Source organism: Rhizobium sp. N731, from assembly GCF_001664145.1.
Classification (GTDB): Bacteria; Pseudomonadota; Alphaproteobacteria; order Rhizobiales; family Rhizobiaceae; genus Rhizobium; species Rhizobium esperanzae.
Map to the genome: position 1 here is coordinate 226,179 of NZ_CP013605.1, position 57,671 is coordinate 283,849.

General features: G+C 62.1%; 44 protein-coding genes (2 of these 44 cut by a window edge). 17 read left to right on the forward strand and 27 right to left on the reverse strand.

What is annotated here, in order from left to right:
- Positions 1-1,085 carry the 3' portion of an amino acid aminotransferase gene (locus AMK02_RS26365; protein WP_064807564.1) on the forward strand. Its footprint begins 94 nt before the window's first position, so only the last 1,085 of its 1,179 coding nucleotides appear in the window; its start codon lies off the left edge, out of view; it ends in the stop codon at positions 1,083-1,085.
- Between the two features lie 25 nt (positions 1,086-1,110).
- Entirely contained in the window at positions 1,111-2,736 is a 1,626-nt protein-coding gene (locus tag AMK02_RS26370) for a thiamine pyrophosphate-dependent enzyme (protein ID WP_064807565.1), read from the forward strand.
- 21 nt (positions 2,737-2,757) lie between these two features.
- Here the strand turns inward: AMK02_RS26370 and glgB are convergent, their stop codons facing one another.
- Genes glgB through AMK02_RS26385 form a run of 3 tightly spaced genes read right to left on the reverse strand, consistent with a single transcriptional unit; the run spans position 2,758 to position 11,459 of the window.
- Positions 2,758-4,956, reverse strand: a complete 2,199-nt coding sequence (glgB, locus tag AMK02_RS26375) for a 1,4-alpha-glucan branching protein GlgB (protein ID WP_064807567.1) — start codon at positions 4,954-4,956, stop codon at positions 2,758-2,760.
- Positions 4,953-8,234, reverse strand: coding sequence for a maltose alpha-D-glucosyltransferase (gene treS / locus AMK02_RS26380; protein WP_064807569.1), 3,282 nt, complete (start codon positions 8,232-8,234; stop codon positions 4,953-4,955). The genes glgB and treS overlap by 4 nt, the downstream gene beginning before the upstream one ends.
- Positions 8,235-11,459 carry an alpha-1,4-glucan--maltose-1-phosphate maltosyltransferase gene (locus AMK02_RS26385; protein WP_064807571.1) on the reverse strand — a complete coding sequence of 1,075 codons (3,225 nt, stop codon included), beginning with the start codon at positions 11,457-11,459 and terminating at the stop codon, positions 8,235-8,237.
- 262 nt (positions 11,460-11,721) lie between these two features.
- On the opposite strand from AMK02_RS26385, the gene AMK02_RS26390 reads away from it, so the two are divergent.
- The 3 genes from AMK02_RS26390 (at position 11,722) to AMK02_RS26400 (ending at position 13,820) form a co-directional block, all read left to right on the forward strand.
- On the forward strand, positions 11,722-12,084 hold the full coding sequence (locus AMK02_RS26390; protein WP_064807572.1) for a hypothetical protein: 363 nt from the start codon (positions 11,722-11,724) through the stop codon (positions 12,082-12,084).
- 70 nt (positions 12,085-12,154) lie between these two features.
- Positions 12,155-13,036 (forward strand): MBL fold metallo-hydrolase, encoded by an 882-nt coding sequence (locus tag AMK02_RS26395; RefSeq protein ID WP_064807574.1) that lies wholly within the window; start codon positions 12,155-12,157, stop codon positions 13,034-13,036.
- A 10-nt stretch (positions 13,037-13,046) separates the two neighbouring features.
- A complete protein-coding gene (locus tag AMK02_RS26400) occupies positions 13,047-13,820 on the forward strand; it encodes a phosphotransferase (RefSeq protein WP_064807576.1) in 774 nt (257 codons plus the stop codon).
- On the opposite strand, the gene AMK02_RS26405 is transcribed toward AMK02_RS26400, so the two are convergent.
- The 6 genes from AMK02_RS26405 to AMK02_RS26430 all read right to left on the reverse strand — a co-directional run bounded on the left by AMK02_RS26405 (position 13,821) and on the right by AMK02_RS26430 (position 23,381).
- The gene (locus AMK02_RS26405; protein ID WP_064807578.1) at positions 13,821-14,864 is read right to left on the reverse strand and encodes a magnesium and cobalt transport protein CorA; all 1,044 of its coding nucleotides are present in this window, start codon (positions 14,862-14,864) and stop codon (positions 13,821-13,823) included. It abuts the gene before it with no gap.
- A 292-nt stretch (positions 14,865-15,156) separates the two neighbouring features.
- Positions 15,157-16,608 carry an NCS1 family nucleobase:cation symporter-1 gene (locus AMK02_RS26410; protein WP_064807580.1) on the reverse strand — a complete coding sequence of 484 codons (1,452 nt, stop codon included), beginning with the start codon at positions 16,606-16,608 and terminating at the stop codon, positions 15,157-15,159.
- A gap of 213 nt (positions 16,609-16,821) precedes the next feature.
- The gene (locus AMK02_RS26415; RefSeq protein WP_189637042.1) at positions 16,822-17,973 is read right to left on the reverse strand and encodes an alpha/beta hydrolase; all 1,152 of its coding nucleotides are present in this window, start codon (positions 17,971-17,973) and stop codon (positions 16,822-16,824) included.
- 184 nt (positions 17,974-18,157) lie between these two features.
- A complete protein-coding gene (locus tag AMK02_RS26420) occupies positions 18,158-21,229 on the reverse strand; it encodes an efflux RND transporter permease subunit (protein ID WP_064807582.1) in 3,072 nt (1,023 codons plus the stop codon).
- Positions 21,226-22,311, reverse strand: coding sequence for an efflux RND transporter periplasmic adaptor subunit (locus tag AMK02_RS26425; protein ID WP_064807583.1), 1,086 nt, complete (start codon positions 22,309-22,311; stop codon positions 21,226-21,228). The genes AMK02_RS26420 and AMK02_RS26425 overlap by 4 nt, the downstream gene beginning before the upstream one ends.
- Positions 22,308-23,381: an efflux RND transporter periplasmic adaptor subunit gene (locus AMK02_RS26430; RefSeq protein WP_064807586.1), complete on the reverse strand. Its 1,074-nt coding sequence runs from the start codon at positions 23,379-23,381 to the stop codon at positions 22,308-22,310. The genes AMK02_RS26425 and AMK02_RS26430 overlap by 4 nt, the downstream gene beginning before the upstream one ends.
- Positions 23,382-23,490: 109 nt before the next feature.
- On the opposite strand from AMK02_RS26430, the gene AMK02_RS26435 reads away from it, so the two are divergent.
- Positions 23,491-24,123, forward strand: a complete 633-nt coding sequence (locus tag AMK02_RS26435) for a TetR/AcrR family transcriptional regulator (RefSeq protein WP_064807588.1) — start codon at positions 23,491-23,493, stop codon at positions 24,121-24,123.
- Positions 24,124-24,235: 112 nt separating this feature from the next.
- On the forward strand, positions 24,236-25,273 hold the full coding sequence (locus tag AMK02_RS26440) for a LacI family DNA-binding transcriptional regulator (protein WP_064807590.1): 1,038 nt from the start codon (positions 24,236-24,238) through the stop codon (positions 25,271-25,273).
- Between the two features lie 31 nt (positions 25,274-25,304).
- Here AMK02_RS26440 and AMK02_RS26445 read toward each other — a convergent pair whose 3' ends face one another.
- Complete coding sequence (locus AMK02_RS26445; RefSeq protein WP_064807592.1) at positions 25,305-26,336, reverse strand: helix-turn-helix transcriptional regulator; 1,032 nt, start codon at positions 26,334-26,336, stop codon at positions 25,305-25,307.
- 158 nt (positions 26,337-26,494) lie between these two features.
- On the opposite strand from AMK02_RS26445, the gene AMK02_RS26450 reads away from it, so the two are divergent.
- Positions 26,495-27,646, forward strand: coding sequence for an ROK family transcriptional regulator (locus tag AMK02_RS26450; RefSeq protein ID WP_064807594.1), 1,152 nt, complete (start codon positions 26,495-26,497; stop codon positions 27,644-27,646).
- 274 nt (positions 27,647-27,920) lie between these two features.
- Here AMK02_RS26450 and AMK02_RS26455 read toward each other — a convergent pair whose 3' ends face one another.
- Genes AMK02_RS26455 through AMK02_RS26480 form a run of 6 tightly spaced genes read right to left on the reverse strand, consistent with a single transcriptional unit; the run spans position 27,921 to position 36,066 of the window.
- On the reverse strand, positions 27,921-28,967 hold the full coding sequence (locus tag AMK02_RS26455; protein WP_189637043.1) for a carbohydrate ABC transporter permease: 1,047 nt from the start codon (positions 28,965-28,967) through the stop codon (positions 27,921-27,923).
- Between the two features lie 13 nt (positions 28,968-28,980).
- Complete coding sequence (locus AMK02_RS26460) at positions 28,981-29,976, reverse strand: carbohydrate ABC transporter permease (RefSeq protein ID WP_064807598.1); 996 nt, start codon at positions 29,974-29,976, stop codon at positions 28,981-28,983.
- A gap of 1 nt (position 29,977) precedes the next feature.
- Positions 29,978-31,084 (reverse strand): ABC transporter ATP-binding protein, encoded by a 1,107-nt coding sequence (locus AMK02_RS26465; protein ID WP_064807600.1) that lies wholly within the window; start codon positions 31,082-31,084, stop codon positions 29,978-29,980.
- The gene (gene pglB, locus AMK02_RS26470) at positions 31,072-32,436 is read right to left on the reverse strand and encodes a polygalacturonase PglB (RefSeq protein ID WP_064807602.1); all 1,365 of its coding nucleotides are present in this window, start codon (positions 32,434-32,436) and stop codon (positions 31,072-31,074) included. Before pglB ends, AMK02_RS26465 begins: the two co-directional genes overlap by 13 nt.
- Positions 32,433-33,527: a beta-galactosidase BglB gene (gene bglB, locus AMK02_RS26475; protein ID WP_064807604.1), complete on the reverse strand. Its 1,095-nt coding sequence runs from the start codon at positions 33,525-33,527 to the stop codon at positions 32,433-32,435. The genes pglB and bglB overlap by 4 nt, the downstream gene beginning before the upstream one ends.
- A gap of 16 nt (positions 33,528-33,543) precedes the next feature.
- Positions 33,544-36,066, reverse strand: a complete 2,523-nt coding sequence (locus AMK02_RS26480; protein WP_064807605.1) for a hypothetical protein — start codon at positions 36,064-36,066, stop codon at positions 33,544-33,546.
- Positions 36,067-36,257: 191 nt separating this feature from the next.
- Here AMK02_RS26480 and AMK02_RS26485 point away from each other — a divergent pair, with 191 nt between their 5' ends.
- Both AMK02_RS26485 and AMK02_RS26490 read left to right on the forward strand, forming a co-directional pair.
- Positions 36,258-37,544, forward strand: coding sequence for an ABC transporter substrate-binding protein (locus tag AMK02_RS26485; protein WP_064807607.1), 1,287 nt, complete (start codon positions 36,258-36,260; stop codon positions 37,542-37,544).
- A gap of 330 nt (positions 37,545-37,874) precedes the next feature.
- Complete coding sequence (locus AMK02_RS26490) at positions 37,875-39,137, forward strand: DUF3422 domain-containing protein (protein ID WP_064807609.1); 1,263 nt, start codon at positions 37,875-37,877, stop codon at positions 39,135-39,137.
- Between the two features lie 55 nt (positions 39,138-39,192).
- On the opposite strand, the gene AMK02_RS26495 is transcribed toward AMK02_RS26490, so the two are convergent.
- From AMK02_RS26495 to AMK02_RS26520, 6 genes are all read right to left on the reverse strand, one after another.
- A complete protein-coding gene (locus AMK02_RS26495; protein ID WP_064807979.1) occupies positions 39,193-41,337 on the reverse strand; it encodes a methyl-accepting chemotaxis protein in 2,145 nt (714 codons plus the stop codon).
- 16 nt (positions 41,338-41,353) lie between these two features.
- Entirely contained in the window at positions 41,354-42,283 is a 930-nt protein-coding gene (locus AMK02_RS26500) for a substrate-binding domain-containing protein (RefSeq protein ID WP_064807611.1), read from the reverse strand.
- 165 nt (positions 42,284-42,448) lie between these two features.
- Positions 42,449-43,333, reverse strand: coding sequence for a carbohydrate ABC transporter permease (locus AMK02_RS26505; RefSeq protein ID WP_064807613.1), 885 nt, complete (start codon positions 43,331-43,333; stop codon positions 42,449-42,451).
- Positions 43,323-44,249 (reverse strand): carbohydrate ABC transporter permease, encoded by a 927-nt coding sequence (locus tag AMK02_RS26510; RefSeq protein ID WP_064807615.1) that lies wholly within the window; start codon positions 44,247-44,249, stop codon positions 43,323-43,325. The genes AMK02_RS26505 and AMK02_RS26510 overlap by 11 nt, the downstream gene beginning before the upstream one ends.
- A gap of 52 nt (positions 44,250-44,301) precedes the next feature.
- Entirely contained in the window at positions 44,302-45,522 is a 1,221-nt protein-coding gene (locus tag AMK02_RS26515; protein WP_064807617.1) for an ABC transporter substrate-binding protein, read from the reverse strand.
- 49 nt (positions 45,523-45,571) lie between these two features.
- Complete coding sequence (locus tag AMK02_RS26520; RefSeq protein ID WP_064807619.1) at positions 45,572-46,891, reverse strand: alpha-L-fucosidase; 1,320 nt, start codon at positions 46,889-46,891, stop codon at positions 45,572-45,574.
- A 208-nt stretch (positions 46,892-47,099) separates the two neighbouring features.
- Here AMK02_RS26520 and AMK02_RS26525 point away from each other — a divergent pair, with 208 nt between their 5' ends.
- Complete coding sequence (locus AMK02_RS26525; protein WP_064807621.1) at positions 47,100-48,107, forward strand: LacI family DNA-binding transcriptional regulator; 1,008 nt, start codon at positions 47,100-47,102, stop codon at positions 48,105-48,107.
- A 6-nt stretch (positions 48,108-48,113) separates the two neighbouring features.
- On the opposite strand, the gene AMK02_RS26530 is transcribed toward AMK02_RS26525, so the two are convergent.
- A complete protein-coding gene (locus AMK02_RS26530; protein ID WP_064807623.1) occupies positions 48,114-48,389 on the reverse strand; it encodes a type II toxin-antitoxin system RelE/ParE family toxin in 276 nt (91 codons plus the stop codon).
- A complete protein-coding gene (locus tag AMK02_RS26535; protein WP_064807625.1) occupies positions 48,389-48,649 on the reverse strand; it encodes a CopG family ribbon-helix-helix protein in 261 nt (86 codons plus the stop codon). Before AMK02_RS26535 ends, AMK02_RS26530 begins: the two co-directional genes overlap by 1 nt.
- A gap of 299 nt (positions 48,650-48,948) precedes the next feature.
- Here AMK02_RS26535 and AMK02_RS26540 point away from each other — a divergent pair, with 299 nt between their 5' ends.
- The 4 genes from AMK02_RS26540 to AMK02_RS26555 all read left to right on the forward strand — a co-directional run bounded on the left by AMK02_RS26540 (position 48,949) and on the right by AMK02_RS26555 (position 52,750).
- A complete protein-coding gene (locus AMK02_RS26540) occupies positions 48,949-49,677 on the forward strand; it encodes a FadR/GntR family transcriptional regulator (RefSeq protein ID WP_064807627.1) in 729 nt (242 codons plus the stop codon).
- 252 nt (positions 49,678-49,929) lie between these two features.
- Positions 49,930-50,943, forward strand: a complete 1,014-nt coding sequence (locus AMK02_RS26545) for an ABC transporter substrate-binding protein (RefSeq protein WP_064807981.1) — start codon at positions 49,930-49,932, stop codon at positions 50,941-50,943.
- Positions 50,944-50,993: 50 nt separating this feature from the next.
- Positions 50,994-51,857, forward strand: a complete 864-nt coding sequence (locus AMK02_RS26550; RefSeq protein WP_012490007.1) for an ABC transporter ATP-binding protein — start codon at positions 50,994-50,996, stop codon at positions 51,855-51,857.
- 11 nt (positions 51,858-51,868) lie between these two features.
- The gene (locus AMK02_RS26555) at positions 51,869-52,750 is read left to right on the forward strand and encodes an ABC transporter permease (protein WP_064807629.1); all 882 of its coding nucleotides are present in this window, start codon (positions 51,869-51,871) and stop codon (positions 52,748-52,750) included.
- A gap of 378 nt (positions 52,751-53,128) precedes the next feature.
- Here AMK02_RS26555 and AMK02_RS26560 read toward each other — a convergent pair whose 3' ends face one another.
- Positions 53,129-54,529, reverse strand: a complete 1,401-nt coding sequence (locus AMK02_RS26560) for a sensor histidine kinase (protein WP_064807630.1) — start codon at positions 54,527-54,529, stop codon at positions 53,129-53,131.
- Positions 54,519-55,187 carry a response regulator gene (locus AMK02_RS26565; RefSeq protein ID WP_064807633.1) on the reverse strand — a complete coding sequence of 223 codons (669 nt, stop codon included), beginning with the start codon at positions 55,185-55,187 and terminating at the stop codon, positions 54,519-54,521. Before AMK02_RS26565 ends, AMK02_RS26560 begins: the two co-directional genes overlap by 11 nt.
- Positions 55,188-55,381: 194 nt before the next feature.
- Here AMK02_RS26565 and AMK02_RS26570 point away from each other — a divergent pair, with 194 nt between their 5' ends.
- Complete coding sequence (locus AMK02_RS26570) at positions 55,382-55,942, forward strand: isochorismatase family protein (protein ID WP_064807635.1); 561 nt, start codon at positions 55,382-55,384, stop codon at positions 55,940-55,942.
- Positions 55,939-56,949, forward strand: coding sequence for a GlxA family transcriptional regulator (locus tag AMK02_RS26575; protein WP_064807637.1), 1,011 nt, complete (start codon positions 55,939-55,941; stop codon positions 56,947-56,949). Before AMK02_RS26570 ends, AMK02_RS26575 begins: the two co-directional genes overlap by 4 nt.
- Here the strand turns inward: AMK02_RS26575 and AMK02_RS26580 are convergent.
- Positions 56,944-57,671, reverse strand: partial view of a hypothetical protein gene (locus tag AMK02_RS26580; protein WP_064807639.1) — the 3' portion only. Its footprint extends 121 nt past the window's final position; 728 of the gene's 849 nt are visible here — the last part of the coding sequence; its start codon lies off the right edge, out of view; the stop codon is at positions 56,944-56,946. The two genes, AMK02_RS26575 and AMK02_RS26580, sit on opposite strands and share 6 nt — an antisense overlap.

Genomic DNA, 57,671 nt, shown 5'->3' on the forward strand with positions numbered 1-57,671 from the left:
GCGTCGGCGTCTATCGCGATGCCATGGGACGCACGCCCGTCATGCGGGCCGTCAAGGCGGCGGAGCAGTTTCTCCTGGAGACCCAGGACAGCAAGAAATATCTCGGCCCCGAAGGCGATCTGCAATTCGTCCGCCTGCTTAGGCCGATCATCTTCGGCAACTCGCCGACATTCGCCCAACGGCTTGCCGGTATTCAAACGCCCGGCGGCAGCGGCGCGCTCCGTATCGGCGCGGAGCTCATCCAAACGGCAAACCCATCGGCGAAGGTTCTCTTGGGAACGCCGAGCTGGCCCAATCATGCACCGATTTTCGCTTCGGCACGCTTGGACGTGAAGGAATACGCCTTCGTCGACCTGACGTTACAGCAGGTGACATTCGAAAGCGTCGTCGACGCCTTGTCTTCCGCTGGGGAAGGCGACGTCGTCCTGCTTCATGGTTGCTGCCATAATCCGACCGGCATTGATTTCACAATGGAGCAGTGGCGAGAGATTACCGATCTCCTCGTTGCACGCAGGCTCGTGCCCTTCATCGATCTTGCCTATCAGGGCCTGGGCGACGGTCTCGAACAGGATGCCGCGCCGACGCGCATGATCCTCGACGCGGTCGAGGAAGCGCTGATCGCCTATTCCTGCGACAAGAACTTCGGCCTCTATCGCGAACGCGTCGGCGCGCTCTATGTCGTGGCCCGCAATGCCGATGACTTAAGAAAGGCAGAAAGCAACATGGCGGCGCTTGCCCGCGTCAACTGGTCCATGCCGCCGGATCATGGCGCCGCCATTGTCAGGTGTATTCTCGAAAGCCCGGAAATGACGGCGATGTGGCGCGTTGAACTCGAAGAGATGTGCGAGCGCGTCAACGGCAATCGCGCGGCGCTGGCCGCTGCCTCTCCGGAGCTGGCCTTCATCAGCCGGCAACGTGGCCTGTTCTCCAATCTCTCCATGCGCAAGGAAACGGCGGTCGCGCTCAGGGCAAACCATGGCATCTACATGGCGGATTCCGGGCGCATGAATCTCGCCGGCATGCAGCCCGCCGATGCCGGTCTCATTGTCGCCGCGCTCCGGGCCGAAGGCTGCCTGAAATCATAACCGAACACATCGTTGGAGCCTCCGAATGAGCAGGAAAGAAACGACCGGCCAGGCGATCACCCGTTCGCTTGTCGCCCATGGGATCGACACGATCTTCGGCATCCCCGGCGCCCATATGTATGATTTCAACGACGCCCTTTATGACGCCGGCGACAAGATCCGCTTCATTCACACCCGGCATGAACAGGGGGCTGCCTACATGGCCTACGGCTATGCCAAGTCCACCGGCCGGATCGGCGCCTATACCGTCGTCCCCGGCCCAGGCGTCCTCAATTCGGGCGCGGCCCTCTGCACCGCTTACGGCGCCAACGCGCCAGTGCTCTGCATCACCGGCAACATCATGTCGCATCTGATCGGCCGAGGCAGAGGACAGCTGCACGAACTGCCGGATCAGATCGCGACAATGCGCGGGATTACCAAGACGGCCGAGCGCATCAACCACCAGTCGGAGGCCGGTTCCGTTATGGCCGGGGTCGTCGCCAAGATGCTCTCCGGCCGTCAGGGGCCGGGAGCGGTCGAAGCTCCTTGGGACGTGTTCGGACAGTCCGCCCCTGAAATCGACGTTCCCGTTGGCGCGAGAGCGCCTCATCCGGCAGTCAATCCCGATCAGATCGCTGCCGCGGCGGCGCTGATATCAGGCGCCAGCAATCCGATGATCATGGTCGGCGGCGGCGCGGCGGATGCCGGAGCGGAGATCGCCGCGCTTGCGGAACTGCTGCAGGCGCCGGTGACATCGCATCGCTCCGGCAAGGGCATCGTGCCCGACGACCATCCGAACTATTTGAATTTCGTAGCCGCCTATGAATATTGGAAGAAGGTCGACGTGCTGATCGGGATCGGCAGCCGGCTCGAATTGCAGTTCATGCGCTGGAAGTGGCTGCCCGAGGGGCTCAAGATCATTCGCATCGATATCGATCCAACCGAAATGGTCCGGCTCAAGCCTGATGTCGGGATCGTCTCGGACGCCAGGGATGGAACGCAGGCGCTGATCGATGCGCTGGGCGGTTCCAGCCGTGAGGATCGCACGCGTGAATTTGCCGAACTCAATGAAGAGGCAAGGTCTCGGTTTTCGGCGGTGCAGCCACAGCTTGGCTATCTCGAAGCCATTCGCGAAGCCCTGCCGAGAGACGGCTTCTTCGTCGAGGAAATCAGTCAGATGGGCTTTACCGCCCGCTTTGCCTTCCCGACCTATGGCCCTCGCCAATACGTGACATGCGGCTACCAGGACAATCTCGGTTTCGGCTTCAATACGGCCTTGGGCGTGAAAGTCGCCCATCCCGATAAAGCTGTGGTCTCCGTTTCGGGCGATGGCGGCTTCATGTTCGGCGTCCAGGAACTTGCCACTGCCGTCCAGCACAAGATCGCCGTCGTCGCCATCGTCTTCAACAATTCCGCCTACGGCAATGTGCTGCGCGACCAGAAGCAGACCTACAAGGGCCGCACTCTCGGCTCAGAACTGACCAATCCCGATTTCGTCGCCCTCGGCAAGAGCTTCGGCATCCGATCTTTCAAGGCGACGAGCCCCGGGGAGTTGAAAGACATACTGGAGAAAGCGCTCTCACTCGATGAGCCCGTTCTGATCGAAGTTCCGGTCGAAAAGGGATCGGAGGCAAGCCCCTGGCCTTTGATCCATCCGGCTCCGCACGAATGACCGGAACGACGTGAAGCCCTATCAAGGTGACTTGAGAAAGATCGTTGCCAGCGGCGGCAGCGTCAGCGAGAGCGAATGCGGCCTGCCGCGCGCGGGTACGGGTTCGCTCGACACTGCGCCATTGACGAGGCCGGAGCCGCCATATTCGCGCGCATCCGTCGTCATCCGCTCGATCCACACGCCGTCCTGCGGCACGCCGATCCGGTAGCCGTAACGGGGCACCGGCGTGAAATTCGAGACGACGAGAACCGACGAAGCACGATTCTCGGCGTAACGCAGCATGCCGAGGACGGAATTGACGGCATCGTCCGCCGCCGCCCATTCGAAGCCTTCGGGATGGAAATCGCCGAACTGCAGGGCCGGCTCTTCGGCGTAAAAGCCGTTCAAATCCTTGACCAGCCGCTGAAGCCCGGCATGGGCCGGCCGGTCCAGCACGTCCCAGGCGATTGACTCGTCATGGTTCCACTCGCCCGGCTGGGCGATCTCGCCTCCCATGAACATCAGCTTCTTTCCGGGATGGCCCCACATGAAGGCGAGGTAACTGCGCAGATTGGCGAATTTCTGCCACTCGTCGCCCAGCATCTTGCCGAGCAGCGAGCCTTTTCCATAAACGACCTCGTCGTGCGAAATCGGCAGGATGAAGCGCTCGGAATAGGCATAGATCATGCCGAAGGTCATCGTGCCGTGGTGGTAGCTCCGGTAGACGGGATCTTTCTCGATGTAGCTCAGGCTGTCGTGCATCCAGCCCATGTTCCACTTGATGTCGAAGCCGAGCCCGCCCTCTTCCGGCGGCTTGGTGACACCTGGCCAAGCCGTCGATTCCTCGGCGATCATCATTGCATGCGGGCAGCGCTCGTGAACGATACTGTTCAGATGCTTGAAGAATTCCACCGCTTCCAGGTTCTCACGGCCGCCATACCGGTTCGGAATCCACTCCCCCTCGTTGCGGCTGTAGTCGCGGTAGAGCATCGAGGCGACGGCGTCGACGCGTAACCCGTCGATATGGTAGCGTTCGAGCCATTCCAGGGCGCTGGCGATCAGGAAGCCTTTCACCTCGTTGCGGCCGAGATTGTAGATCAGCGTATTCCAGTCGCGATGAAAGCCTTCACGCGGGTCCTCGTGTTCGTAGAGCGCGGTGCCGTCGAAGCGGGCGAGCCCCCAGACGTCGGTGGGAAAATGGGCCGGCACCCAATCGAGGATGACGCCGATCCCGGCGCCATGGCAGCGGTCGATGAAATAGGCGAGATCCTCAGGCGTGCCATAACGGCCGGTCGGGGCGAAGAGGCCGAGCGGCTGATAACCCCAGGAGCCGCCGAAGGGGTGCTCCATGATGGGCAGCAGCTCTATATGGGTGAATCCCATCTCGCGAACATAGGGAACGAGCCGCTGGCTGAGTTCGGCCCAGTCGAGCGACCGCCCGCCATTCTCCCGCAGCCAGGAACCGGCATGCACCTCATAGACGGAGATCGGCCCTTCCAGTCTTTGCTCTCGCGACCGGCCCTTCATCCAATTGTCATCCGTCCATCGAAATCGTGTCGAGGATGCGACGATCGAAGCGGTGGACGGGGCGGCTTCGCTCGCTCTCGCCACCGGATCGGCCTTCTGCGGCAAGCAATTTCCATGCGGATCGATGATCTCGAACTTGTATCTTTCGCCGGGCGCCAGCCGGGGCATGAACAGCTCCCACACGCCGGCGGACTGCCGCAGCCGCATCGGGTTTCGCCGCCCGTCCCAGGCGTTGAAATCGCCGACAACCGAAACGCGGCGGGCATTCGGAGCCCAGACGGCGAAGCGGACGCCCGCGACGTCGTCCACCGACATTTCAACGGCGCCGAGCGTCCGGCTCAGGCTGTAATGGGTGCCCTCGGAGATCAGGTGGAGATCGAGCTCTCCCAGCAGAAGCCCGAAGCTGTAGGGATCCTCGGTGATCTGCTCGCCATCCGGCCATGTGATCCGCAACCGGTAAGGCATCCTCGAACCCATCGCCGCCGCAAACAGGCCGGAGGGGTGAGCGATGCTGAAGGGTGTCACCACCCTGCCGCTCGCCGCTTCGATGAGATCGACGCCTTCGGCACCCGGCAGATAGACGCGCACGATCGTCATGCCGCCGCTTTCATGCGGACCGAGGATCGAGAAGGGATCGCCGTGGCGTCCCTCGATCAGGGCCCAGAGGGCATCATGTCCGATGCCGGCGAGAAGTTCCGAGCGTTCAACATTCATGCCTTGACCCCCGCTAGGCGCGATACGATTTCGGTAAGGCCGGCGAGCGGGATCGGCAGCCACTTCGGCCTGATGCGGGCCTCATAGGCGATTTCATAAGCGGCCTTTTCGAGAAGAAAGGCATCGAGAACCCTCCGTCGTTGTTCGGTCGGCATGGCGAGCGCCTTCGATGCGGAGACCGCTTGCCAATAGGCATCGAGAAAAGCCTGTTCGGCATTGCGCCCGAAGCGGGCGATGGCGTTACGGCGCACCTCGTTTTCATGTTCGGTGACCGCGTCATTGTCGAGCTGCGCAGTGGCGACGAGATAGCTCAGCGATCTCAAAAGTCCGGCGACGTCGCGGAGCGGAACGGTCTTGGCGCGGCGTTCGGCGAGGTTCTTCGCGGGTTCGCCCTCGAAATCGATGATGACGGCATCGCCCTCGCTGACCAGGATCTGGCCGAGATGGAAGTCGCCATGCGTGCGCGTCATCAGTGTGCCCCGAGCACTCTCCGCCAGGCGCGCGCCAAGTTCGACGAGTTCGGAGCGGCGTTCCAGAAGCGGGCGGGCGAGCAGATCGATCGCGGGATCGGCATTCTCGTCGCGTTCTGCCAATTTCGACATGGCATAGGCGACCTCGCCCGCCACCGCCTTCTTGATTGCCTCGACCTCATCGTTACCGGCGACGACAGGACTGAAAGCCTCGTCGGCGTTTTCTCCGGAGAGGACGACATGCAATTCGCCGAGCCTCATGCCGACCATGGCAACGAAGCTGATCAGCGGCCGGAAGACGTCGTCGCCAGGCTCGACTGCCGGATCGTTCAGCACGAGCTCGTCGGCCGCGCGGCGCAAATTGTTCAGCATCCAGTTCCAGGCGTCTCCCTGGTTCCGGATCGCACCCTGGACGATGATCAAGGTCGAGCGGCGGCCGCTGGAATCGGTGTGCGCGATCTCGCCGAGCAACGGCGCGGTGTGATCGTAACCCGCGCAGGTCAGAAACCGCGTCATCTCCACCTCCGGATGGACGCCCGGAAAAATGTGCCGGATCAGCTTGATCATGGCGACGTCGCCGACGATCAGCGAACTGTTCGATTGCTCGGCCGAGAGCCAATGAACCGGCATGCCGTCGGTAACCTGCAGGCGATCGAGCCGTTCGGTGCCGAGAAATTCGAGGGTGCCGGTACGTCCGGTAATGCGCGAGCGGTCGGCCAGCCCGCGCAGAATGCCCCGCGCCATCGGCTCGATCGCGAAGCCATCCGTCAGGAAGCCGACCCGCCTGCCCTGACGAACCCGCCCGAGCGCGAGCTGCTGCGTCAGAGCGGAGGGTTGCGCATCGTCCCAGGCGACAGCCAGCGGCAACTGATAGGATTCGCTGTGATCCGGCAGCTCCACCTCCAACTCGCCGAGAACGATCCCATCGGCATAGGGGATTGGCGTTGCCGAGATCAGCCGAGCCGCCTGAAGCGGCTGGTCCTTCGCCCCGAACCAGCGCCGCTTGGCGAGATAAGCGGGCAGAATTTCGTTGCTAAGGACGCGTCCCAACCGCGGCTCATCGACGAGATCGAGCAGACCGCGGCGGATCACCATCGTCACGAGGTCGGGAAGCTGTTCCGGCGGCGCGGTGCGCCATGCCGGCGGATCGGCATCCGCTTCCAGCTGAAACCAAAAGAAGCCATAGGGCGGCAGCGTCAGGAGATAGGTCAGTTGCCCGATCGGCGGAAAAGGCGACATGCCCGTCAGTTCGATCGGCACGCGGCCCTCGAAGGCCGAGAGGTCGAGCTCGACCGCCTGGGGCAGCCGCGAGAGGTTTGCGACGCACATCAGCGTCTCGCCCTCATATTCCCTGAGATAGGCCAGGATCTTGCGGTTCTCAGGCGAAAGGAAACGCAGCGAACCGCGTCCGAAGGCCGGATGCCTGCCACGCAGCGCCAGCATCTTGCGCGTCCAGTTGAGCAGCGAATGCGCATCGGTGCTCTGGGCTTCGACATTGACGGCCTCGAAGCCATAGAGCGGATCGGCGATCAGCGGCAGCACGAGGCGCGCCGGGTCTGTCCGCGAGAAGCCGCCGTTGCGGTCGGGCGACCATTGCATCGGCGTCCGCACCCCGTCGCGGTCGCCGAGATAGATGTTGTCGCCCATGCCGATCTCATCGCCGTAATAGATCACGGGCGTCCCCGGCATCGACAGAAGAAGCGCGTTCATCAGCTCTATGCGCCGGCGGTCGCGCTCCATCAGCGGCGCCAGGCGTCGCCTGATGCCGAGATTGATGCGAGCGCGCTTGTCGGAAGCATAGGTCTCCCAAAGATAATCCCGCTCGGCGTCGGTGACCATTTCCAGCGTCAACTCGTCATGATTGCGCAGGAAGATCGCCCATTGGCAATTCTCCGGAATTTCAGGCGTCTGGCGCAGGATGTCGGTGATCGGGAAGCGGTCTTCCTTGGCGATCGCCATATACATGCGCGGCATCAGCGGGAAGTGGAACGCCATATGGCATTCGTCGCCTTCGCCGAAATATTCGCGCGTGTCCTCGGGCCATTGATTGGCCTCGGCAAGCAACATCACGCCGGGATGAGTAGCGTCGAGGGCGGCACGGATGCGCTTGAGGATCGCATGGGTCTCGGGAAGGTTTTCGTTGATCGTCCCCTCGCGCTCGACGAGGTACGGGATCGCGTCGAGGCGGAAACCATCGATGCCGGTTTCCAGCCAGAAGCGCATCACCTTTAGCAGCTCCTCCATTACAAGCGGGCTATCGAAGTTGAGGTCCGGCTGGTGGGAATAGAAGCGGTGCCAGTAGTAAGCGCCGGCGGCCGCATCCCATGTCCAGTTGGATTTCTCCGTGTCGAGGAAGATGATGCGCGTTTCCGGGAATTTCTGATCGCTGTCCGACCAGACATAGAAATCCCGCTCCGGCGATCCCGCCGGCGCCTGGCGTGCGCGTTGGAACCAGGGATGCTGGTCGGAAGTGTGGTTGATGACGAGCTCGATGATGACGCGGATGTTGCGCTGATGGGCGGCGTCGACGAAAGCGCGGAAATCCTCCACGGTCCCGTAATCCGGGCTGACATTGCCGTAGTCGGCAATGTCGTAACCATCGTCACGACGAGGTGAGGGAAAGAAAGGCAAAAGCCAGATGGCGTTGACGCCGAGTGCTGCGACGTGATCGAGCTTCTGGTGCAGGCCGGCAAAATCGCCGACGCCATCGCCATTGGCGTCGTAGAACGACTTGATGTGCAGCTGGTAGATGATCGCATCCTTGTACCAGAGCAGCGGGTCGACGCCACCGGGATTCATCGTGTCCATTCATGCCTCCGCTGCGCGAACGCGCCAGATCGCAAAAGGCAGGATCTGAGGATTGAAACCCACTCTCTGCCGCTTGCCGCTCCACCTGAACCGTTGCCCCGTGACCAAATCCTCGGCGTCGAGCGCGCCGCCATCATCCAACGACCACTTCCAAAGCGGCAGTTCGACATCGCTTTCCTGAAAATTATGGGGGTCAAGGCTGATCGCGATCAGCAAGACATTGTCGCGGGCGCGACTCGCCTTCTCGAAGAACAGGATGTTGTCATTCCGGGCGTTCAGCAGCGTCAGCCCGAGATGCGAATGCAGCGCGGTGTTTTCGTTCCGGATGCGGTTCAGCATCCGGATTTCGGCAATGATGTTGCCCGGCCGGTCGTAATCCCAGGCGCGGATCTCGTATTTTTCGCTATCGGCATATTCCTTGCGCTTGGCGTCGGGACGCCCCTCGCAAAGTTCGAAGCCGTTATAGACGCCCCACAGTCCGGAAAGCGTTGCGGCGAGTGCCGCGCGGATCAGGAAGGCCGGACGCGGCGCGTTCTGGAGAAAATCCGGATTGATGTCATGGGTGTTGACGAAGAAATGCGGGCGGAAGAATTCCTTCGGCGCCGCCTCGGTCAGCTCCCGCATATATTGCTCGAGCTCCCACTTGGTATTGCGCCAGGTGAAATAGGTATAGGACTGGGAGAAGCCGATCTTCGCCAACCGGTACATGACCTTCGGTCTGGTGAAGGCTTCCGACAGGAAGACGACCTCGGGATGACGCGCCCTGATATCGCCGATCAGCCATTCCCAGAACGGAAAGGGCTTGGTGTGCGGGTTGTCGACCCGAAACAGCTTGACGCCCTGGTCGACCCAGAGCTGGACGACGTCCCGGAGTTCCACCCACAGAGAGGGCAGCGCGTCTTTCGTATAAAAATCGACATTGACGATGTCCTCGTATTTTTTCGGCGGGTTTTCGGCATATTTGATCGTCCCGTCGGGCCTCCAGTCGAACCAGCCAGGGTGCTCCGTCAGCCAGGGATGATCCGGCGAAGCCTGGATCGCAAGATCGAGCGCGATCTCCAGCCCATGCCGGCCCGCCTCCTCGACCAGCCGGCCGAAATCCTCGAAATCGCCGAGCTCGGGATGAATGGCATCATGGCCGCCCTCTTCGGAGCCGATGGCATAGGGACTTCCGGGATCGCCGGGTACTGCCTTCAGGCTGTTGTTGCGCCCCTTCCGGTTGGTCGATCCAATCGGATGGATCGGCGGGAAATAGAGCACGTCGAAGCCCATATCTCGGATATCCGCCAACCTCGGGATGACATCGTCGAAGGTGCCGTGCCGGTTCGGATCGCCGCTCTGGGAGCGCGGGAAGATCTGGTACCAGCTGGCAAAGGCTGCCGATTTGCGTTCGGCATCGACGGCGCTCGTCGTGGAGCGAAGCCGGAACGGCCGCCTGTCAGCCTTGTTCATCAACTCGGAGGTCTCGGGATCGAGCAGGATTGCCGTGCGCTCGGCATCCGACGCGTTTTCAAGACTGTCGATGAGCACCTGCAGGTCGGCGCCGAGTGCCGGCGGCGCTTCGGCCTTCGCGGCCCGGACGAGGTTCAATCCCTCCTGAAGCTCCAGCTTCAGGTCCAGCCTGGCATCGTTCTTCTTGGTCAGTTCGTAGCGGAAGATCGTGAACGGGTTCTTCCACGCTTCGACCGCGAACTCGTGGCGCCCGATGCGCTCCAGCAGGAATTCGGCGCGCCAGCGGTCGTTCTCGACCAGCTGCATCTCGGTCTCTTTCCACTCCGCCATGGCGTCGTGCGGCCGCCAGAGCAGGACGGCCGCGATCGGGTCGTGGCCGTCGGCAAATATATCGGCCTCGACGGTGACGGTCTCGCCGATCACACGCTTGACAGGAAAGCGTCCGTCATCGACCCGCGGCATGATGTTCTCGATGGCAAGCCGCGGCGAGGCGATCGCCTGCTCAACGTCGAGGGCAGGCCTGGATGCGATCGGCTCCGGCGCTTTGCTTTCGATGATCCGGGTCTCCCCTGCTCGCAGGCGCAGGACCGCGCCATCGGCCGCGACGGGCAGATAACCGGAGGCCGCCTCGCGAAGCGCCGTCATCGGCGCGGATGCGCTTCTCCGGAGGTCCCGGTTAATCAGGACGAACCGTACATTCGATGCGCTGCGAAGATCCTGCTCCTCGGATTGCACAAGCGCCGAAACCGGCCCGTTGGCGTTGCGGATCAGGCGGAGCGATGGAGCGCGCGCCTGGCCGGCCCTGCCGATCTCGGCATTGGCGACGCGTATCTCGGAGGAGATGTCGAAGGCGAGATCATGGCGCAGCTTCCGCAGCCCCGAACCATCGCCGTGGGTCGGATCGAGCGGTGTCGCCGCACCATATTCGAAACCCATGGGAACCATGAGACCGCCGCCAAGCGAGGCGGCAAGGCGCAGCGCTCTCACGGCGCGCCGCTCGAGGATTTCTCGGCTCTCGGTCCCGTGTGCAATGCGCCTGGCGAATGGCGGTTCGGGAAAGGCGACCTGCCAGCCGAGCGCCTCTTGGACGCGATGCTCCTCGACAAACCATCTCTCGTCGAGATCCCACCAGGCCATCGATGAAAAGCATCCTGAGAAGCCCGCATCCGCGATCGCTCTTCTCACCGCAAAGTCGGTGCCGGGCGTCCAGGCGAGGAATTGCGCGTCGGCCTTCTCGCGCACCGAAGCGATCAGCGATTTGAAAAGCGCCGGTGCGGCGCGATCGATTCCGAGTACCCGGTAGCCGGAGAGGCCGAGCCCGGACAGCCGCCACAGCCGTTCGGTCCACTCCCCCAACAAACGCAATTGCCGCTCGGACCCGATCGTGTTCATCGGCTCCGCCGGATCGAGCGGCGAGCGTCGAGGATCGACCGGACGAACCGCTTGCGCATCGCCGACTTTCCCGTCGAGCATCAGGTCCATCATCAGGCCGACGCCGCCCTTCTCCGCGGCCTCCGCCAAGCGCGATATCCCATCATCGACCGCGCTTCCGAGCTGCAGTTCAGGATCGAGACGATCGAAATCCCGGGAGGTAAAGACGCTGCAGTCCCCGCCTCGGTCGAAGAGCGGCGCCGTCAGAACATAATCGAAGCCGGTATCCGCCGCATGGCCGAAAACCTCGCCCCATGCATCGATGCCTTGGAGAAGTAGCGGATTGACATAATAGATCCGGGGTGGGGTGCTGAACGCACCCTGCTTCGCAGAGAGTAACATCGGCCGCCGCCTCGAGTTGCTTTTCAGGCAAACTTCTTTTGACGGAGGTTGTTCCACTCAAGTCGTCAATTCACGGCTGCATGGGCATGGGAACCCAGGACGCGCCCGCGCGGCGAGATGAGATATCACATCTTCCGGCAGGTCGATCTCGCTCAATGAGAGAAGGAAGTCCTCACGATTTGCCGGTAGAGATATCGCCGCCATGCGCTAAAAGATCCTCTGACTGTTTCCGATCCGGAAACGAGCGGTTGAGAGCCCATCGATGCTGAGATCAATAGTCTTCATCACCGCCCTCACGGCTTGCATACCCAGCCTCGCCTCCTGGAGCATCGAGACAGATCGCTCGACACCTGATAAGCATGGCTTGTTCGAAATCCGCGAGGAGGCCAGGCGTTTCATCGCACAGCAGAACGCCAAGGGGCACGAGCGCTGGGACGTGCTGGAACCGAACGCGAAGGTGCTGGTTCCCCGATGCGCCGTCCCGCTCCAGGCGCAATGGACGCCGAAGAGCCTCGGCCGCTCGAAGCCCAGTGTGATGGTGATCTGCGCGACCGCCGTGCCGAACGCCGTGATGGAACGGTGGGATGTGCCAGTGCCGGTGGAGCGGAAATCGGGGGGCCCTTAGAGAGCGAGCATCCAGACGAGATTTGATGTAGTAGATAATATTGCTGCGATTGCAACGAAGGCGGGCAGACGTGAACCCAGCGGTAGAATTGTGCTCCCATCCCGGACTTGACCAGCGCATCGTTATCCTCCGGGCGGGAGACGAGGTCGATGCCGTGTTTGTGCGGACCGAGAGGTTCAATGTTCTGATCGATACGCTCGGCACGCCCGAACTGTGCCGGATGGCGCTGGATCTGCTTGGGGACAGAGGCGAGGATCGCCCGCTGATCGTCGTCAATTCGCATATGGATTGGGATCACTTCTGGGGAAACTCTGCGGTTTCAGGGCGTGCTCCGATCATCGCGCATGCCGCAGCGCTCGACCGTCTGCGTGATGCCTCCACGCACCAGATCCTGAAGGACAAGGCGAGACGGGAATCGCGGTTTGCAGACGTGGAACTCATCGGCCCCGATATCACCTTCTCCGGCTCGATGGTCCTGAACGGCGGCGATCTGACGCTGGAACTCATTCATACGCCGGGACACACGCCTGACCATATCGCCGTCTGGATTCCGGAACTCCGCGTCTGCCTGGCCGTCGACGCGGTGGAATATCCCATTTCCGAAGTCTGGAGCAGGAGTGCCGATGATCTTCGCCAGATCCGCTCCTCGCTCAGGCGGATCCGTGACCTTGATGCGAAACTGGTCATTCCCGCGCACGGCAGAACATCTTCGCCTTCGGCAGTGGATGAGAATCTTGCTTATTTCGAAGCCCTAGCTGTTCGCGTCGGCGGCCTCAGTGAAAGCCAACTGGCCGACCCTGAACTCGGCAGTACAAGTGGTTTCCGGCTTGAAGACTTCGTCGCCATTCCCGACGGGATGCCTTCGGACACGGCGGCGTTCTACCGGAACTGCCATGAAACGAACCTTGCCGCTACGGTTCAGGCCCATATCGAAAAACTGAAATCTGCGTAGGAGGCCATGCGTGAAATTATTGGAGGGCGGGCGAACCGGGCAGATCTGGCGCGACGGCGATACCGTCATCAGACCATCAGGCGCATGGACGCCGACCACGCACCGGTTCTTGCGCCATCTCAGAAGCAATGGCTTCCCGGCGGCTCCGCAGCCCACTCAAATTACCGGCGACGATCAGGAGGTCGTCAGTTACGTCGCCGGGCGCGTCTGCGAAGACCTCCGTGATCCCCTTGTCGGATCAGAGCGCATGCTGATTTCCGCAGCGAGACTCCTGCGCGATTTTCATACAGCATCTCAGGGCTTTCTGGAATCGGATGACGATGCTCAGATATGGATGCTGCCGGCGCAGGAGCCGCGTGAGATCGTCTGTCACGGAGACTTTGCGCCCTACAATGTCGCCACCGTCGATCAGGAAGCTGTCGGGATCATCGATTTCGACACTGCCCATCCCGCCCCGCGCCTCTGGGATCTCGCCTACGCGGTCTATCGCTGGGCACCCCTCTCCGATCCTGCCAATCCCTCTGCAGCGTTCGGTCTGGACGACCAGCTGCGGCGGGCGACAATCTTCTGCAGCGCCTATGGCGCGACGATGGAAGAACGGCGCCGGCTTCCCGAGATGATCTGCAGCCGGCTTCAAGCCCTTGCCGATTTCATGTTGGCAAGGGCTGCGGCCGGCGACGAGACCTTCGCGGAAGACGTCGACGCAGGAGACGCCAGGCTATATCTGAACGACATCGGCTACATCGGTATACACCGAAATCGGCTGTTGAAAGCGCTGTCCTGACTAAAGCCATTTTCGCCGGCGGAAGAAGCCGAAAAGGCTCAGGCAGAGGACCGCGATGACGCCCAATACGACGAAATAGCCGTACTGGAATTTCAGTTCCGGCATATCGCTGAAATTCATGCCGTAGATGCCGGCGATCGCGGTGGGGACGGCGAGGATCGCCGCCCAGGCGGCGAGCTTGCGGGCGATTGCCGTCTGTTCCGTCTGGCCGATCATCACGCTGGCTTCGAAGGCGAAGGCGAGTACCTCGCGCAATGCATCGATATCCTCCTGAACCCGGCGCACGTGATCGGTCACATCGCGAAACAGCGATTGCAGCGTCGGATCCATGCCGGGAAGATCGATATGCTCGTATCGCCGGCAGACGTCGACGAGCGGCACCACCGCGTTGCGCAGCCGCAGAAGCTTGCGCCGCAGCATGTAAAGCCGCTCGATGTCGGATTTTCCCAGCTGTTCGCGCAGCACGAGATCCTCGAGCATCTCGACCTCTTCCTGCACCACCTCGATGACAGGCATGTAGTTGTCGACGATAAAATCGAGGATGGAATAGAGAATGTAATTCTCGCCATGGGCAAGGGCGGCGGGTGTCGCCTCGCAGCGCTGCCTGACCGCGAGATAAGAGGAGGATTCGCCGTGGCGAACGGAGACGACGTAACCGCGGCCGACAAAGAGATGCGTTTCGCCGAAGACGATTTCACCGTCCTTCATATGGGCGGTGCGGGCGACGATGAACATCGCCTCCCCGTAAATTTCCAGCTTCGGGCGCTGGTGGGGCTGCGCCGCATCCTCGATCGCCAGCGGATGCAGATTGAACTCGGCCTGGATCTGATGCAGCAGCACTTCATCCGGCTCATGCAGGCCGATCCAGACGATGGCATTCTCCCGGTTTCGCCACTCGCCGGCTTCCTCTATTTTGATGTCGCGAATACGCTGCCCATGCTCGTAGACGGCTGCGGCCACGACGCCGCGCCGCTCATAAGGAGGCGACGCCGACCCGTTGCCGACCCGCGCGGAAACACTGTCCAGATCCTTCAGCCGTTCCAAATCCTGCCGTCCTCCCCGTCCCGCGGATCACGTATCCGCAACCAACGCCGGTCAGGCGTTGCGCCGATCATAATGCCATTTCGCAAAACATGCATCCGCTTCGGCACAAGCATAAAAGAGCCGATGCCAAACAGCCTCTGCGTCGCCCATCGCGTTTCCGTGGAGATATCGTCCCAATCCTGATCGATGTAGCCGGTCAGTCTGTTGAGCGTATAGTCGCGCGCTCCCGGGGCGGCAGCTTATGAAAATGGAACATGAAGGCGCCCGGCGATGGCCAGGCGCCTTTGTTTCGTCATGAGGCGAAGGCCGGATTGCGCCGCGCGCCCATTCTTAGCACGAAATAGATCGCCCCGCCGATGGCGACGCCGAAAAACCAGCCATAGGTGCCCCACCAGTCCGGCAGGATGGAGGTGAAGGTCGGCAGGATCGAGGAGAACAGCGCACCGACCGCAAAGGCGATGAAGGCATTGCCGTGCCAGCCGTTCTGGAACCGGAACTCGCCATTCTCCTGGTAGAGCGCCTCGACGTTCAGCTGGCTCTTCCGGATGAGATAATAGTCGACCATCATGATGCCGAAGATCGGCCCCATCGTCGAACCGATGAAGTTGACGAAGTGCGCCGCACCCGTCTCCCAGGGAGCAAACGGATAGAGCACGAGGGCAATCAGGGCGGCGATATATCCGCCGCGCTTGAAGTTGATCTGGCGCGGGAAGACATTGGCAAAGTCGAAGGCCGGCGAAACGAAATTCGCCACGACGTTGATGCCGAGCGTTGCCACCGCGAATGTCAGCGCCGCCAGCAACGCCAGGAACCAGCTGTCGAATTTGGCCGAGATCATTTCCGGATGCAGCAGGACCTCGCCGTATACGGTGAAGGCGGCCGTGGTCGTGACACCGGCGACGAGGCAGAATGCCAGGAGGTTGATCGGCAAGCCCCAGAGATTGCCCTTCCGCAGCGCCTTTTCGCTCGTTGCGTAACGCGAGAAATCGCAGAAGTTCAGGTAGAGCGCGGCGAAATAGGTGATCCAGGTGGCGGCCACGGCGGCAAGTGCGGCAATGGAGCCGGGCTCGCCCGGCACGCCGGCATCCTTGGTCTTTTCGATCAGCACGTCGCGCGGGATTTCGGAACCGAATGAGAAGGTGCCGGATTTGGTGACGAGATAGACCGCGAGGATCAGCATCATGATCCAGACGGCGGGACCCGCCCAATCCTGGAACTTGCGGACCGTTTCCATGCCGCGCTGAATGATCAGCAGCTGCAGCGCCCAGACGATGATGTAGCAGATAAGCTCGAGGGTCGAATGGCCGAGCATGTGGCTGTTCTGATGGAAGGCGAGCAGGCTCTCGTTGCGGATCAACAAGGCAACGATCGCGCCGGATGCGGCGGCGGTCTGCGCGCCGTACCAGAAGCAGGCGACCACCGCTCGGACCAGCGCCGGAGCGTTGGCGCCGAAGGTGCCGAAGGAGGCGCGCGCCAGAACCGGAAAGGGGACACCGGTGCGCACGCCGGCATTTCCGACTAGGCTCATCAGGAAGAAGATGACGAGAGAGCCGATGCCGATAGCGATGACAAAGTTCACGAAGCTGCCGCAGAGCAGAAACAGGCTTGCCGCCAGATAATAGCCCCAGAGACTATGGACGTCCGACGTCCAGACGTTGAAGATGCTGAATGCACCCCACTTACGCTCCTCCGCGGGCGCAAGATCCTCGTTGTACAACGAGGGAGACGGATTTTGAATGCTCATAATGCCCTCCCATATCCCCAGTGGCCGACTCGGCCACGATGGAAGTTTGCGCTTCATTTAGGCATCTGACAATTTAATAGTCATATTGTACACAATCCTGATGATCAGGATGTACAGGCTCCCGACCTGGAGCAATTCCAGAAAAAGTGCGAGCGGTTTTCCCAGGCAGAGCGCGAAGCGCTTTTCCGGGAATTGCGTAAATTCAAAACCGCTCTATTGCGAGCGAACGACATATCCCGCCAGGCGAAACGGGCTTGCGACTGCAGCGCCTGCGGCATCGAAGACGAAGGCGCCGACGTCGCCGGCGGTCGACCGGCCGCCGCTCTCGAAGGAAGCAAGCTGGGCGCCGAACTTCGCGAGCGATGCGTAGCGGTCGTGGCCCAACCCATCGGAGGTCTTGATCGAGGTAATGTCGATGACCCGCAGCCTCGCCTGCAAGGCCGCCTCCTGGATGACAGGATCGTCGATATCGAGGCGGCCGACGCGCGCCCGTTCGCCGGCGATGAAGCTTGAGGCCACAAGCGCCCGGTCGTCCTTGGAAACCAGAAGGGAGATCGGATTCGGCATTGGACCGATGTCCTTCAGCTGCGACCGGAAGACATCGACATCGATGTCAGGAGCGGCGAGCACCACCGCCAGCTTGCCGATGACGGCGTCGCGATGCTGCAGTTTGAGCTCTCGCACCGTTTCCATCACCAGGAACCCGCCCATGCTGTGCCCGAACAGGATGATGCGCTTCACCTTGCTCGATACCGAGAGCGATGTGACGAGGGAATCGAGTTCGCTGCGCGAGGAAAGCGCAGCGTCGCGATCGGCGACATATCCGGCGACGGATGCCGCCGAAGGCCAGGAAAACAGGATCGGAGCGCCCGGGATCTTCGCATCGGCGGCGATCTGGGCGGTGCGGTAAAGCGCTTCCTGGTAACTGTAGTTGTAGCCATGGACGAAGATGCCGACAGTGCCGTCGGGCTGCACGGCGGCGAGCGCCTGCTGCACGAAAGCATCCTTCGGCAGCTGCCTGCGCTCGACGACGGCAAATTGCCGCTCCGGATCCGGCTTTGCCTTGGGATAGGTGATCGCGGTATCCTTCCTGCCGGGAGGAACCGAAAACGCATACTGCTCATAGGTCAGCTTCTCGGCCCATGTGCTGTCGAACCCGCCCCTCACGCGATCGGGGGTTCTGTTGGTCGCGACGAGCACCCTCACCCTGTCTGGAGCCGTTTCCGAACGGGCCGGCTCGCTGAGATAAACAGGCGTCAAAACTTCAGGCGATGGCCGCGTGGCACAGCCCGCAAGCATCGCCAGGCCGATGGCGACGATGATCGCCGGCATTGCCTTTGGCAGGTCTCGGAATTGTCGCTGCATTATCGATCCGTTTCCCTCAAGGCCAGACGCTCTCCGGCGTGTGGCTCTGTCCACGTCATCATTCGCCATGCCGTTCCCGCCCGGCGTGGGACGGCATCGCCCGCGCCACCCCACCCATTTCGTCGCGGCCCGTGTTGCAGCCGCCGCCGCGGCGGGCGTAGGCGATGGCCGTCGAAGCCTCACCTCATGCCTCCGCGGTGGCTTCGGCCCGGACAGCCTCCTCCCTCGGGATTCTGAACCATGCGACGTAGAGCGCCGGCAGGAACAGCAGGGTGAGCGCGGTTCCGATAACGATGCCGCCCATCATGGCGTAGGCCATCGGCCCCCAGAAGATCTCGCGCGAGATCGGGATCAGCGCGAGGGTTGCCGCCGCCGCCGTCAGCATGATCGGCCGCATGCGGTGTTCGGTCGCCTCGATGACCGCCTGCCATGGCGCGACCCCTTCGGCGCGCAGATGCTCGATCTGCACGACCAGGATGACCGAGTTGCGGATCAGGATGCCGATCAGCGCCAGCACGCCGAGGATGGCGACGAAGCCCATGGGCGCATTGCTGAGCAAGAGCGCCGTAACCACGCCGATCAGAGCCGTCGGCGCCACCGCAAAGACCAGGAACAGGCGGCTGAAGCTCTGCAACTGGATCATCAGGATCGTCGCCATCGTAAACAGCATCAGCGGAGCCACGGCCGCGATCGGCCCCTGCGCCTCGGCGCTGGATTCGACGGCGCCGCCGATTTCCACCTTGTATCCGACGGGAAGGTTCTTCTGAAACTCCTCGACCTTCGGCTTCAGCTGATCGACGATCGTGGCCGGCTGTGTCGAACCGATGACGGCTGCCTTGAGCGTGATCGTGGGCTGCCGGTCGCGACGCCAGATCGTCGGCTGCTCGAGCTCGTAACGGAAATTCGCAACGGCCGACAAAGGCACGACTTTGCCGTTGGAGGTGGAGAGCTGCAGATTCTGAAGGGTCTGGATGGAGTCGCGCTCGGATGCCCTGGCTCGCCCGACGACGTTGACCAGGTAAATATCATCGCGAATCTGCGTTGCCGTCGAACCTTCGACGATGCCATTGAGCGCGGTTGCGATGTCCTCGGAGGAAACGCCGAGCTGGCGCGCCTTGTCCTGCAGGACGTCGACCTTCACAACGCGGGAGGGCTCGTTCCAGTCCAAGACCATGTTCGACAACAGCGGATGGGTGCCGACAACGCCCGCAAATTGCTGGGAGATATCGCGTACCTTCTGAATATCCGGGCCGCTGATTCGGTACTGGACCGGTTTGCCCACCGGCGGGCCGATATCGAGAAGCTTCACGAAGGCGTCGGTGCCCGGGAAGGTCTTCGTCAGATAATCCTGCAGCTCCGCCCGCACCTTGTCGCGCACGTCGAGGCCTTTGGTGACAATGATGGTCTGTCCGAAGGTGACATCGGGCGTCTGCACATCGAAGGACAGGATGAAGCGCGGCGCGCCCTGGCCGACATAGGTCGTCCAGTGATCGATATCCTTGTTATCGGCCAGCATCTCCTTTTCGAACTTGGCCATCTGCCTGTTGGTCTCGGCAATCGAGCTGTTGTGGGGCAGGTTCCAGTCGATCACGAGCTCGGTTCTGTCCGAGTTCGGAAAGAACTGCTGCTGCACCAGCCCCATGCCGCCGACCGAAAGAGCGAAGACGCCGACCGTCAGCACGATGGTGACCCAACGCCAGCGCATCGCCAGCCCCAAAAGCCAGGAGAACACGGAGGCGAACCGTCCCTTCTTCTCGTGATGCGACTTCATGGTCTTCGGCAGGATGGTGACGCCGAGAAGCGGCGTGAACAACACGGCGACGATCCAAGAAACAACCAGCGAAACCGCAATGACCACAAAAAGCGTAAAGGTGAATTCGCCGGCGGCGCTGCTGTTGAGGCCAACCGGAATGAAGCCCGCGACGGTGACGAGCGTCCCGGTCAACATCGGGAAAGCCGTCGATGTATAGACGTGGGTAGCGGCTTTTCTCAGATCGTCGCCCGCCTCCAGACGGGCGACCATCATCTCGACCGCGATCATGGCATCGTCGACGAGCAGGCCCAGCGCAATGATAAGCGCGCCGAGCGAGATACGCTGAAGCGAAATGCCGGAATATTCCATCACCACGAAGGTGATGGCGAGCACGAGAGGAATGGAGATCGCCACCACCATGCCGGCGCGGGCACCGAGGCTGATGAAGCTGATGACCAGGACGATGACGATCGCTTCAAAGAGCGCGCGGGTAAAGCCCGAAACAGCTTCGTCGACGACGGCCGGCTGATCGGAAACGCGGTGGACATCCACGCCGATCGGCAGATCGGCGACGACCTGTTTCATCCGCGCGTCGAGCGCCTCGCCGAACTCGAGCAGGTTGGCGCCCTGCTTCATGCCGATGGCAAGCCCGATCGCGGGCTCGCCGTTGAAGCGGAACAGCGCCGAGGGCGGATCGACGTAACCGCGCTTGATCGTGGCGACATCGGTCAACGGGAAGAAGCGGTCGTTGATGCGAAGGTTGATCGATCGCAGGCTTTCCTCGGAGGTGAACTGCCCGCTCACCCGCAAGGCGATGCGCTCCGGACCGGCATCGACGAAGCCGGACTGGGTGACGGCGTTCTGGGCCTGCAGCGTCTGGATGACCGACTGCTGGTCGATGCCGAGCGCTGCGATCTGGCGCGTGGAGAATTCGAGATAGATTGCCTCGTCCTGGGCGCCGATCACATCGACCTTGCCGACATTCGGCACCGTCAGAACTTCGGAGCGGGCATTTTCAACGAGATCGCGAAGCTGGCGCTGGGTCAGCCCGTCGCTGGTGAAGGCGTAGATGTTGCCGAATACGTCGCCGAAGCGGTCATTGAAGAAGGGACCGACGACCCCGCTCGGGAAATCGCCCTTGATGTCGGCGATCATGTTGCGGATGCGCAGCCAGGTCGGCGCGACATCCTTAGCCTTGGTCGTCGGCAGCAGCTCGACGAAGACGGTGGTCTGGCCGGCGACGGTCTGGCTCTTGGTATAATCGAGCGATTCAAGTTCCTGGAGCTTCTTCTCGATCCTATCGGTCACCTGCCGCGTCACTTCCTCGGCGGAGGCGCCGGGCCATTGCGCGGTGATCACCATGGTCTTGATGGTGAAGTTCGGATCTTCCTCACGGCCGAGGTTCAGGTAGGAGAAGGCGCCGGCGAGAATGAAAACGATCATGAAGTACCAGACGAGCGAACGGTGTTCGAGCGCCCAGTCGGAAAGATTGAAGGACTTCACTGGCTGATCTCCTGGTCGATCCTAATGGCCTGGCCATCTTCAAGTTTATGCACGCCCGCCACGACCACCCGCTCTCCGGGAGCGAGCCCATCGGTGACGCGGACGGTGCCGCCATCGACGACGTCGCCGTCGATCTTCACATGGCGGCGCGAGACCTTCTTGCCTGCTACATCGACGATCCAGACGCTGGCGCCGTCGGTGCCGGCAAGAATCGCCGAGGAAGGCAGCACGATCTCGGGATCGGCAGCGATGGTTGCGGAGGCTGTGATGACCGCGCCGAGCCTGAAGGCTTCAGGCGGATCGGCGAGCGCGATCTTGGTCCTGCTCGTGCGGGTGGCGGTCTCGGCCTCCGGTGCGATCTCGCGCACGATGCCTGTCGTGCGGATCGAAGGTTCGAGCTGCAGCGTCACCTCGAAGGGCGCGCCGATCTTCAGTTTCTGGGCCGCGGCCTGGGGCACGTCGACCACCGCGTCGCGCTTGTCCGGCCGCGCTATCGTGACGACCGTCTGGCCGGCCGAGACGACCTGGCCGACCTCGGCCGAGGTCGCCGTCACGACGCCATCGAATTCCGCCTGAAGCTGCGCGTAACCGAGCTGCTCCCTGGCCTTGTCGAGATTGGCCTGCGCTTTGGCGACGGCGGCTGCGGCCGTCCGTCTCGCCTGTTCGGCCTCTTCGAGCGAGGCTTCCGTTCCGGAGCGCGATTCCACCAACGCGCGCTGGCGCCGTTCCGTCGTCACCGCGTTTCGGAGCTGGGCGTCGCTGTTCTCGACATCCGACTGGGCGCTGCGCACGGCAAGCTCCAGCGCCAGCGGATCGATGGCGGCAACGACGTCACCCTTCTTGACGACATCACCGACATTGACGTTGCGGGCAATCATCCGCCCGAGGATTCGGAAGCCGAGCTCAGTCTCGATCGTCGGCTCGATCGTGCCTGTCAGGCCGAGGCTGGTCGCGGGCGTCTGCTTGACCGTCATCGACAGCACGGGACGGGGCGCTTCACCAGTGCTTTCCTCCTGCCTCGTGCAGGAGGAGATCAGGGCCGTACCCATCATCAGTGCGATTATCTTGGGACGAATGCTCACTTGGATGCTTCCTTGACATAAGACACGATTTCGCCGGGCCGGAGGAATTTGGTGCCGTCGGTCACCACGACGTCCCCTGCCGACACGCCCGACTTGACGACGAAGCTGCCGGTCTCGTAGCCGGCGACGTCGATCGCCCTTACCGAAACCGCAGAGGATGCGGGATCGACGATCCAGACTGCCGGCTTACCCCCCTTGGAGGTCATTGCCGACCAGGGCAGCTGGATGACGTCCTGCGGAACGTAACTGAACTTTCCGACGACGGGAGCGCCGAGTGGAATGGGAGCATCGCTCGACAACGCAACCTTGACCCTGATGGTGCCGGTGGAAGAATCGATCGTCGGCGAAATCTCGCGCACCTTCGCCGTGATCTTCTGCGAGGGGTCCGACAGAAGGGCCACTGTGCCGTCGCCGTCGATCGGGCGGAGGAACGCGCTCTCGACCACTTCGAAGACGGCATCCCGGTCGCCATCATGGGCAAGGGTGAAGACGACCTGAGCCGCCTGCGCCACCTGCCCGACCTCGGCATTGCGGGCGGTGATCACCCCATCGGCATCGGCCTTCAGCTGGGTATAGGAGAGGGTGTCCTGCGCTGTTTCGAAGAGCGCCTGCGCCGACTTGGTCGATGCCTGCGCCGTCAGAAGCGCCTCCTGCGCCTGGTCGAGCGCGGCGCGCGTCGTCACCTGGGTTCGAAACAGGCTCTGCTGGCGGTCGAAGGCAAGCTGCGCCTGGGTCTGCTGCGCCTCGGCGGACTGGAGATTGGCGGCGGCCACATCCAGGTCGGCCTTCTGCTCTTCCGGATCGATGCGCGCCAGCAGCTGCCCCGCCTTTACCGACTGCCCGACCTCGACCAGCCGTTCGACGATCTTACCGCTGACGCGGAAGGACAGATCGGTCTGAACACGGGCGCGGACCTCTCCCGTCAACGCGCCGCCATCACTCAGCGGCTCAGACCTGGCGACGACGACGCCGACCTGCCGCGCGGCAGGTTCGCTCGGCCCGCCCGGCTCGCTGCAGGAGACGAGACCGATCGTGCATACGATCGCTGTGGCGACCAGAATGGTTCTCATAGTTGACCTCTTGCTCTCAACGGCAGCTGCTATATAATTGACTGACGGATTAGTCAATGAAACTTTTGCCATAGGGGCGACGGTACAAAACACGGGAGGCGAGACACGAATGGCCACTCAGAAGAAACTCACACGCGCGGAACAGAAGGCGTTGCGGCCCATCCAGATCCTGGATGCCGCCTTCGAGGAATTCGTCAGAAACGGATTCGCCGGCGCCCGAGTCGACGACATCGCAGACAGGGTCGGCGTCACCAAGGGCACGGTCTACGTCTACTTCGAGACGAAGGAAAAGCTCTTCGAAGCCATGATCAGTCACTTCTCGGTCCCCTTTCAGGAACTGCTTGAAATCACCGCTGGCCTCAGCGGCAGCGCCACCGACAGGCTGATGTCCATTCTCGGTCTACTTTACGACCAAATCGCGGAGGATCGCACAACCCGCGAATTGACGCGGCTGGTCATTTCGGAAGGACAGCGGTTCCCCGACCTGATCGATCGCCACCACGATGAATTCATAGCGCCGATTATCGCCAGGATCGACGCTCTCATCCTGGAAGGCGTTGCATCAGGGGAATTTCGCGAAATTCCCGTCGAATTCTCCGACCTCGTCGTCGCGCCGATTCTGACGACGACGGTTCTGCGGCTGATCTTCGACGATCGCCGCGTGCCGACGCCCAGCAAGGACGCCTTCATGCGGGCCTATTTCGACCTGCTGTTCAACGGGCTGCTTGCCGAACGTCGCTGATTGCGGATGACGAAAATATCAACGCAAGCACATAGCTTTTTTAAAGTCTTTATGTGAAAACATCGAGTTAGCTTATGCTTCGAAGGTACGATCTGAATTCCTGGCGGAAAAAGTGGAACGTAAAGTCAATCTCAAGGATGTCGCACGCGATGCCGAAGTGTCGCTGAGCACGGCCTCGCACGCCCTGAACGGAACTGCGCCGCTGACGATCGAGGTGCGAGAAAGAGTTCTGGATTCGGCAAAACGTCTCGGTTATCTCGACCGCCGGAGAAAGAAGGCGACGATCGCCGCCTTGCACGTTCTACTTCTCGCCATACCTGACGATGCCGCGCCGGAGAGCGATCTCAATCTGGTGAGCTGGACGATTCTCAACGGTCTTCGCAGGGAATGCGAGCGCCGCGGCATCCGCATCGTGCCCTACGTCAGCAGCGGCCGGCGCATCGACGGCGCCGAGGTCAGGCAGATCGCGATATCAGAACGCGCTGATGGCATCGTGGTGCTGAATGACGATCAGCCCGAACTCATCCGCAGCCTCGCCTCGGCGGATATGCCCGTCGTCATCGTCAACGGCGAGGATCCCGCCATGCTGGTCGATACGGTGACACCTGAAAACCGCTTCGGCGCACGGCTCGGAATCGAGCACCTCCTGGCGCTTGGCCACCGCCGGATCCTGCATCTGACGTGGAAGGGCCGCACGACCATCCAGCGCCGGTATGACGGTTTTTCCGATGCCTATTTCGCCGCACAGCTTCCCGTGCCGGAGGATATGATCATCGAGGCGGAGGGATATGAGCCCCGGCATGGCGAAGCGGCCATCAACGCGCTGCTCCATCGTGACCCCACGCTGAAAGGCGCCACCGCCGTCTTCTGCGCGGCCGACAATCTGGCGCTCGGCTGCCTGAAGGCATTGGCCGATCGCGATATACGCGTTCCCGACGCAATATCCGTGCTCGGCTTCGACGACATCGTTCCCGGCGAGTTCAGCCGCCCGCCGCTGTCCACCGTTAGCGTGCCGACCGACCGTCTCGGCGCGGCAGCGCTCGCGCTCATCGAACAGCGGCTGATCGCCAATGATCCGCAGCGGCCGGCTCATCGCCTGGAACTCGGCTGTCATCTCGTCCTGCGCGGCAGCATCGCGCCGCCGCGCTGAATGGCCGGAAGAGCAGCTTCTCCAGCTTACTTCAGCGCAGGCGCTCGGCCCGCAGCCGCGTATCGCGCGGGCTCTCTCCAAAGGTGCTGCGGTAGATGATGGAGAACCTCCCCGCGTGCGCAAAACCCCATATCGCACAGATTTCGCGGACGGATTGCTGGTTGGTCGGATCCCGCAGTTGCTCGCGGGCCGCCTGCAGCCGGATCGTGCGGAGGTACCCTGCCGGCGACGTGCCCCTGAAGGCCTTGAAGCCCGTTTGCAATGCACGAAGGGAAACGCCGACACCGTCGGCCACCATCGTCATGGTGAGAGGTTCCGCGATATTGGCATGCATGTAGTCGATGGCCCGCCGGACGTGCCAGGGAGCAATCAGCGATACTTTCTGTTTTTCGAGATGATTGGAAAAACGATGCCGGCCAAATCGGATCACGAGGTGAGCGAGGGTTTCGCTGATCGCGGCGGCGGCAAGAGGCGAAGATAGCAGCGGACCGTCGCCGCGCACGCCCTGTACGATCGTCTGAAGCAGATTGCCGATAAGCTGGCCTGACTGCGTCGTGCGATCAAGGATGGGGTCGAGGTCGAACGACTCCGAGAGGGGCTTTTCCACCAGCGAGGCGAGCACCCTTTTCACAACCTTCCAGTCCAGGAAGAGGACGTCCGAACGATGCGGTCCCCCCTGGACCACACGATCGCCGGCTTCGTGGTTGTTGGCCATAAGCAGATGACCGGCGCCGCTTTCGACCGTTCTCTTCCCTATCGACAGTCGAAAAGATCCGGTGTGCGGCATGAAAAATGCGAGATGCTGCGGAGTCTCATCAAGCGTCCGGATTGTCCAGGAACTCTGATACACGGAGTGAAGCACCGTGAGCGCCTCGGTCCTTCTCAAATCCGCGGCCCAGGCGAATTTTCGGCCATTCTTCAATGGCTGTGCGGCGAAAGCCCCATAACCGGCCGAAAACGCCTGAACCATTGATTCGAAGCTGGCGCCTTCATGCGTGGGCTCAAAACCGTAACCATCATGCTCGGCAATGCAGGCCAATTTCTCCGCTCTTAATGAATCCATGCCGCTCGCTTCTTTTCCCCTGCCGCTTGAGACGTCATCGCAACTGGTCTGGCCAATCTTGATGCGTTAAGCAGGACTGCAAAACCACGGATGACTTCGTTGCAAAGCGTCCCACCCACCTGCTTCACACTTACAGTGTAAATCAATATGTTCGGAAAATGAAGTACGATCCGCTGGACCACGTCGCCCCACATTTTTTGCGAGACACGCAGCCCGCGAGAGTGGCCTCTCACAACGAACGCGACCTTTTGCGATTGATCTGGAAGTCGCCCGGCATCGAGCGATCCGATCTCACGGAACCGCTCGATCTCACCCAGCAATCACTGCACAGGATCGTCGGGCGACTTCACGATCGGGGGATGGTCGCCTTCGCCCAGTCGGAAAACCGGCGGGCCGGTCCGCCCAGCCCGGAGCTGACACTCCGGAAGGAGTGGTGTCTGACGCTCGGCATCTCCGTCAATGTCGGCTCGATCGGCCTTTGCCTCATGGGCTTCGGCGAACCGTTGGACAATATGGAAATTCCCCAGGCCGGCGCTTCCTTGCCTCTGGAGATGGACCGGATCGAAGCGGCGGTCGAAGATATCCTCGCCCGCCGCGGAGCCAAGCGAAGCGATATCCTCGGCGTCGGCCTGGCAGTCGCCGGCCATCGGATGCTGGAGACAGCTTTCAATTGCCCCCTGCCGCTGGCTCATTGGTCGCTGATCGACTTGGCGCCCGAGCTGGGACAGCGACTTGGCCTGCCGGTCTGGGCTGACAACGTCGCCAGGACCGCCGCCTTGGCTGAAGCGATTTTCGGCGTCGGCCGTGACGTCGCCGATTTTGCCTATATCGCCCATCTTCACGGTTATGGCGGCGGCCTGGTTTCCGGAGGCATGCCCTTTCGCGGCAGTTTCGGAAATGCCGGGGAATTCTCAGTTCTCTTCGGACGGCAGGATTACGACGATCGTCCCGCACTCAACCAATTGCTCGAACATCTTCGCGCCAAGGGGCGCGTGGGGCTGACGCTGAAGGACCTGAAGAACGAAAATCTGGTAGAGTGGGATGGTGTCGAGGAATGGATCGACCGCGTCACTCCGGCCCACAACAGAGCCATCAATGCGATCTGCGCGATCTTCGACCCGGCATTGATCGTGCTTGGCGGCGAGCTTCCACGTTCACTTGCTAGAATGCTGATCGAACGCACCGAATTCAACAATCTGCCTCGGCACGGCGCATTGCGCGACGTTCCGGGCTTGGCCGTGGCGAAGATCATCGACGCCCCCGGCGCGATCGGCGCGGCCTTGATCCCGCTATTCGAAACTGTTTTGTGATGACGGCTCAGGCGGCCAAGCCCCGCGCGACTTCCCCTATAGAGCGGCTCAGCTTTTCATGGAAGCGCTGAACCGTTCTAAGTTTTTGTTTTTACGCAATTTCGGACGGAAAACCGCTTCACACTTTTCCTGGAATTGCTCTGAAAGGACTGAAGCGCAGCGCAGGACCAGATGCGGTGCGCTTCAGCCGGCGCGATGAGATGGGAAGGCAGTCTTCAATGCTTGGGAGGTATCCTCATCTCGACCCCAATCAGGGCTGCGCGCTAGGATTCGTTCACTTCATTCCCGTACCGGCAATGCCTGTGGTGATGTATTTCTGCAGAAATAGGAAGACGACCGTGACGGGCAGCAGGCTGAGGAAGGTCATCGCCAGGATATAGTGCCACTGCACCGAGAACTCCCCCTGGAAGGCGTTCAGGCCGACTTGCAAGGTGAAATTCTCGCGGCTGTTGAGGACGATGAGCGGCCAGAGGAAATCGTTCCAGCGCCAGAGCACGGAAAAGATCGCCAGCACCGCAAGCGCCGGCGCCGTCAGCGGCAGGATGATCCGCCAGAAGATGCAGAATTCGCTCGCCGCATCGACGCGCGCCGCCTCGATCAGCTCGTCCGGTATGGTCAGCATATATTGCCGCAGCAGGAAAACGGCCGTCGGCGAGGCGACGGTTGGCAGGATAACACCCCAGAGATTGTCGGCGAGCCCGACTCCGACGATGACGAGATAGGCCGGGACCATGACGACGGCCAGCGGTATCATCAGCGTCGAGATGATGATGACGAACACAGTCGTGTCGCCCCGAAACTTGTATTTCGACAACGCAAAGGCAGCCATGGCGTTGACAACAAGCGTCAGCAGCGTCGCAACCACGGTGACGAAGACCGAGTTCTTCAGGAAGGTCAGGAAGTTGAAGCGCGTCAGCGGATCGGTGTAGTTCTCGGTGGCAACGGTCAGATGCTGCACCGGCGTGATCCCCTTCACGTCGACACCGACCGGTTGCCCCGGATTTGCGGGGTCGACCATTTGCGCCTTGAGACCGATGCGCCTGATCATGGCCATTTCACGCTGTTGGCCGTCAATCGTGACGTTCCAAATGCTGAGCGGCTTGTCGAATCCGGGCACGGTTTGTTCCACGGCGGCCCGGGGAAGCAGCGACGGCGGAAAGCGGGTGATCTCGGCCGCCGGCTTCAGCGAGGAGAGGCCTGCCCAGACGACGGGAATGAGCACGGCGAACGTTCCGCCGATCAGCCAGACCCATGACAAAATATCGGTGATATCGATGCGTCCGGCCCGACGTGTGCGTGTCATGAAGCGGATTGGGTTCATAGAGCTGTTCATCTCAGGACTCCATTCGCTTGCCGAGGCGCAGCTGTACGAGGGTGAGAACCAGAAGCACCAGACCCATGAGAACCGATGCGGCCGACGCAAGGCCGAAGAGGCGCAGATCGCTGCCGAAGGCCATCTGATAGATATATTGAACGATGAAGCTGTTGGCCGTGCCTGGGCCGCCGCCATTGGTCAGAACCCAGGCCTCGTCAAAGATCTGCACCGACTTGATCATCAGAAGGATGAACACGACAAGCAGGTTCGGGGCAAGAAGCGGAAGCGTGATCCTGAATAGCATGCGGCGCGGTGAAGCGGCATCGATCGACGCGGCCTCGTAGAGATCTTTCGGGATCGCCTGGAGGCCGGCGAGCAGGATCAGCGTGTAAAAGCCCATATGGAACCAGACCGACACGACGACGACGACGAAGCGCGACCAGCCGACATCGAGCAGGAAGATCTCCGGCGGCACGCCGAGCATCTGAAAGAAGGCGTTCAGCAGGCCGTTGCGATCGAGGAACCACTTCCAGATCAGTCCGATGACGACGGGCGACAGCAGAACCGGATAGAAGAACATCGCCCGGAAGAAGCCACGCGCAAAGATCGCCCGGTTGAGGATCAGCGCCGTGATCAGCGCTACCAGCAATGTGGCGACGACGTTGAAGGCCACGAACCAAAGGGTGTTCCACACCGCCGTCCAGAACAGCGATTCCTGGCAGGTTCCGGGCTGAAGATAATTGCCGCAGGAAAGCAGGGTGCGGAAATTGTCGAGACCGACGAACGGCCGTTCGGAGACGAAGAGATTGGTGCCGCCGGTGAAGGCGTAGCCGACGGCGATCGCGATGGGAAGGAACGTGAAGATTCCGAACAGGATGAGGTTCGGCGCCAGGAACAGCCATGGCATCCGCTTGCGGCCGAACAGACGCTCGATCGCATTCATCGGCGCCTCGACCACCCTCATCGCCGTTTCACCTGTCTGAGACAGCAGTGTACCGGCCGTGATCTCTGCCATGTCAGCGCCTCCCCTGCCCGGACTGTCTGCCAAAGGCCAGGCCGCTTTCGGGATCGAACAGATGAACACGGGCCGGATCGGCATCGATCATGATCCGGTCGCCCGAAACCGGCGCGAAATGGCCGGCTTCGTGGATGATGATCTGATCGTCCTGCCCGGCAAGATTGCCATAGACATAGGTCTCGGTCCCTAGCCCTTCGTGATACTGCACCACGAATGGCAGGCCCCGCTCGCTGGAGCGGGTGAAATGCGCGGGCCGGATACCGGCAACAACCGACTGATCGACCGCTATGCCGGCGGGATCGACATTGCTGACGATCGTGCCGCCATTGCCGACATCGACGACCACGCCGTTTTCGCCGACGCCCGAGACCTTGCCCTTGATGATGTTCATGCGCGGCGAACCGAGGAATCCCGCGACGAAGAGATTGCGCGGATGATCGAAGAGCTCCAGCGGTGCGCCGACCTGCTCGACCCGACCGGCGCGCAAAACGACGATCTTGTCGGCCATGGTCATGGCCTCGACCTGGTCGTGGGTGACGTAGATCATCGTCGTCTTGATGTCTCGATGGAGCTTGGTGATCTCGGCCCGGGTCTGGACGCGCAGCGCCGCGTCGAGGTTCGACAGCGGCTCGTCGAAGAGGAAGATGTCGGGCTCGCGCACGATCGCCCGGCCGATCGCCACACGCTGACGCTGGCCGCCCGAAAGCTGCTTCGGACGCCGGTCGAGATAGGGTTCGATCGCCAGCATCCTCGCGGCTTCGGCGATGCGCGCTTCGATTTCGGCGCGCTTGAACTTCAGGTTTTCCAGGCCGAAGGCGAGGTTCTTGCGTACGCTCATATGCGGATAGAGCGCATAGGACTGGAAGACCATCGCGATTTTGCGCTCGGCCGGCGACAGCGCGCTGACGTCGCGTCCGCCGATCGCAATTGCGCCTGATGTCACCTCCTCCAGGCCAGCGATGACGCGCAAAAGGGTCGACTTGCCGCACCCCGACGGACCGACGAAGACGACGAATTCGCCGTCCTTGATGTCGAGTTCGACGTCATGCAGGATTTTGACGGCGCCATACGACTTGTTGACGGTGGAAAGTTTCAGTTCTGCCATGCCCCACTCCCATCAGGTGCCGCCGTTTCGAAGACGACGTCGTTTTCGTTCCAGCCTTGCGGCAATGGTGTCGGCCTCGTGATCCGCACCTCTTTCATCAAGATCCCGGCGACATCGGCCACGTAGACGGCCGGCATCCCCCGGGGATAGTCCTGCAGGCCGATCACCCGCCCGTCCGAACCGCGGGTCCAGGCATTGGCACGCCCGCCGCCATCGGCCTTCGGCGCGAGGTCGGCATTCGTCGGGCGCAGATCGTAGGCCCGCCCCGTGCCGAGTTCTCCGGGCTGCTGGTCGACGGTGATACGGGCCAGCGACACGTTCCGGATGCCTGACGGCGCCGCAGCGATGATGGTGATCGCGCCTTCCATGCGGCCGGTCACATCCTCGACGATCAGGTTCTCGATGGCGCCTGCGGGGCGTTCGGCGATACGGTCGACGACATTGACGGTCAGCGCCTCCCCCGAGCCCCAGAAACCATCCGGCGTTTCACGGCACTCTACCGAAATTCTGGAAAACCTCACATTCGAGATCCGGCCGCCGTCGCGGGAGAATATGCCGAGCGCCCTGTTGGAAGACGAGACGCTGCAATCCTCGAACAGGACATTGGTAACGTCGCCATGCGTTTCCGTGCCGATCTTCAACGCACAGCTCAAGCTCTGAACGAAACAGCGGCGCACGAGAATGTTCTCGCACCGGCCGATGGCGACGCCCTCAGGACCGATGCTCGTCTTCAGGCATATGCCGTCGTCGGCCGTCGATATCGCGCAATCCTCGATGACGGCGCCGCGGCAGGCGTCGAGCACGATGCCGTCCGTATTGGGAAGGCGGCGGTCGTTTTCGATCGTCACATTGCGGACGGTGAGATCGGTGCAGTCGACGAAATGCAGCGTCCACATCGGCGAGCGGCTGATGGTGACGCAACTGATCTCGACCTCGTCGCAGCCTTCGAAGACGACGACGCGGGGACGGAATTCGGCCGGAATGAAAGTTCCCACCGTCTCATCATCGCCTGTGATGAAGCTTTCGCAGCCGGCTTCGATGCGTCCTTTTCCCGTCAGGCCGATGCGCCGCGCGTCCCGCGCGACGATCATGCCGCGATCCGACTTCTCGGCGATCACCGAAACCGTCGTATCCGCGTAAGCGGCATAATCTGGAACAGGACGTAGCACCGCGCCGGCGGCAAGGTGCAGATCGACGCCGGAGCGCAGCCGGAGGCCCCGGCAGATGTGGATGCCCGCCAGGAGCTCCAGGCGTCCGCCGCCGGAAGCAGAAAGGCCATCGATCGCCGCCTGCAGACGGTCGGTATTGTCGCTGTCGAGCGCCTCAATCGCGACAAGGGAGGGAGCGCTCATTGGCGGCGGCCGTTCTCAATCAGAACTTCGGTCAGCAGCAGCATGGTCAGCGCCTGGCCGTAAGGCGTCGGCAGGTTCGGGATGCGCCGGTAGAAATCGAGGTCATGGCCCATCGGCGTGCCGTCGGAAACGCCGTGGACGACGCCTTCGTCGTCGATCTGCGCCAGCACCGCCTTGAGCGCGCGCTCCGCATGGACCCTGTCGCTCTCGTCGAGAATGCCGGCATCGATGGCCCGCAACATGCCATAGGCAATGCCAGCCGTTGCCGAGGTTTCGAGCGGCGAGGACGGATCGTCCAGAAGCGTCGTGAACATGCCGTCCGGCCGCTGGTATGCCTTCAGGGAGCGCACCTGGCTGACGAGGACGTTCGACAGGAAACGCCGGTCCTTCTCGCCGAGCGTCGGAACGAGATCGAAGAGTTCGGGGATAGCGACCGTGATCCAGGCATTGCCGCGCGCCCAGAAGGCATTGGCGAAATTGTGCCGGCCGTTGAAGGTCCAGCCATGATACCAGAGACCGCTCACCGGATCGGAGAGATAGCGGGTGTGGAGCACGAACTGATAGACGGCTTCGTCAATCCAGTCTTTGCGTTCGCAGAGCACGCCCGCCTGGGCAAGGAAGAGGCAGGCCATGAACAGCGTATCGTCCCACAATTCGCCGTCGTTGACGCGCTCCTTGCAGACGTGCTGGAAGCCGCCGTCCTCGGTCTTCGGCAGTTCCTTGATGAGCCAGTCGGCCCAGTCCTCGACGAGGGCGCGAAAATCGGGGCGATCGACATGCTGAACGAGGATTGCGAGCGGCAGCATCGGCGCCGTGCTGTTGATCTGGCGCGGCGGAATACCGCGTTCGATCTGGGCGCTGTACCAGGTGACGAGCTCGTGCAGCGCCTTCTGGTCGTTGGCGGAAATCGCACGGCGCAGGAATCCGTAAAGGCCGACGCCGACTTCCCAGTCCCATTCGTCGAACTGGATGCCGGAGGCGGCATTATCCGTCACGAGACCTTCCTTGATGCCCCGGAGCCGGCTGAAAGCCGTCGCCACGCGATCGATCGTCGTCAGGAGGGCGGCGTTGTCGACAGATGCTGTGTTCATGCTGGAGACCTATGTTTTAGCAGTAGAACGGCCCGTCAGTGCCGGCTTGGGACGCGGCGCTGTCGTGGGTGAGGATCGGATGCGGCTGTTCATGCGTGAACGGCCGGGGATTGCCGGCGATCGAAAGACCGTCGGCATAGGAAAGAGCGATCGCCGGGGCGCCCGGCGGCGTCAGGGAAAGGCGCCGAAGCGTCGGATCGAAGGACACCGCCGTCTGGCACAGGCGCTCGATGAAGGCTTTGAAAGCATCGTCATTGCCGGATGCTACGATGGCCGCCCAACCGCAGAGCGATCCATGCGAGCGCGCCTCGCGGCCGGCGGTCGGGCCGTCCGTGATCAGCTCCAGGCCATTCGAGCCCCAGAGAGCGGCAAATCCCCTGCCCGACCGGGCGATCAGCCATTTGTCTTCGACGATCAGATCGTCGAGCCCGTCTCGGCCGATATAGGCGTGCGTCCAGGCATGCCGTGCATCGCCCGTGTCCTCGATCAAAAGGGCGACGTCGCGATGCTGGGCGACACGCGGCAGGATGCCGTTGCCGGCCCAATAGGACGGCCGTTGATTGCCCCACGGATCGTCTTCGCCGGGATGGTTGACCCAGAGCCTCGCCATCGGATGGCCGGCGAGCCGGATATCGAGAACGTGCTGCTGATGCCCCTTCCGGCCGGTCTTGTGATCGACCACGGTCGAAAGCTGCGCGGCCTCGTTCTTGAAGAGCACGAGCTTTCCGCTCTCCAGCCCCTGACTGTAGCGGGCCTCGACGCTTCTCCCCCGCGAAAGCGAAGCAAGCTCGGCGAGATCGGCCGGCGGCTCATAGTCACCGGCGCAGAACATGGTCAGCGCCGCCACGCCATTGTTGAGCCAGCCCGTGCCAAAGGCGACCTGGGCGAAGGGCGCAAGTTCGGTCAGCGGGCCGGCGCGCAGTTCCTTGTCGTAGGCGCGCCCCTGCGATCCGGCCGGAACGCCGGCAAGCGTATGAAGGGCGATCATGCGGAAGATGAGATCGATCTGGCCCCGGGCACGATCGGCGATCCCGCTCTCCGCCCAGCGCTCCAGCGCCATTAGGCCGATGAAATCGATCGGGTAATAGGCGGCCGAGTTCCACTCCGCCAGACCATGGGCTTCGACGCTGTCGAACCAGCGCCCGAGGCGCTCGGTGGCAAGTTCCGCCTGCTGCCGTCCCGTCCGCCCCGAGGCTGAGAACACTTCGCCGGGCAAAAGAAGTCCGGCCAAAAGCTGGCTGGTATGGAAGCAGAGCACATGGTTCTCGCTCCAGAACCACATCGCGTCATTGCCCGGCTCGTCGACCCAGTAGCGATAGGAGAGGACGGAATGGCGGATGCGCTCGACCGTGGCCTTGGGCATGCGGTCGCCATAGGCGCCGAGCAGCCACAGGAGCGGCACCATGATGAAATCGGAGCAATCCTCGCGCTGATCGATGGAGGCGAGCGTCGCATCGACGATGCGGTCGAAGCTCTCCTGGTCGTCGTAGCCGGTTTCCATCATGGCAATCAGGCGGCCGGCGCGATTGGCGCCGAAGCGAGCGCTGTATTCCAACGCCTGCCGCTTGCGGGCGGAAAGCGATGCCTCTGCCGGCAATGGCGAAATGCTGCCCATGAAGGCGGCGTCGATGACGCGGGTGACCGAGCCCGGCCCGGAGCCGATCGTCATGTGGATGCCGTGATAACCGTCCGCAATGGCGCAGACATCGTCTGCCGTCAGCCGGTTCCGGCCGGCGTGCAGGGTCAGTTTCGCATGGGCAAGAACCGGTCGTTCGTGACCATGGCCGACCACTTTGAGCTCCACCGGCAGGTCGCGCTCCGGCGCCGTATCGAAGATGATCTCCAGCGGCTCTCTGACGAAGACGTCGCGCGCCGGGCGCACGCCTCGCGAAAGCGCTTCCAGCTCCCTCACCTCATCCTGATCGAGCGATACCGGCAGCAGCACGCAGAGCGGCTCCTCGTCCAGCATTTCGAGCTCGAAGAACCACGTCGTATCGCGTTCGGCGAGATCTTCGGTATGGACGAGAATCTCGTTGTCACCGGCGTCCAGCCGCAGCGCTATCTCGGTTGCGCTCTCGCTATTGCGCTTGAAGGGTTCGAAGCGCACCGCTTCCTGGCCGTTGACCCAGATGCGGACACCGCCGCAGGTCTTGAGCGCGAGATTAAGCGTGCGCGGCGCTTCCGTCCTGAACGTGCCCTTCAGCCATCGCCTGACATGTGTGGGCACATGCCAGAAGCTGGTGAATTCGACACGGCGGTTCGAGCCGGGAAGATAGAGGCTTTCGGTCGACCATGAGGTGTCGGGAGCAAGCTCGCGCCCGACCATTGTCGACCAGAAGGCCTTGCGGCACGGCAGGTCGCCGACATCGACGAAACCGTTGATGAAACGATAGTTGACGCGATCTTCGGCCGGGGCCGGCTCGCCGGGAAAATAGCGCTCGATGAGGGCAGAAACGGCCCACGCCGTGATCGTCTGCCCCTCGGCCACGCTGTAGGCTGGCGCCATGTTGTCCGGCTGCTTGATGCTTTCCGTTTCCACAGATCGCCTCCTCCGCAATCTTATGAAAATATTTTCATTACGTGATTTTTGCGCGTTATTTCTGAAAATTGCTCAAAAACATCGCTATTCGCTTAGAAAATAGCTTGACGGCATGAATGTCAAGTATATGAAATTCACTTATCGATGGCTGAGGCCGCGATTGATGAAAATGTTTTCATGGGAGGATGAAAATGAAAACCTATCTCTCAGGGGCTTTCGCACTGGCGCTGGCCACCGTTTCTTTCGCCTGGTCCAGCGTGGCCATGGCCGAAACCCAGACGATCACCTTTCTCTTCACCGACGACGACCAGGCTTATGTCGAGCGGATGGAAGCGCTGAGCAAGGAATTCGAGACGGCGCATCCCGACATCAAGGTGAACTTCGTCTCCTCGGGTTATGATGCCGTTGCCAAGCAGCTGCCGGTGCAGCTTGCCATTGGCGAAGGTCCTGACGTCGCCAAGATCACCGACTGGCAGCTGGCGCCCTACTATCTCGACATGCGGCCGCTGATGAAGGATCCCGACGGTTTTGCCAAGCTGCACGGCGACAGCCTGAACACGCTTCGTTTCCCCGGCGTCAACGATCCGAATTCCATTAACGGCTACGTCGCCTCGCAGACCTTCAACCTGCCCTTCGTCAACAAGACGCTGTTCGAACAGGCCAAGGAACCGCTTCCGAAGCCGACCGCCACGCTGAAGGACATCGTCGAAGCCTCGGCGCGCGTCGCCAAGGCGACCGGCGCCCAGATCCCGTTCACGATGGACCGCTCAGGCCACCGCTTCTCCGGCGCGGCCTTCTCCTACGGCTCCAACTACGTCAAGGATGGCAAGTTCTCCTTCCCCGACGATGCCGCCAAGCGCTACATCACCGATCTCTACAACTGGTCGAAGGACGGCTCTTTCCCGAAGGAAATGTGGGGTGCGGCCGGCGGAACCCAGTACAAGAACATGGGTGACGAGTTCGTCAACGGCAATGTCGTGACCTACCTCGCCGGCAACTGGATGGTCAATCCGTTCCAGAAGAAGATCGGCGACGCCTTCGACTGGACGGCGATCAGTGCGCCATGCGGCGATGCGGGATGCTATGCGATGCCCGGCGGCACCGCAATCGTCGGCTTCAAGCGCACCAAGTACCCGCAAGCGGTGGCCTCCTTCATCGAGTTCCTCGGCTCTGAAAAAGTCCAGCGTGAAATCGCCGAAAACTACGTCATCCTGACCGGCGCCGACATCAAGGATCCGCAGTACAAGCTCGAGAGCCAGAACGCCAAGGACGCCATGGCCGTCTTCCTCGCGGCCCGCAACAGCGCGCCGAAGGCAGCCCGCGACCTCGAACGCCTCAAGGGCTCGTCCGCCATCTATCAGCTCATTGTCCAGCGGATGAGCCAGCTGATCGTCGGCGAGCTTTCCCTCGAAGACACCTTCAAGGCGATGAGCGCCGACGTCGACAAGGTCAACGTGGCGCTCGCCGCCAACAAGTAACCGGCCGCGCCTGTCTCCCACAGATTGCGCGCTGCATCAGCCACGGCCTCGCAACAGGCCGTGGCTGATCGTTTTTTAGCCCCCGTCTACGCCGCGATAATCCGCAGCGCGATGGTCGGAACGGCCCTTCCTGTCGCAAGGTCGGCCGGCGGCCTGGTGCAACTGCGCCGCGGCAGATCGGCGCGGATGGAACGGATGGTTCTTTGGCGTCGTGACACGCGCGTCGCGAGCGGCTATAGGCGTTGTCGGCCTGCGCGGCGCGCCGGCGTCAGGCTCAACTTACTGAAGCCGGCAAACCGGCGGCAGTCCAGCCCATTGAGGTGCATCTCCATGCCACTCGGCTCCGAGCATCCGCTGCGAAGGGAACTTCACAACGAGCTCCATGCGCGCCCGTCACTTTATTTCGATGGCGACACCGATGTCTGGCACGTCGCCATCGTCGGCGAGAACGGCCCTCCTTCGCTGCCCGGTTCCCTGCCAGGATTGGAAGACGTCACCACGACCGGCGAGGGCAACCACGGCATCGGCCGCGTCGGCGACGGCCGGCTGAAATGGGAAGCCCATACCGAGTTCCTCACGCTCACCTTCGTCGTGCCGGCATCGGCCGAACCCGGCAGCAAGCCGCCGGAAGCCTTCCGGGCCTGCTGCAGCCAGATTGGCGGAAAGGTCATAGCGGCCGTGCGCGTGCTGGTGCGCGACGAAAAGGACGGGCGCATCCTGGAAAAACCCAAGCTCGACTATGTCGCTTCGCGGGTCGGCGGCGGCGACGCCGAGGTGCATTCGAACTTTCGACTGACCGATAGCGGCTTCCTCGAGTTCCTGTTCTTCAACCGCAACCTCAACGCCTATCGCACCGGCCGCATGGTCCGGCGTTTCCTGGAAATCGAGACATATCGGATGATGGCGCTGCTGGCGTTGCCGATGGCGCGCGAGACCGTGTCGAAGCTTTCCGCCTTTGACCAGCGCCTCGATCTCCTGATCGTCCACATGCAAAGCGCCGTCAAAGTCGATAAGGCGCTGCTGTCCGAGGTGACGAGGCTCTCCTCCGATGTGCTCAACTTCTCGGCCCTCGCGCGCCACCGCTTCGGCGCGACGAAAGCCTATGCCGAGATCGTGGCGAGCAGGCTGTCGGAGCTTCGAGAAGAGCGGGTCGAGCAAAGACAAAGGCTCGGCACCTTCATCGACCGGCGCTTCCAGCCGGCTGTCCGCTCGGTCTATGCGGCAGAACGGCGCCTCGACGAACTGGCCGAACGAGTCAGCCTGGCCGGAGACCTGCTCAGAACCACCGTGCAGGTTCAGCTCGAAGATCAAAACGCCTCACTGCTGACCTCAATGGAAGAGCGGGCGCGCATCCAGGTGCATATCCAGCAGGCAGTCGAAGGCTTCTCCGTCATCGCCATCACCTACTACACTATCGGCCTGGCGAAGATCTGCCTCGAAAGCATCTCCGCCTTGGGTGTCGATCCGCACGTGACGAAACTCGCCGTTCTCGGAGCCATCCCGTTGGTTCTCTTCGCCGTCTGGACCGCGGTCCGCCACGTTCGCCGAAGCATCGCCGGCGCGCCGCACAGTCCGGCGGCCGGAGGCCATTGACGCGACCGCCGCCCTTTGAAGGCGGCGGCGTTCTCTTGGCTGCGTTAGCAGGACGTTACGACGCCATCGCGTAGTATCGCTGGTCCGATGCCCGGCCGTTGCCCGTCTTGAAGCGCCGCAGCAGCTCGGCGAGGCTATCGGTTTCCTGGGTCAGGCTCTGGGCGGCGGCCGTGGTTTCCTCGACCATCGCGGCGTTCTGCTGCGTGACCTTGTCCATCTGGTCGCCGGCGGCCGAGACCTCGCGCAGGCTGGCCGCCTGCTCGCGGGCGGCGACGGCGATCTCGGCGACGGTCGCGTTCATGGCCGTGACCTGCTCGACGATCTGTTCGAGCGAGAGACCGGATTCACCCACCAGCTCAACGCCGGTCTTGACCTGTGCCGAGGAGGTGGAAATCAGTTCCTTGATCTCCCGTGCCGCATTGGCCGAGCGCTGAGCGAGTTCGCGCACTTCCTGGGCGACGACGGCGAAGCCCTTGCCGGCCTCGCCGGCACGCGCCGCCTCGACACCGGCATTCAGCGCCAGCAGGTTGGTCTGGAAGGCGATCTCGTCGATGACACTGATGATGTTGCCGATCTTGGACGAGGAGTTCTGGATTTCCGTCATCGCGGCGATGGCTCGCGAGACAATCTCGCCGCCCTTTTCGGCATTGGTGCGGGCCGTGGCCACCACGGCCTGGGCGCGGCTGGCGCCCTCCGCCGTTCCGTTGACGCCGCGGGTGACGTCGCCCAGCGCCGCGACAGTTTCCTCAAGCGAAGCCGCCTGCTGCTCGGTACGGCGGGCGAGATCGTTGGAGGCGGTCGAGATTTCCGCAAGGCCGGAGCGGATGGTCGTGACCGCACGGATGACGGAGTCGATCGCTTCCTCGAGACTTGCGACCGAGCTGTTGAAGTGATCGCGGATCCTGACGTAACGATGGTCGACTTCGCCGACGCGCACGGAGAGATCACCCTTCGAGAGCGCATCGAGACCGAGCGAGATTTGGCGGAAGGCATGCTCCATCACCTGCGCGTCGGAAAGCCGCTCGGCTTCCTGGCGCAGCCGCTCTTCTTCGGCGGCAAGGCGGGCGCGCTCGGCATTGGCTTCGGCGATCAGCTTGGCGCGTCCGGTTTCCTGGAAAACCTTCAGCGAGCGCGCCATGGCGCCGAGTTCGTGCCGGTGCTCGACGCCGGTGATGACGATGGCGTCGTCGCCGCGGGCAAGCTGCTCCATGGAATGCGCCATGCCGCGCACCGCCGAGGAAATCAGCCGGCCGACGAAATAGGAGAGCACCAGGCCGATGACGATCAGCAGACCGCTGATGACGAGCGTCGTGCTGGTCGCAGAAGCAACCGTTGCTTCCACCGAACCGTCGAGCGTCTTCTGCGCGCCGGTCACCGTCGCCTGCAGATCCCGGAACTCCCCAGCGATCTTAGGTGCGAGCACATTAAGCTGGGTCTGCCGGATATTGCCGGAGGCCTGCAGCACCTCCTTCATGTCGCCGAGGCGGGCAGTGTAGTTCTGCATCAGCTGGCCGGCGCCCATCAGGCGCTTCTTCTGCAGCTCGTTCTTGGCAGCCTTGGCGGCGGCATCATTGAGCGCCACCGCTTCGGCAAGTGCTGTCTGCGCCGTATCGTAAGCGGCGAAATCGTCGGAATGCACGAAGCGTTCGGAGAAATAGAGGCTGCGGTTCAGGGCTTCCAGCGTCTCGGCCGTCATGTGCAGAAGGGCGACGTCGTTCTGGCGCCAGGCGCTGCGCATGACATCGTTGAGCGCGATGCTGGTCCAGGGGCCGAATTCGGTGACCTTGGAGATCAGCAGGTCGCGGCGGGCCTGGAGCGAGACGATCTGCTCGAAAGCCTTGCCATAGGCGGCGATATCCTGGCGGATCGTCGCCAGGCCAGACTGCAGGTCCTTGTTGCCGGCAAAGCGCGGATCGTCCGCTTCGAAGGCTTTGACGCCGGCGCGGAAGCTGTCGACCACGGCCTGGGTCGGCGTGGTGCGGAAGGCTTCGGCCGACATCTGGATCTCGTGCAGCTGGTCACTGTAGTCCGAGATGGCGAGGCTCTGGCCGGCCGTGGCGCGATAGGAGGCGAAGATCGAGGAGAGCCCGTTCATGCCCGAGATCGCGCTGACAGTCAGCAGGCTCATCAGCAAGATCAACGGCACGAAGCCGGAAGTGATCTGCGCGCGAATGCCGAATTTATTCCAGAAATGCAACATCATAGGCCTCTTATGCTCACTGGCTCTTCGGCAGGTATTTGGAGATGTTCTCAGGCGTGACGAGTTCGAAGGGAACGTTGTTTTCGCGCGGCACCTTCTCCTTGTTGACGAGCTTCACAGCGGCGTCGACCGCCGCGGCACCCTGTCCGGCAGCGCTCTGGAGAATGGTCACGTCGAGATCGCCGGCCACCATCGCGGCTAGCGCATCGTCGGTCGCGTCGACGCCGGCGACGACGACATCCTTCATCGGCATGCCGGCCTTCTTCATGGCGCGGATCGCGCCGAGCGCCATCTCGTCATTGTTGGCGATAACGGCGTCGAACTTGACGCCGGCCGCAAGCCACTCCTGCATCTGCTGGTCGGCATAATCGCGCGACCAGTAGGCGGCCTGCCGCTCGACGATCTCCAGGCCCTTGCAGTCGGGCGTGGCGATGACATCCGAGATATCCTGCGTGCGGGCACGAGCCGCGGCGTGGAAAGGCTCGCCCATCAGCACGACGACGCGGCCCTTGCCCTTGAGCAGCGCACAAACCTGCTTCGTCTCCAGCGTTCCGGATTCCTTTTCGTTGGAGGCGACCACGACCTGATTTTCGGGAAGATCAAGCAGGTTGGAAGGTACGTTGTTGATGTAAACCAGCGGGATGCCGGCATCCGCCGCCATCTTGGTCATCTGCGGCCCGAGATCGCCATCGGAGACCGCCAGGATGATGGCGTCGACCTTGTCGGCGATAAGCTTCTGAACCTGCTTCTTCTGAAGCTCGTTGTCGCCCTTGGCGTTCTCGGTAACCAGCTTGAGGCCGGAGACCGTCTGCCCGTGGGCGACGACGCCATTGAGAAGCGCCGTCCTGAATTTGTCGAGATCGGACATCGAAACGCCGATCGTCTGAGCATTGGCGACAGAGACCGACATCGCCAAGGCGATGGATGCAAGCGTGGCCGTTTTCATGAATTCCCCTGCGCAATTCGGATGGAAGCGCGTTATTTCAAATTTTGGTTAAATTTTACTTTTCGCGCCGGAAGCGAGAAGTAACGCGGGGAGGCCGCCAAGCGGCTGGATTTGGATTGGATCAAGTCGATTTGATGCAAAGGCATCAAATCATCCTTTTCAATATTACCGCCCGCCGAAGCCGGAGCCGACGCTGATGCCTTTGTAGATCACCCTCTGCAGCACGATGGCGAGGATGACCCCCGGCACCATGGAAATAGTGGCGCCCGCCATGATGTAGTTCCAGGCGGTGCCCTGCTGCGTCTGAAACAGGGTGAGCCCGAGCGGCAGCGTGGCCTTTTCGAGCCCGCTGGTGGCGATCAGCGGCCACAGGAAGCTTTTCCACTGCGCGATGAAAGTAAAGAGCGACAGCAGGCCGATAGCCGGCATGGCGAGCGGCACGATGACGGTGACCAGGATGCGCAGGCGCGAGGCTCCATCCATCATCGCCGCCTCGTCGAGGTCCTTGGGAATGCCGAGGATGAACTGCCGCAGCAGGAAGGTGCCGAAGGAGGAGAAGGCGACCGGCAGGATCATGCCGTGATAGGTGTTGATCCAACCGAGCTTGCTGACCAGAAGGAAGAGCGGAATGACCAGCATCACCTGCGGGATCATCAGCGTGCTGAGATAGGTGAGCAGCAGCCCCTCACGGCCGGGGAACCTCAGACGGGCGAAAGTATAGGCCGACAGGCAGGAGACCACGATGACGATCGCGGTCACGCCGCAGGCGACGACGAAGGAGTTCAGCAGGAAGGTGCCGAAGGGCAGCGACACCAGTGCCTCGACGAAATTGCCCCACTGATATTCCTCGGGCAGGATATGGACCGGCACGGCCAGCACTTCGGTATTGGAGCGCACCGCATTCGACACCATCCAGAAGAAGGGAAAGAGGAAGAGCAGCGCGATCAGCGACAGTCCGGCGTAGCTGACGAAGGTGCCGATCCGCCGCAGGATGCGATGCCGGTTCCGGGACTGGGAATGCGGATGCCGTGAGGCCGGGTCAGTCGTCATAATGCACCCATTTGCGCTGCATGTGGAACTGCAGGATGGTGAGCGCCATGATCATGACGAACATCACCCAGGCGAGCGCCGACGCGTAACCCATCTGGAAATTGGTGAAGCCCTTCTGATAGATGGCGAAGCCGAGGGTCGCCGTCGCCGAGCCGGGACCGCCGCGCGTCATGGCGAAGATCTCGTCGAAGACCTGCAGCGAGGTAATGGCCGTCATGACGGTGGCGAAGAAGACCGTCGGTGAGATGAGCGGCAGGCGGATGCGCCAGAAGCGCCGCCAGGGACCGGCGCCGTCGATCATCGCCGCTTCGAGATAGTGCTTCGGCACCAGGTCGAGCGCGGCGTTGAACATCACGACGTTGTAGCCGACATTGGCCCAAAGCGTGACGAACACGACCGCCTGCATGGCCCAGCTCGAACTCAGCAGGAAATTCGGCAGGCCGAGGCCAAGCGAGCGGATGACGTTGTCGGCGAGCCCGTCCGGCGTGAAGATCAGCAGCCACACCACGGAGGCTGCGATCGTCGGGGTAAAGGTCGGCAGGAAGAAGATCACCCGAAAGATCGCCTTGCCGCGCTTGAGGCTCGATATCCAGACCGCGAGCGTCAGCGAAACGATGATATTCACGGCCAGATACTCGATGGCGAAGAACAGCGTATTGCCCAATATGGTGTAGAAGGCCGGATCGACGGTGAAGAGCTTGATGTAATTCTGAAAGCCGACGAAGGATGGCGTCGAGATCAGCTGCCAGTTGGTGAAGGAGAGCGCCAGCGACGCAACGATCGGCAGGGCCATGAAGATCATGAAGCCGAGGAAACTCGGCAGCAGGAACAGCATGGCCGTCTGCGTCTCGGGCTTCAGGAAGCGCCTGGGCTGACCGGGCTGCAGGGCAATTTCGGCAACGGCGCTTTCCGACATCTCTTCCTCCATGCGCGGCAGCTCATGCCGCCGCGCTCCAGCACGGCACGCTCTATTGCTGCGCGAGGCTCTGGATGGACTCCATCGTCTGCTTGGCGTCGGCGCTGCCGCCGAAGGCGGGCGGGAAATACTGGTTGAAGAGATTTTCCACCGCCGCCCAGTTGTTGGTGATGACATAGGGTACGGAATGCGCCAGCGAATAATCCAGTGCCTCGCCGCCATTGGTGATGTCCTTGGCCGCCACCTTGTACCAGGAGGATTGCGAGGCCGTACGCGCCGGCAGCGCCCGGCCCTGTTCGGCGAGGTACTGCAGCGCCTCAGGGCTGGTCAGCACCTGGATCGCCTTCCAGGCCGCGTCCTTGTTCTTGCTCGTCGTGGCAATGCCGAAACCGGAGCCCGCCGTAACGGCGGTAAGCTCTCCCTCTGCGCGCGGCAGGGTGGTGGAACCAACTTTGAACTTGACCTTGTCCTTCATGCCGATGATCGACCATGGACCGTCGACATACATCGCGACATTGCCTGAATAGAAGCGGCCCTGGATGACCGTGCCGGCATCGGCGCTCGACGGCACCAGCGGCGCGACCTTGTCCTTGGCGGCAAAGCCGATCACCCTCTCGGCAGCGGCAATGGCGCTCGGATTGGTAAGATCGAGATCGCCGGAATCGTTGACATATTTGTCGCCCCAGGCCGAGGCCAGGACCGAATAGTTCTGTGGGGTGATGCCGAAGCCGTACTTTCCGTCCTTCGTCAGCTTCTTGGCGGCATCGGTAAACTCGGCGAGCGTCCAGCCCGGCTTCGGCAAGGGAATACCGGCGGCTTGAAGCGCGTCCTGGTTATAGTAGATAACCCAGGGACCGACATCATAGGGCAGGCCGTAGAGTTGCTTGTCGACGGACATGCCGCCGATGATCGAGGGGGTGAAGGCCCCGACGTCGAACTTGTCGGCCGCGATCCGGTCGTTCAGCGGTTCGAGCAGCGAATAAAAATTCGGCATGCGCAGCGACTGCATCGAAACGATGTCGGCGAGCTGGCCCGACGCCGCCAGCACCGGCAGCCGCGTCCAGTAGTCGACCCAGCCCGTTGTCGTCAGCGTCACCTTGATATCGGGATATTTGGCGGTCACCATGTCGGCCAGGTGCTGCCAGCCTTTGGTGTCGGCGTCGGATCCGGTCCACATCTGCCAGGTCAGATTGACCTGCTCGGCCGAGGCGGATGTGGCAAAGAGGCTGCCGCCGATTGCAGCAAGCAAAAGCGTTTTCTTCAGAACCTTCATGGGTTTCTCCTCCCTCCATGACGCAATGAGCACGCGAGTGCGACCGAGTTCACGCTTTCAGGACGATCTCGATCACCGGGACGGTAACGTCAGGTCGCCGGACCGGCAGTTCGAGCGTGATCATGCCTTCCGGCACCATCACGCCGATATTGGAATCCACATCCCTGGTGTGGCTGAGCCAGCGCACTTCGCTGGCGTCGTGCAGGAACTGCGCATAGGCGATCCTGTCGGCGAGACCTTCGATATGGACGTGGCGGTAGGGCCAGTTGTAGACGTGCAGGTAGAGGCGGTTGCCGCGCTGGGTGTAGCGGCAACCGGCCGGCACCGGAAATTTGGAGGGGCCGGCGCCATAAATCGAGCGCCCGTTGACCTCCATCCAGTTCTGGTAGATCTCGAGCGCGGCGATGGCGCGGGCGTCGAACGTGCCCCGGCCAGTCGGGCCGACATTCATCAGGAGGTTGCCGCCGAGCGCGACGGAATCGATCAGCAGCTGGATGATCTGCTCCGGGCTCTTCCAGCTATCCTCGTCGCGATGGTAGCCCCATGAGCCGCTGAAGGTGTGGCAGGCTTCCCAGAGCACGCCCTGGCTCGCAAGAGCCGGCGCCACGCGCGGCGTATATTGCTCCGGCGTCGTCACGTCGGGCAGCGTGCCGGGCGGCAGATCGAGGCGGTTGTTGACGATGATTTCGGGCTGCAACTCGCGCACCAACTCGAGCAGCCGTTCGCTCTCCCAATCGGCGCGCCCCTTGCCGGGCAGGCCGCAATATTCGCGGCCGGGATAGCTGAAATCGAACCAGATGATGTCGATGCGGCCGAAGCCGGTCAGAAGCTCGCGCACCTGTTCGCGCATATAGGCGGCATAGTTAGCGATGTTGCGGCCGGCGTTCAGCGCCTCGGCTTGCGGGTGATTGCGCAGGGGATGGTGGACGTCGATCGGGAAATCGGGATGGTGCCAGTCGAGCAGCGAATAGTAGAAGCCGATCTTCAGCCCCTCGTCACGGAAGGCTTCGACCAGCGGCGTCAGCAGGTCTCTGCCGCAGGGCGTGTTCGGCGCCTTGTAGTCGGTCACCTTGCTGTCCCAGAGGCAGAAACCTTCGTGATGCTTGGTTGTCACCACGACATATTTCATGCCGGCCAGACGCGCTCGGCGCGCCCACTCCTGCGGATCGTAAAGATCGGGATCGAAATTGTCGAAATAGCGCTGGTAATGGTCGTCGCTCAGCTCTTCGCGGTTCTTCAACCACTCATGCCGCGCTCCGAGCGCATAGAGGCCCCAATGGATGAACATGCCAAGACGATCATGGCTGAACCAGGCGTGCTTACCCGCTCCCGGCACCGAATTTTCCGACTGGCGCTCCGAATTCGTCACAGGTTTCTCCTCCCTGTTTTTCCGGATCCACTTCATGTCGAACCGGTTCGGCGATTGAACATCGTCCTTGACCCGGCACCTGTCAAGCCGAAATTCGTGAATTGCACAACCGCGAGGTAAACGCACCATAATTGAGCAATCAAGCCAGATATGTTGCAACAGCAAATAAAATCTGACAGAAGAAAGCTTTAGAACCGGTTCGACAGATATGACCACCATACGCGATGTCGCGCGCCTTGCGGGAGTTTCGATCTCGACCGTCTCGCTCGCGCTCAACAGCCCGAAACGGGTCGGCGCCGAGACGCTCGACCGCATTCAGCAGGCGATAAAATCGACCGGCTACCGCATCGATCCGGTGGCCCAGACGCTGGCGCGCGGGCGCAGCTCGCTGATCGGTTTCGTGTCCGCCAATCTCGGCAACATGTTCTTCGGCGACATCCGCCGCGAGATCGAGCACCAGGCGCTCGACCACGGCTATTTCGTGCTGATCGCCGACTCCTCCGGCAGGGCCGATCTCGAACGGGCGCTGCTGGAGCGGCTGCAGGCGCAAAAGATCGCAGGCATTGCTCTGGCGGCCAACGGACGCGGCGAGGAATACGCAACCTTCCTGCGCGACTTCAAGATGCCGATCGTCATGTTCGACCAGAAGGTGGATGGCGCCGCGCGCGATTTCGTCGGCTCGGACAATCCGCTGACGACGACCATCCTGACAGAGCACCTGCTGCAACTCGGCCATCGGCGCATCGCCTTCATCTCCGGCCCGAGCGGCCTGCACACCGCCGACGAGCGCCTGAAAGGTTTTATGGACACGATGGCAGGCGCCGGCGCCGACGTCGATCCGTCACTGGTGGTCGAGGGCGGCTATACCAGGAGCGGCGGCCATACACAGGCGATGCGCCTGCTCACCCGCCGCGACCGCCCGACCGCCATCATCGGCGCCAACAACATGATGGGGCTGGCAACCCTGCAGGTGATGCAGGAAATGGGCTTCCGCTGTCCCGACGACGTCTCGCTGGCAATGGTCGACGACGTGCCCTGGAGCAACGTCATCACACCTCGCATCACCATGGTCGTGCAGGATGCGCAGAAGCTCGGCGAATTGGCCGCCCAGCGCCTGCTGGCCAGGATCGCAAGCCCCGAGGCTGCCGCCGAGCCGCCGCAGGATTTCATCCTGACGCCGAGATTTGTGCGTGGAGAGTCGACAAGGCGGCTATAAGGATTACTACCGATCCTCGCGCGTGTGCCAAAGCCGCAATGCATAGATTGTGGACTGCTGGATTTCATAACGCATCTCATAACGGCCAACGAGAATGCGGCGGACCTCCTGAGGATCGAACTCTTCGAGCCGCTCGCCGAGACGTGGCTGCTCAATTAGACGAGCGGGGGCTGCCGCCAGCGCCTGCACGGTACGGGCCGCAGCTCGCCGGTCGACCGGGGAGAGAAAGTCGTATAAGCGAGCGATGTCGGAGACAGCTTTGCTCGTCCACTTGATTTCCATCACCGGGGCAACGAAATCGGCTCGTCACCATCAAGACTATCGGCCCAGGCTTGAACAGACTGGTGATCGACAACATTGCCGCTATCCACATCGGCTAACGCCTCAAGCGTCAAACGCCGACGCTCCTCTTCCTGGTCGATCCATGCAGTCAGGGCTTGCTTGACGATCCAGCCGCGCGAACGCTCAAGGCGCGATGCAAGCTGATCGACCTTCTGCGCAAGCGGCAATGGAACATGAGCCGTGAGAACTTTGGTCTCCATCGAAAACTCCTCAACGCCAATCAATCATAATCATAGCGATTAATCTTGATTATATCCAGCGCCTATACGTCATGAAGCCCGGCTCAGACTTCCCGGAAAGGTGACGCAGCATCGAGAGTTGTGAGGTATAATGTCGGATTTTCATCGGCCCGTGAAGCAGCCAAAGCAAAAGCGTCGATCCTTCATCCATTGAAAGACCGCAAGATTTGTCATACATGTGTGATGAATCATAAATTTCGGAGTGCCGCTGGTTCGAACGGCGTCCGGATCGAAGCCGATGCGGGGATCGAGGCGTGGCTATGCAAGGGAAGGATCGCAGCAGGGGCTCGGGGTCGCTGGTCGCACAGGTCGGCGAAAGCCTCCGGCAGGCGATCCTCAGCGGCCAGTACGCCGCCGGCGATAAGCTTCCGAGCGAGCACGAACTGACGGAAACGCACAGCGTCAGCCGGACCGTGGTGCGCGAGGCGGTGGCTGCCCTTCGCTCCGACGGGCTGGTCGAGGTGCGCCAGGGCGCGGGCATTTTCGTGCTTGGCGCCGATCCCTCTCTCTCCGGGCGAAAAGTCGACAAGGCCCGCGTCGCCTCCGATCTGGAAGTGCTGGAAATCCGCACCCCAGTCGAAATCGAGGCGGCGGGACTTGCCGCGCTCCGCCGGTCACCGGCGCAGGAGGAAGCGATCTTCGAATGTCACCGGAAAATTCTCCAATGCATCGAGACCGATCGGTCCATCCGTGAGGCGGATCTCGAACTCCATGTCGCGATCGCCGAGGCGACGAACAATCCGCTGTTCAAGCACTTCCTGGAATCTCAGGGCGCGGCGATCATTCCGCAGTCGAGGCTCGTGCCGGAAACCAGGACGGCCGAGCAGACCGCCTACCGAAAGCTGATCCACAGGGAACATGAAGCGATCGTCGTCGCCATTTCCGACCGGGACGATCAGGCCGCCCGCAATGCCATGCGCGAGCATCTGGTCGGCAGCCAGGCGAGATATCGCAACCTGCTCAAGGATCTGCGAAGCTTTACCAGCTGATATCCACTCCCGAGCGTCCGAACGCCTTGGCAAGGGACAAAGCCAGCAAATAGCTCGGCCCGTTGTAAGCTGCCGCTATCCAGGCTCGGGCGTCGGCGCATCATTTCCCCGCCGGTTCACGCGACAGGTTGATCGTTTGCGGCTGAAAGCTAGTTGAAAGCTTCGACGTCTTAGGAAAAGGCTGCATCGTGGAGGAGACACGGTCAAGGTGACGAGACGACGATGCAGGCAAACCATCAGGAGGAGATTTCCATGCGTTCTTCACGCAGCCTTTTTCACACCGTCGCTTTTTCCGCGCTTCTCGCCGCAGCCACATTCACGTCAGGCGCCGCCCACGCGGCCGACAAGATCACCATCATGGTCGGCGGCTATGAGAAGCAGATCTATCTGCCCGCCAAGCTCGCCGAATCCCTCGGTTACTTCAAAGACGAAGGTCTCGACGTCGAACTGCTGAATGAAGCTGCCGGCGTCGACGCCGAAAACCAGCTGCTGGCAGGCGCCGTCCAAGGCGTCGTCGGCTTCTATGACCACTGTGTGGACCTGCAGGCCAAGGGCAAGTTCGTCGAATCCATCGTCCAGTTCAGCCAGGCGCCGGGCGAGGTCGAGATGGTTTCGAGCAAACATCCCGAGATCAAGTCGCCGGCCGATTTCAAGGGCAAGAGCCTCGGCGTCACCGGTCTCGGCTCCTCCACCAACTTCCTCACCCTCTTCATGGCCTCCAAGGCCGACCTCAAGCCCGGCGACGTCGTCACCATTCCGGTCGGCGCCGGCGGCACGTTCATCGCCGCGATGCAGCAGGATCAGATCCAGGCCGGCATGACGACGGAGCCGACGATCTCGCGCCTGATCAAGACGGGCGAAGCGAGCGTTCTCGTCGACATGCGCACGGTCGAAGCGACCCGAAAGGCGCTTGGCGGCACCTATCCGGCCGCCTCGCTCTACATGGAAACTTCCTGGGTCGAGGAACATAAGGACGAGGCACAGAAGCTCGCCAATGCCTTCGTCAAGACGCTGAAATACATCAATACGCATTCCGCCGCCGAGATCGCGGACAAGATGCCGAAGGACTTCTACGTCGGCGACAAGGATGGCTACGTCAAGGCTCTCGACGAGGGCAAGGGCATGTTCACGCCCGATGGCGTGATGCCGGAGGACGGCCCGAAGACCGTGCTTGCCGTGCTCTCGGAGTTCTCCAAGAACGTCAAGGGCAAACAGATCGACCTTTCCAAGACCTACACGACCGAGTTCGTCAAGAACGTCAAGTGAGGCCGTCGCGCCGCTTCCAGCTCCTGAGCGGAAGCGGCGTCCGTTCGATCATGGGCATTGCGTGCGCGCCCTTAAGCACGCCTTCAGGTATCACCATGCAACAGGACACCAAACAGATCCCCGCGATCGAGCTGATCAACGTCAGCCGACGTTTCGTCTCGCCGACCGGAAAGTCGCTGACTGCGCTGCGCGATTTCAACATGACGGTCGCCCGCGGCGAATTCGTCGCCGTCGTCGGCCCGACCGGCTGCGGCAAGTCGACGACGCTCAATCTCGTGACGGGCCTCGCACGCCCGAGCGCCGGCGAAGTCCGCCTGATGGGCGGGCCGATCACCGGCATCGACCCGCGTGTCGGCTTTGCATTCCAGACCGACGCGCTCTTTCCCTGGAAAAACGTGATCGAAAACGTCATGGCCGGCCCGCTGTTCCGCGGCAAGTCCCGCGCCGAGGCGGAACAGAGCGCCCGCGATTGGCTGGCGCGCGTCGGCCTGTCGAAATTTCTGCACCATTATCCCCATCAGCTTTCCGGCGGCATGCGTAAGCGCGTCTCGCTGGCGCAGACCTTCATCAACGAACCTGAAATCCTGCTGATGGACGAGCCCTTCTCGGCGCTCGACGTGCAGACCCGCACGGTCATGCACGAAGAACTTCTGAAGCTCTGGGCCGAGCGCAAAGCCTCGGTGGTGTTCGTCACCCACGATCTCGAAGAGGCCGTAGCGCTTGCCGACAAGGTCTATGTTCTGACCGCCGGCCCCGCCACGGTGAAATCGGTCTATCCGATCGACCTTCCCCGCCCCCGCGTCGTGTCGGAGATCCGCTACGAGCAGAGCTTCATCGACTACTGCAAGACGATCTGGGAGGATCTCCGCGAAGAGGTCGAGACCAGCTACCGCCGCGCAAGCGAAGCGGCCTGACGGAGGATACCATGGCACACGTCACATTCGAGGCCGGCTCGGCCACCCTGTTTCGCCCGGGCACATCAGATGCCGAGATCGAAGCCTCCGCGCTGAAGGCAATACGCCGGCGCAACACGCTGGTGCGCTTCTGGCAGATCGCCATCCTGGTCTTCGTGATCGGCATGTGGGAGCTCTCCTCCAACATGAACTGGATCGACCCGTTCTTCTATTCGAGCCCGAGCGGCGTCATTGAGCGGCTTTACGAATGGGCGACCGAAGGTACCACCGAAGGATCGCTCTGGTATAATCTGTGGGTGACGATGGAAGAGGCGCTGATCGGCTTCTTTGCGGGCTCGATCACCGGCGTCTTCGTCGGCATCGGGCTTGGCCGCAACCGCTTCCTCTCCGACATTTTCTCCGTCTACATCAAGGCGATCAACTCGATCCCGCGCGTCGTCTTGGCCCCGATCTTCATCATGATCATGGGTCTCGGCCTGCCGTCCAAGGTGGCGCTCGCCTTCATCATGGTGTTCTTCGTCGTCTTCGCCAACGCCTTCCAGGGTGTGCGCGAAGCCGACCGCAACATGATCGCCAATGCCCGCATTCTCGGCGCTTCCGACTGGCAGGTGACGCGCACGGTGGTCATACCCTCGGCAATGAGCTGGATCTTCGCCAGTCTTCACGTCTCCTTCGGCTTTGCTATCATCGGCGCGATCGTCGGCGAATTCGTCGGCGCCCGCTTCGGCATCGGCCAGCTGATCTCGATCGCGAAGGGCACGTTCGATGCGGCCGGCATGTTCGCGGCCATCCTCCTCGTCATGGTCGTCACGCTTGTTGCCGAATACATCATGACGCTGATCGAGAACCGCCTGGCGAAATGGCGCCCGCAGCAGCACCTCGATACGCAGTAATAAATCGGCCTCCTCCCAAGGCAGATCGAAGCGAAGGCCGGGCGTAACGCCCGGCCTTCATTTTATTGACGTGTCGTCAGGCGCTTGCCCCTCACCCGGCTGCCGCCACCTTCTCGCCGCGCGCGGGGAGAAGGGGATGTACCGCGGCCTCTCCGTTCCCCTCTCACGTCGCGGAAGCCACGTCCCCTCGCCCCGGTTTGCGGGTAGGGCTAGGGTCATATGCTCTAGGTTAGGCTGTGAGCCGACCGGCAGCCCCGCTTCAACCTTCGGCCAGTGAGCCAAAATATCGGTCAAATCAAGCGCATATGAGGGTTAGGGTGAGGGGCAAGCTATCCCAGCGAACCGCACAGCATGGACAAACCTCCCAAGCATGACCATTCAAGCAAGCGGAAGCCGAACGATCACGACGAGACCGCCGCCTTCAGCATCACCGAGCGAAACCGAACCTCCAGCCCCTTCGACGACCTCGCGGACAATCGCAAGCCCGAGTCCGCTCCCTTCGCTTTCGGTTCCCATGATCCGATAGAACCGCTCAAAAACCTGCTGGCGCTCCCCTTCGGGAATGCCCGGCCCGTTATCCTCAACGGTGACGACGGCGTGGCCGTCCGCCTGCCCGACGGCGACCGTCACCCGTCCATCGGCTTTGCTATAACGGATCGCGTTGTCGATGAGGTTGACCAGCATCTCGCGCAGCATCGTCCCGTCGCCCTCGACGACAACCGGCCGGTCCGCCTCCAGGCCCACGTCGATGTTGCGCTTGAGCGCCTCTTCGGCATAGGCCTCCAGGATCTCGCGGGCCGCCTTGCTGAGATCGGTCGCGTCGCTGCGCGGGCGGCGGCTGCCGGGCTCGGCCCGCGATAAGGTCAGCAACTGGCTGGCGAGACGCGAAATCTGCCGGGTGCTGGTGCGCAGCGCAGCAAGCGCCTCGTCGCGGCGGGCGGCATCGTCTTCGCGGGAGGCCACGCTCGCCTGCGTCGAAATCAGCGCGAGCGGCGTCCTCAACTGATGCGCCGCGTTCGATACGAACCGCCGCTGTGCGGCCATCTGATTCTGGACGCGCTCCATGTAATCGTTCAGCGCATGGACGAGCGGACGCAATTCGCTCTGCACCATCTCGGGTGACAGCGGATCAAGACGGTTGCGCCCACGCCGGCGCACCGCGTCCCGCAGCCTCAGAGCAGGCGCGAGGCCGCGTTGAAGCCCAAGGATCGTCACCAGGCTTGCGACAAAGACGAGCACGAACTGCTTGGAAAAATCCGAAAGCCACAACTGCCTTCGCATCGCATACTGGCTGTTATGCGTCACGGCGACGGTCACCGAGATCGTGCCGTCATTGGGAAGACCGACGACCGGATGATCGAGCATCAAGACGCGCACGTCGGCGCCATGGAAGGCGAGATCCTCGCCGACGCGCTGGACGGTCGGCCGCGGCAGATCGGGAAAGCCGCTCACCAGATTGCCCCAGGCGGTGATGACCTGGTAGGACACACGGTCGCCAAAGCCCGTATCGAACATCTCGAGCGCGGCCGGCGGAACGTCCACCTGAACATTGCCGCCCTCATCGACGCGCACCGCCTCGGCGATGACCCGGGCGGATGCGAGAAGCGTTCGGTCCGTCACCAGCTTTGCCGTCGCGTCGGCCGACCAGAAGCTGTCGTAGAGATTGAAGGCGATGGCGCCGAAGAGCGTCAGCAGCACCCAGCAGAGCAGTTGCACCCTCAGGCTCTGGCTGAGCCGCGTGATCGTTCCGCCCGCCTTTGTCACGACGCTATTGGACATGTCTGAGGAGATAGCCGAGCCCGCGTAGCGTCGCGATCTGAACCGAACTGTTTTCGAGCTTCTTGCGGAGCCTGTGGACGTAAATTTCGATGGCGCTCGGATCGGCCTCGTCGTCGAAACCGAAGACGCTTTCGGACAGGGCGGCTTTCGAGACAGTGGTGCCGAGCTTCATGACGAGCTGTTCGAGAACGGCATATTCCCGCGGCGTCAATTGCAGTGGTTCGTCTGCCACGAAAAATTGCCGCGTGCCCCCGGAAAAGCGCAGGTTCCCGACGGTGATCTCGGAGGATGCCCGGTCCTGCCCGCGGCGCACCACGGCACGGATTCTCGCCTCGAGTTCGGCGATTTCGAAAGGTTTGGCGAGATAGTCGTCGGCGCCGCTATCGAGTCCGGCCACGCGGCCGTCCAGACTTGCATTCGCGGTCAGGATGATGACCGGCAACTTGTTTCCTGACTGCCTCAGCCGCTTCAAAAGCGTCAATCCGTCAAGCTTGGGCAGCGAAAGGTCGAGAATCATCGCCGAATATTCCGCCACCTTGAGCAGATGCTCGGCGTCCTCGCCATCATAGGCAATATCGATAGTGTACTGCGCCTGCCGCAGGGCTTTGCCCAGCCAAGCCGCCAGATCCTTGTTGTCCTCCACCACAAGCAGTCTCATCCGTCCCCCTTAGCACGGGCAGAGGGCCTGGCGGAAGCGTGCCTAAGGCGTTGTATCTCGCCTGCCGCTCCCGGCGCGACGCCGCCCTCGGCAATCATTGGCGCGAATTGTCCGCCATTTGTCCGACGCGGGCATTTTCCTTTGGCTTTAGGCGGCAGAATATGGCTTCATGATCAACCACCACGGAGCAGACAATGTCCGGCCATGAAACCATTCTTCTCGTCATAGACGCCCAGGAGTCCTTCCGGCAGCGCGATTATTGGGATGAAAGTCTCGCACCCGCCTATATCGAACGCCAGCAGGCTCTTATCGACGGCGCAGAAGCCCGCGGAATACCCGTCATCCAGATCTTTCATGTCGACGGAAACGGGCCGTTTTCGGAAAGCTCGGGCTTCGTCAGAACGCTCGCCCCGCTCAGGATCGCTCCCGAAGCGATCTTCAGGAAGAACCGCCATAGTGCATTCGTCGGTTCGGGCCTCGACGTGTGGCTGACCAGGAATGGCGTTCGCCGCATCATCGTCTCCGGCATCCGCACCGAACAGTGCTGCGAGACCACGACCCGTCACGCCTCCGATCTCGGCTATCAAGTCGACTATGTCGGCGAAGCGACCCTGACCTTCCCGATGACGGACGTATCGGGACGCACATGGAGCGCCGGAGAAATCCGCGGCCGCACGGAACTGGTCCTGTCGGGCCGTTTCGCCCGGATCGCAACCGTCGAACAGGCGCTGGCGGGAGAGCAACTCGCGGCATGACTGATACAGCGCAGCCCTTCGATATCCCCGTCTACGTCGTCGTGCCGCCGCGCGTGCTGCTGCTCGATGTCGCCGGCCCGATCGAAGTGCTGCGCAAGGCGAACCTCGAACAGAAGACGGTGCGCTTCAGCGCCACCTATATCGGTCCATCGGCAACGGTCGGCAGCTCGATCGGCCTTGCCGTTACGGGTGTCGCCGCCTTGCCGGAGCGCTTGCCCGATCAGGCGCTCGTCGTCATCGCCGGCAGCGCCGACGCGCCGATTGAGAACAACCGTCCGTGGGACGAAGAGGAGCGCGCCGCCCAGGCCGCGATCGTCGCCTGGCTGAAGCGGGCCATTCGCCCGGGGGTTCGGCTGGCCTCGATCTGCTCGGGCGCCTTGCTCGCGGCCGAGGCCGGAATGCTCGATGGCCGCGAATGCACCACCCATCACGGCTGCATGGAGGACCTGGCAAGGCTCGCGCCCACCGCGCGCATCCGGGACAATCGGCTCTACGTCGAGGATGGGGAGCGCCTCACGAGCGCCGGCATCACCGCCGGCATCGACCTCATGCTGCATATCGTTGCCGAAGCGGCGGGACATGCCTGCGCGCTTGCGGTGGCGCGATATCTCGTCGTCTATCTCAGGCGCGGCGGCTCGGATCCGCAGCTTTCGCCCTGGCTCGAAGGCCGCAACCATATCCACCCGGCCATCCATCGCGCCCAGGATGCAGTCGCCGCCGATCCTTCCCGCGACTGGTCGGTCGCCTCGCTCGCGCGCCTCAGCGGCGCCAGCCCGCGAAACCTCTCACGGCTGTTCAACGAACACACCGGCATGAGCGTCACGGATTTCGTCAACCGCATGCGCGTGGCGCTAGCCCGCGAGATGCTCGCCGGCTCAAGGCTGGATATGGAGGCCGTGGCAATGCGCGCCGGCTTCGGCTCCGCCCGGCAACTGCGCCGCGCCTGGAACCGCCTGCATGACAGCCCGCCGAGCGCAGCCCGGACGAAGCCGGCCGTGGGCTCATAGAGTAAGAGGAAGGGGCGCGCGCCCGACCTCATTTTCGACGCCGGGGGTTGCAGCGCCGGCTACATCCGTACCCCAGATCTCGATCTGCGTCAGCGCCGGAAAGGGTGAGATGTCCTCAGCCTTGATGAGGCCATGCAGCTCGATCCATTCGATGATGCAGGGCTCGATGGAAAAGCCCTGGGCGGCACCGGATTTGACCAGCGGGAAACGAGAGGTCTTGCCGCTCGAGAAGGTGACGCTCACCTCTTCCCACCAGGAATCATGCGGGAAGTCCGCGCGAAGGTAGAAGACAATTTCGTCGACGCGGACCGGCCTGCCGAACTCCACCGTCAGCGCCGCTTGCGGATCGCGATTGATGCCCCAGCTCGTATAGGGCCAGAAGCCATGATCGTCATTGGCCTTTTCGCCGTCGATGGCGTTTCTGGCGGCAAAGACCGCTTCGCCTCGGGTTTCGACATTGGCGCGCGCATGCGGAAATAGCGCCCGGTTGGCGTGATCGTCCCAGGGGTTGAGCGCAAGATTGCGCCGATGGGCGATCTCCTCGGGGCGCGCACAGCGCACGGACAGCCGGTGGATATCGCCACTGAACGCATTCGGGGAATAGGATTTGCGCTTGTCGCCGAAAGGCACCGCAAGCGCGTAGGCGCATTGCTTCATATAGACAAGGCTTGGCTGGATCGCACTGTCCAGCGCGAGAAAGACATGTCCGGGGCTGGAGACTT

What these genes read in the sequence shown, in the direction of transcription:
- AMK02_RS26505 (WP_064807613.1), bottom strand. Translation starts at nt 43,333, where the DNA reads ATGACGACTGACCCGGCCTCACGGCATCCGCATTCCCAGTCCCGGAAC.
- AMK02_RS26555 (WP_064807629.1), top strand. Translation starts at nt 51,869, where the DNA reads ATGGCACACGTCACATTCGAGGCCGGCTCGGCCACCCTGTTTCGCCCG.
- AMK02_RS26415 (WP_189637042.1), bottom strand. Translation starts at nt 17,973, where the DNA reads ATGCAGCGACAATTCCGAGACCTGCCAAAGGCAATGCCGGCGATCATC.
- AMK02_RS26500 (WP_064807611.1), bottom strand. Translation starts at nt 42,283, where the DNA reads ATGAAAACGGCCACGCTTGCATCCATCGCCTTGGCGATGTCGGTCTCT.
- AMK02_RS26430 (WP_064807586.1), bottom strand. Translation starts at nt 23,381, where the DNA reads ATGAGAACCATTCTGGTCGCCACAGCGATCGTATGCACGATCGGTCTC.
- AMK02_RS26545 (WP_064807981.1), top strand. Translation starts at nt 49,930, where the DNA reads ATGCGTTCTTCACGCAGCCTTTTTCACACCGTCGCTTTTTCCGCGCTT.
- AMK02_RS26540 (WP_064807627.1), top strand. Translation starts at nt 48,949, where the DNA reads ATGCAAGGGAAGGATCGCAGCAGGGGCTCGGGGTCGCTGGTCGCACAG.
- AMK02_RS26525 (WP_064807621.1), top strand. Translation starts at nt 47,100, where the DNA reads ATGACCACCATACGCGATGTCGCGCGCCTTGCGGGAGTTTCGATCTCG.
- AMK02_RS26515 (WP_064807617.1), bottom strand. Translation starts at nt 45,522, where the DNA reads ATGAAGGTTCTGAAGAAAACGCTTTTGCTTGCTGCAATCGGCGGCAGC.
- AMK02_RS26485 (WP_064807607.1), top strand. Translation starts at nt 36,258, where the DNA reads ATGAAAACCTATCTCTCAGGGGCTTTCGCACTGGCGCTGGCCACCGTT.
- AMK02_RS26460 (WP_064807598.1), bottom strand. Translation starts at nt 29,976, where the DNA reads ATGGCAGAGATCACGGCCGGTACACTGCTGTCTCAGACAGGTGAAACG.
- AMK02_RS26530 (WP_064807623.1), bottom strand. Translation starts at nt 48,389, where the DNA reads ATGGAAATCAAGTGGACGAGCAAAGCTGTCTCCGACATCGCTCGCTTA.
- AMK02_RS26490 (WP_064807609.1), top strand. Translation starts at nt 37,875, where the DNA reads ATGCCACTCGGCTCCGAGCATCCGCTGCGAAGGGAACTTCACAACGAG.
- AMK02_RS26390 (WP_064807572.1), top strand. Translation starts at nt 11,722, where the DNA reads ATGCTGAGATCAATAGTCTTCATCACCGCCCTCACGGCTTGCATACCC.
- AMK02_RS26495 (WP_064807979.1), bottom strand. Translation starts at nt 41,337, where the DNA reads ATGTTGCATTTCTGGAATAAATTCGGCATTCGCGCGCAGATCACTTCC.
- AMK02_RS26510 (WP_064807615.1), bottom strand. Translation starts at nt 44,249, where the DNA reads ATGTCGGAAAGCGCCGTTGCCGAAATTGCCCTGCAGCCCGGTCAGCCC.
- treS (WP_064807569.1), bottom strand. Translation starts at nt 8,234, where the DNA reads ATGGACACGATGAATCCCGGTGGCGTCGACCCGCTGCTCTGGTACAAG.
- AMK02_RS26565 (WP_064807633.1), bottom strand. Translation starts at nt 55,187, where the DNA reads ATGAGACTGCTTGTGGTGGAGGACAACAAGGATCTGGCGGCTTGGCTG.
- AMK02_RS26450 (WP_064807594.1), top strand. Translation starts at nt 26,495, where the DNA reads ATGAAGTACGATCCGCTGGACCACGTCGCCCCACATTTTTTGCGAGAC.
- bglB (WP_064807604.1), bottom strand. Translation starts at nt 33,527, where the DNA reads ATGAACACAGCATCTGTCGACAACGCCGCCCTCCTGACGACGATCGAT.
- AMK02_RS26435 (WP_064807588.1), top strand. Translation starts at nt 23,491, where the DNA reads ATGGCCACTCAGAAGAAACTCACACGCGCGGAACAGAAGGCGTTGCGG.
- AMK02_RS26465 (WP_064807600.1), bottom strand. Translation starts at nt 31,084, where the DNA reads ATGGCAGAACTGAAACTTTCCACCGTCAACAAGTCGTATGGCGCCGTC.
- AMK02_RS26550 (WP_012490007.1), top strand. Translation starts at nt 50,994, where the DNA reads ATGGGCATTGCGTGCGCGCCCTTAAGCACGCCTTCAGGTATCACCATG.
- AMK02_RS26455 (WP_189637043.1), bottom strand. Translation starts at nt 28,967, where the DNA reads ATGAACCCAATCCGCTTCATGACACGCACACGTCGGGCCGGACGCATC.
- pglB (WP_064807602.1), bottom strand. Translation starts at nt 32,436, where the DNA reads ATGAGCGCTCCCTCCCTTGTCGCGATTGAGGCGCTCGACAGCGACAAT.
- AMK02_RS26535 (WP_064807625.1), bottom strand. Translation starts at nt 48,649, where the DNA reads ATGGAGACCAAAGTTCTCACGGCTCATGTTCCATTGCCGCTTGCGCAG.
- AMK02_RS26570 (WP_064807635.1), top strand. Translation starts at nt 55,382, where the DNA reads ATGTCCGGCCATGAAACCATTCTTCTCGTCATAGACGCCCAGGAGTCC.
- AMK02_RS26385 (WP_064807571.1), bottom strand. Translation starts at nt 11,459, where the DNA reads ATGTTACTCTCTGCGAAGCAGGGTGCGTTCAGCACCCCACCCCGGATC.
- AMK02_RS26410 (WP_064807580.1), bottom strand. Translation starts at nt 16,608, where the DNA reads ATGAGCATTCAAAATCCGTCTCCCTCGTTGTACAACGAGGATCTTGCG.
- AMK02_RS26560 (WP_064807630.1), bottom strand. Translation starts at nt 54,529, where the DNA reads ATGTCCAATAGCGTCGTGACAAAGGCGGGCGGAACGATCACGCGGCTC.
- AMK02_RS26370 (WP_064807565.1), top strand. Translation starts at nt 1,111, where the DNA reads ATGAGCAGGAAAGAAACGACCGGCCAGGCGATCACCCGTTCGCTTGTC.
- AMK02_RS26445 (WP_064807592.1), bottom strand. Translation starts at nt 26,336, where the DNA reads ATGGATTCATTAAGAGCGGAGAAATTGGCCTGCATTGCCGAGCATGAT.
- AMK02_RS26575 (WP_064807637.1), top strand. Translation starts at nt 55,939, where the DNA reads ATGACTGATACAGCGCAGCCCTTCGATATCCCCGTCTACGTCGTCGTG.
- glgB (WP_064807567.1), bottom strand. Translation starts at nt 4,956, where the DNA reads ATGAATGTTGAACGCTCGGAACTTCTCGCCGGCATCGGACATGATGCC.